This is a genomic window from Oceanobacillus senegalensis, assembly GCF_900176885.1.
Lineage (GTDB): Bacteria > Bacillota > Bacilli > Bacillales > Amphibacillaceae > Oceanobacillus > Oceanobacillus senegalensis.
Genome location: NZ_LT839648.1, coordinates 3,334,498 through 3,379,389 on the forward strand (window position 1 = coordinate 3,334,498; position 44,892 = coordinate 3,379,389).

At 36.3% G+C, this 44,892-nt stretch carries 39 protein-coding genes, 1 rRNA gene and 1 pseudogene; 8 read left to right on the forward strand and 33 right to left on the reverse strand.

What is annotated here, in order from left to right:
- Positions 1–8: 8 nt before the first annotated feature.
- Together CAO17_RS16075 and CAO17_RS16080 are read right to left on the reverse strand one after the other, a co-directional pair.
- Positions 9–1,573 (reverse strand): 16S ribosomal RNA (locus CAO17_RS16075).
- A 322-nt stretch (positions 1,574–1,895) separates the two neighbouring features.
- Positions 1,896–2,114 (reverse strand): hypothetical protein, encoded by a 219-nt coding sequence (locus tag CAO17_RS16080; protein WP_085993617.1) that lies wholly within the window; start codon positions 2,112–2,114, stop codon positions 1,896–1,898.
- A gap of 190 nt (positions 2,115–2,304) precedes the next feature.
- Between CAO17_RS16080 and pdaB the strand changes: the two genes are divergently transcribed.
- Positions 2,305–3,054 carry a polysaccharide deacetylase family sporulation protein PdaB gene (pdaB, locus tag CAO17_RS16085; protein ID WP_085993618.1) on the forward strand — a complete coding sequence of 250 codons (750 nt, stop codon included), beginning with the start codon at positions 2,305–2,307 and terminating at the stop codon, positions 3,052–3,054.
- A 25-nt stretch (positions 3,055–3,079) separates the two neighbouring features.
- Here pdaB and CAO17_RS16090 read toward each other — a convergent pair whose 3' ends face one another.
- Positions 3,080–3,733 (reverse strand): KinB-signaling pathway activation protein, encoded by a 654-nt coding sequence (locus CAO17_RS16090; protein ID WP_085993619.1) that lies wholly within the window; start codon positions 3,731–3,733, stop codon positions 3,080–3,082.
- Positions 3,734–3,875: 142 nt separating this feature from the next.
- Between CAO17_RS16090 and gerD the strand changes: the two genes are divergently transcribed.
- The gene (gene gerD, locus CAO17_RS16095) at positions 3,876–4,523 is read left to right on the forward strand and encodes a spore germination lipoprotein GerD (RefSeq protein ID WP_085993620.1); all 648 of its coding nucleotides are present in this window, start codon (positions 3,876–3,878) and stop codon (positions 4,521–4,523) included.
- 123 nt (positions 4,524–4,646) lie between these two features.
- Here the strand turns inward: gerD and CAO17_RS16100 are convergent, their stop codons facing one another.
- On the reverse strand, positions 4,647–5,705 hold the full coding sequence (locus CAO17_RS16100; protein ID WP_085993621.1) for an Mrp/NBP35 family ATP-binding protein: 1,059 nt from the start codon (positions 5,703–5,705) through the stop codon (positions 4,647–4,649).
- An 88-nt stretch (positions 5,706–5,793) separates the two neighbouring features.
- On the reverse strand, positions 5,794–6,522 hold the full coding sequence (cwlD, locus tag CAO17_RS16105) for an N-acetylmuramoyl-L-alanine amidase CwlD (RefSeq protein WP_085993622.1): 729 nt from the start codon (positions 6,520–6,522) through the stop codon (positions 5,794–5,796).
- Between the two features lie 77 nt (positions 6,523–6,599).
- Here cwlD and CAO17_RS16110 point away from each other — a divergent pair, with 77 nt between their 5' ends.
- Complete coding sequence (locus CAO17_RS16110; protein WP_245831860.1) at positions 6,600–7,079, forward strand: DUF948 domain-containing protein; 480 nt, start codon at positions 6,600–6,602, stop codon at positions 7,077–7,079.
- 31 nt (positions 7,080–7,110) lie between these two features.
- On the opposite strand, the gene CAO17_RS16115 is transcribed toward CAO17_RS16110, so the two are convergent.
- The 24 genes and pseudogenes from CAO17_RS16115 to mgsA (CAO17_RS16230) form a co-directional block, all read right to left on the reverse strand.
- Positions 7,111–7,323 carry a hypothetical protein gene (locus CAO17_RS16115; protein ID WP_085993624.1) on the reverse strand — a complete coding sequence of 71 codons (213 nt, stop codon included), beginning with the start codon at positions 7,321–7,323 and terminating at the stop codon, positions 7,111–7,113.
- Positions 7,307–7,765, reverse strand: coding sequence for a DUF948 domain-containing protein (locus CAO17_RS16120; protein ID WP_085993625.1), 459 nt, complete (start codon positions 7,763–7,765; stop codon positions 7,307–7,309). Before CAO17_RS16120 ends, CAO17_RS16115 begins: the two co-directional genes overlap by 17 nt.
- A gap of 143 nt (positions 7,766–7,908) precedes the next feature.
- Positions 7,909–8,313 (reverse strand): DUF948 domain-containing protein, encoded by a 405-nt coding sequence (locus tag CAO17_RS16125; protein WP_179151974.1) that lies wholly within the window; start codon positions 8,311–8,313, stop codon positions 7,909–7,911.
- A 215-nt stretch (positions 8,314–8,528) separates the two neighbouring features.
- Positions 8,529–9,764 carry an efflux RND transporter periplasmic adaptor subunit gene (locus CAO17_RS16130; protein WP_085993627.1) on the reverse strand — a complete coding sequence of 412 codons (1,236 nt, stop codon included), beginning with the start codon at positions 9,762–9,764 and terminating at the stop codon, positions 8,529–8,531.
- A complete protein-coding gene (locus tag CAO17_RS16135) occupies positions 9,764–10,438 on the reverse strand; it encodes a hypothetical protein (protein ID WP_085993628.1) in 675 nt (224 codons plus the stop codon). Before CAO17_RS16135 ends, CAO17_RS16130 begins: the two co-directional genes overlap by 1 nt.
- Before the next feature lie 340 nt (positions 10,439–10,778).
- Positions 10,779–12,059: a TRAP transporter large permease gene (locus CAO17_RS16140; protein WP_085993629.1), complete on the reverse strand. Its 1,281-nt coding sequence runs from the start codon at positions 12,057–12,059 to the stop codon at positions 10,779–10,781.
- The gene (locus CAO17_RS16145; protein WP_085993630.1) at positions 12,059–12,562 is read right to left on the reverse strand and encodes a TRAP transporter small permease; all 504 of its coding nucleotides are present in this window, start codon (positions 12,560–12,562) and stop codon (positions 12,059–12,061) included. Before CAO17_RS16145 ends, CAO17_RS16140 begins: the two co-directional genes overlap by 1 nt.
- A 63-nt stretch (positions 12,563–12,625) precedes the next feature.
- On the reverse strand, positions 12,626–13,654 hold the full coding sequence (locus CAO17_RS16150) for a TRAP transporter substrate-binding protein (protein WP_085993631.1): 1,029 nt from the start codon (positions 13,652–13,654) through the stop codon (positions 12,626–12,628).
- A 204-nt stretch (positions 13,655–13,858) separates the two neighbouring features.
- Positions 13,859–14,869 carry a Gfo/Idh/MocA family protein gene (locus CAO17_RS16155; protein ID WP_143833772.1) on the reverse strand — a complete coding sequence of 337 codons (1,011 nt, stop codon included), beginning with the start codon at positions 14,867–14,869 and terminating at the stop codon, positions 13,859–13,861.
- 76 nt (positions 14,870–14,945) lie between these two features.
- The gene (locus CAO17_RS16160; protein ID WP_085993633.1) at positions 14,946–16,310 is read right to left on the reverse strand and encodes a hypothetical protein; all 1,365 of its coding nucleotides are present in this window, start codon (positions 16,308–16,310) and stop codon (positions 14,946–14,948) included.
- Between the two features lie 163 nt (positions 16,311–16,473).
- Positions 16,474–17,949 carry a gluconokinase gene (locus tag CAO17_RS16165; RefSeq protein WP_085993634.1) on the reverse strand — a complete coding sequence of 492 codons (1,476 nt, stop codon included), beginning with the start codon at positions 17,947–17,949 and terminating at the stop codon, positions 16,474–16,476.
- Between the two features lie 280 nt (positions 17,950–18,229).
- Entirely contained in the window at positions 18,230–19,000 is a 771-nt protein-coding gene (locus CAO17_RS16170) for an SDR family oxidoreductase (protein WP_085993635.1), read from the reverse strand.
- Positions 19,001–19,018: 18 nt separating this feature from the next.
- Positions 19,019–20,281: a nickel pincer cofactor-dependent isomerase, group 22 gene (locus CAO17_RS16175; RefSeq protein ID WP_085993636.1), complete on the reverse strand. Its 1,263-nt coding sequence runs from the start codon at positions 20,279–20,281 to the stop codon at positions 19,019–19,021.
- A gap of 424 nt (positions 20,282–20,705) precedes the next feature.
- On the reverse strand, positions 20,706–21,116 hold the full coding sequence (gene mgsA / locus CAO17_RS16180; RefSeq protein ID WP_085993637.1) for a methylglyoxal synthase: 411 nt from the start codon (positions 21,114–21,116) through the stop codon (positions 20,706–20,708).
- 454 nt (positions 21,117–21,570) lie between these two features.
- Entirely contained in the window at positions 21,571–22,980 is a 1,410-nt protein-coding gene (locus tag CAO17_RS16185) for an MFS transporter (protein WP_085993638.1), read from the reverse strand.
- 344 nt (positions 22,981–23,324) lie between these two features.
- Complete coding sequence (locus CAO17_RS16190; RefSeq protein ID WP_085993639.1) at positions 23,325–24,248, reverse strand: AEC family transporter; 924 nt, start codon at positions 24,246–24,248, stop codon at positions 23,325–23,327.
- Between the two features lie 155 nt (positions 24,249–24,403).
- Positions 24,404–25,480: a Gfo/Idh/MocA family protein gene (locus CAO17_RS16195; protein WP_143833773.1), complete on the reverse strand. Its 1,077-nt coding sequence runs from the start codon at positions 25,478–25,480 to the stop codon at positions 24,404–24,406.
- A gap of 86 nt (positions 25,481–25,566) precedes the next feature.
- Positions 25,567–26,427 carry a sugar phosphate isomerase/epimerase family protein gene (locus CAO17_RS16200; protein WP_085993640.1) on the reverse strand — a complete coding sequence of 287 codons (861 nt, stop codon included), beginning with the start codon at positions 26,425–26,427 and terminating at the stop codon, positions 25,567–25,569.
- On the reverse strand, positions 26,424–27,434 hold the full coding sequence (locus tag CAO17_RS16205; protein WP_085993641.1) for a Gfo/Idh/MocA family protein: 1,011 nt from the start codon (positions 27,432–27,434) through the stop codon (positions 26,424–26,426). Before CAO17_RS16205 ends, CAO17_RS16200 begins: the two co-directional genes overlap by 4 nt.
- 89 nt (positions 27,435–27,523) lie before the next feature.
- Positions 27,524–28,666 (reverse strand): Gfo/Idh/MocA family protein, encoded by a 1,143-nt coding sequence (locus tag CAO17_RS16210; protein ID WP_085993642.1) that lies wholly within the window; start codon positions 28,664–28,666, stop codon positions 27,524–27,526.
- A 2-nt stretch (positions 28,667–28,668) separates the two neighbouring features.
- Positions 28,669–29,526 (reverse strand): helix-turn-helix transcriptional regulator, encoded by an 858-nt coding sequence (locus CAO17_RS16215; RefSeq protein ID WP_179151975.1) that lies wholly within the window; start codon positions 29,524–29,526, stop codon positions 28,669–28,671.
- A gap of 459 nt (positions 29,527–29,985) precedes the next feature.
- The gene (locus CAO17_RS16220) at positions 29,986–31,455 is read right to left on the reverse strand and encodes a DHA2 family efflux MFS transporter permease subunit (protein ID WP_085993644.1); all 1,470 of its coding nucleotides are present in this window, start codon (positions 31,453–31,455) and stop codon (positions 29,986–29,988) included.
- Between the two features lie 94 nt (positions 31,456–31,549).
- Positions 31,550–33,025, reverse strand: coding sequence for an MFS transporter (locus CAO17_RS16225; RefSeq protein WP_085993645.1), 1,476 nt, complete (start codon positions 33,023–33,025; stop codon positions 31,550–31,552).
- 506 nt (positions 33,026–33,531) lie between these two features.
- A pseudogene (gene mgsA / locus CAO17_RS16230) lies at positions 33,532–33,939 on the reverse strand (methylglyoxal synthase).
- Between the two features lie 250 nt (positions 33,940–34,189).
- Here mgsA (CAO17_RS16230) and CAO17_RS16235 point away from each other — a divergent pair.
- Positions 34,190–35,401 carry an ROK family transcriptional regulator gene (locus CAO17_RS16235; RefSeq protein ID WP_085993646.1) on the forward strand — a complete coding sequence of 404 codons (1,212 nt, stop codon included), beginning with the start codon at positions 34,190–34,192 and terminating at the stop codon, positions 35,399–35,401.
- 395 nt (positions 35,402–35,796) lie between these two features.
- On the opposite strand, the gene gndA is transcribed toward CAO17_RS16235, so the two are convergent.
- On the reverse strand, positions 35,797–37,206 hold the full coding sequence (gene gndA / locus CAO17_RS16240) for an NADP-dependent phosphogluconate dehydrogenase (protein WP_085993647.1): 1,410 nt from the start codon (positions 37,204–37,206) through the stop codon (positions 35,797–35,799).
- Between the two features lie 67 nt (positions 37,207–37,273).
- Positions 37,274–38,680: a glucuronate isomerase gene (gene uxaC / locus CAO17_RS16245; protein WP_085993648.1), complete on the reverse strand. Its 1,407-nt coding sequence runs from the start codon at positions 38,678–38,680 to the stop codon at positions 37,274–37,276.
- A 304-nt stretch (positions 38,681–38,984) separates the two neighbouring features.
- On the opposite strand from uxaC, the gene CAO17_RS16250 reads away from it, so the two are divergent.
- The 4 genes from CAO17_RS16250 (at position 38,985) to CAO17_RS16265 (ending at position 43,425) form a co-directional block, all read left to right on the forward strand.
- Complete coding sequence (locus CAO17_RS16250) at positions 38,985–40,166, forward strand: ROK family transcriptional regulator (RefSeq protein WP_179151976.1); 1,182 nt, start codon at positions 38,985–38,987, stop codon at positions 40,164–40,166.
- Positions 40,167–40,653: 487 nt separating this feature from the next.
- Positions 40,654–41,652 (forward strand): TRAP transporter substrate-binding protein, encoded by a 999-nt coding sequence (locus CAO17_RS16255; protein WP_085993650.1) that lies wholly within the window; start codon positions 40,654–40,656, stop codon positions 41,650–41,652.
- Positions 41,645–42,130, forward strand: coding sequence for a TRAP transporter small permease (locus tag CAO17_RS16260; RefSeq protein ID WP_085993651.1), 486 nt, complete (start codon positions 41,645–41,647; stop codon positions 42,128–42,130). Before CAO17_RS16255 ends, CAO17_RS16260 begins: the two co-directional genes overlap by 8 nt.
- Positions 42,130–43,425 (forward strand): TRAP transporter large permease, encoded by a 1,296-nt coding sequence (locus CAO17_RS16265; protein WP_085993652.1) that lies wholly within the window; start codon positions 42,130–42,132, stop codon positions 43,423–43,425. The genes CAO17_RS16260 and CAO17_RS16265 overlap by 1 nt, the downstream gene beginning before the upstream one ends.
- A gap of 262 nt (positions 43,426–43,687) precedes the next feature.
- Here the strand turns inward: CAO17_RS16265 and CAO17_RS21950 are convergent, their stop codons facing one another.
- Together CAO17_RS21950 and CAO17_RS16270 are read right to left on the reverse strand one after the other, a co-directional pair.
- On the reverse strand, positions 43,688–43,819 hold the full coding sequence (locus CAO17_RS21950) for a hypothetical protein (protein ID WP_281252942.1): 132 nt from the start codon (positions 43,817–43,819) through the stop codon (positions 43,688–43,690).
- 178 nt (positions 43,820–43,997) lie between these two features.
- A partial coding sequence (locus CAO17_RS16270) for an FAD-dependent oxidoreductase (RefSeq protein WP_179151856.1) occupies positions 43,998–44,892 on the reverse strand: 895 nt, incomplete at its 5' end.

Here is a 44,892-nt window from a genome sequence, read left to right on the forward strand (position 1 = left end):
TTCCTTAGAAAGGAGGTGATCCAGCCGCACCTTCCGATACGGCTACCTTGTTACGACTTCACCCCAATCATTGGTCCCACCTTCGGCGGCTGGCTCCAAAAGGTTACCTCACCGACTTCGGGTGTTACCAACTCTCGTGGTGTGACGGGCGGTGTGTACAAGACCCGGGAACGTATTCACCGCGGCATGCTGATCCGCGATTACTAGCGATTCCGGCTTCATGTAGGCGAGTTGCAGCCTACAATCCGAACTGAGAATGGTTTTATGGGATTTGCTTGACCTCACGGTTTCGCTTCCCTTTGTACCATCCATTGTAGCACGTGTGTAGCCCAGGTCATAAGGGGCATGATGATTTGACGTCATCCCCACCTTCCTCCGGTTTGTCACCGGCAGTCACCTTAGAGTGCCCAACTGAATGCTGGCAACTAAGATCAAGGGTTGCGCTCGTTGCGGGACTTAACCCAACATCTCACGACACGAGCTGACGACAACCATGCACCACCTGTCACTCTGTCCCCGAAGGGAAAATCCTATCTCTAGGAGTGTCAGAGGATGTCAAGACCTGGTAAGGTTCTTCGCGTTGCTTCGAATTAAACCACATGCTCCACCGCTTGTGCGGGTCCCCGTCAATTCTTTTGAGTTTCAGCCTTGCGGCCGTACTCCCCAGGCGGAGTGCTTAATGCGTTAACTTCAGCACTAAAGGGCGGAAACCCTCTAACACCTAGCACTCATCGTTTACGGCGTGGACTACCAGGGTATCTAATCCTGTTCGCTACCCACGCTTTCGCTCCTCAGCGTCAGTTACAGACCAGAGAGTCGCCTTCGCCACTGGTGTTCCTCCACATCTCTACGCATTTCACCGCTACACGTGGAATTCCACTCTCCTCTTCTGTACTCAAGTCCTCCAGTTTCCAATGACCGCTCACGGTTAAGCCGCAAGATTTCACATCAGACTTAAAAGACCGCCTGCGAGCGCTTTACGCCCAATAAATCCGGACAACGCTTGCCACCTACGTATTACCGCGGCTGCTGGCACGTAGTTAGCCGTGGCTTTCTGGTTAGGTACCGTCAAGGTATGATCAGTTACTATCATACTTGTTCTTCCCTAACAACAGAGTTTTACGATCCGAAAACCTTCTTCACTCACGCGGCGTTGCTCCGTCAGACTTTCGTCCATTGCGGAAGATTCCCTACTGCTGCCTCCCGTAGGAGTCTGGGCCGTGTCTCAGTCCCAGTGTGGCCGATCACCCTCTCAGGTCGGCTACGCATCGTCGCCTTGGTGAGCCTTTACCTCACCAACTAACTAATGCGCCGCGGGCCCATCTGTAAGTGACAGCCGAAGCCGTCTTTCAAACTCTCCATCATGCGATGGAAAGTATTATCCGGTATTAGCTCACGTTTCCGCAAGTTATCCCAATCTTACAGGCAGGTTGCCCACGTGTTACTCACCCGTCCGCCGCTCGTTCCACTAACGTCACCCCCGAAGGGGATCGGTTAGCTTCCCGCGCTCGACTTGCATGTATTAGGCACGCCGCCAGCGTTCGTCCTGAGCCAAGATCAAACTCTCCAAAAAAGTTTGTATAGAATTAACACCAATTAACTCTATGTCTTAGCTATAGTTAAAAGAAAAACGAATTCCTTTTAATATCTTAACATACTGGTTGTTTTGTTCAGTTTTCAAAGAGCAATTTGTTTTTCGTCGTTTATTAGCGACAAAATATAATTTACCATGTTTTATATTTGTTGTCAACACTTAATTCGATAAAATGTATTATCTTTCTCGGTATATCTCGTGACAACGACAAAAAACACTATAGCACATATATGTATTGGTTGCAATAAGGATTTACGAAGAAAAAATATTCAAATTAATAAAGCGTTTTTCTTAGTATACATTAAATTTGTACACGCTTTGGTATGTATTTCAAACATTCCTTTTCACTTGCTAAGCGCCTTAATAATTGAAAGAGTGTTTTATATCTCTTTCTCATCGCCTCTTTAACATTTTTATCAATTCGAGAATCCTCTATGTCCATAAGAATCTCTTCTAACTCCCTTTTTATTAAATACTCCAATTCTTTTTGCTCCATTTCATTTATTAATAACCCTAACATCAATTTCACCTCAAATGTTTTCCGAATTAAATTACAATGAATCGATTAAGTAATCTTTGATTACTATTCCCTTATTTTCCTCATTTCTATCCCCTTTTTCTAAAAAAACTATTCTATTGGGCTTGTTCATATTTTTGCAGTCCCCTCATACAATGTATTAAAGTATTTTGTCAGTTTGGGGGATTGGTGGATGAAACATTTTTATGTATGGAAATTTAGACGTTTCAAAAGGTGGTTACTTATTGCAATACTAGCCTTTGCTTCAGCATTATTTCTTTGGATCAGTGATAATGGTGCATTTTCCAAGGATAAACCAGTAGCCATCACAAAAGGTAGTTCAGATGAACCTAATATTGGATTAACATTTAATATTAGCTGGGGCGATGAGCGCATTCATGATATTCTAGAGCAGTTGGAAAAAAACCAAACCCAAGCAACTTTTTTTGTAAGTGGAGAATGGGCTGAACGTCATCCGACTATTTTAGAAAAGATTTCGGAGGGTAATCACGAATTAGGAATGTTAGGTTATCGATACAAAAGCTATATTGACCAAGAAATTGAGCAGGTAAGAAGTGATTTAATAAGTGCGAAAGAAGTATTTGAAAAGCTAGGATATGAAGATATGGAGCTTTTACGTCCTCCTAACGGCCACTTCGATGAGGAGATTCTTAAACTTGCCGAAGAAATGAATTTCCAAGTCGTTCATTGGAATATTAATCCGAATGATTGGAAAAACCCTGGAACACAAGTCATTGTTGATAAGGTCATGAAGGAGACGAAGAATGGAGATATTATTTTATTACATGCTTCAGATTCAGTTAAACAAACATCAGAGGCATTAGAAACCATACTTCCTGGATTAAAAAACAAAGGCTTTCAATTTGTGCCCATTTCTGAAATCATCACTCAGGCACATGCTAAATCTAAGATAGTTGATTAAAAAACCACCAAACTTGGTGGTTTTTTTACGCCTTAGTTGTTTTAGTTTTTGTTTGCGACTGAGATTTAGACTTTGCTCGTTCCTCTTCCATTGATTTTTGACTATAACGGTGTAAAGCAAGAATCTGAAACGTATTACAAGCTAAAAGGGGAGCTATCATTAACCACGCATAATCCGTACCATCAGCCTGTAAACCTGGGACCCATTCAATTGTTGTCATGACAATCATAAAAAACAAAGTAGGAATAAATGCAGTCTTTTTCGTTTCCTTTACCTTTTTCATAGCAACTAACCAGCTATATCCAAGAAGACCGAGGGACATTAATATATACCAAAAAATAGACACTTCTCCTTTTGTTGCTTGATAAGGAAAATATACTAAATCGAATAAAACAAATAAAATTAATAATACCTGTACGATTGGCCAAAATGAACGAAACAAATTTAGCCCAAAACGATTTATAAACAAATAAGCAAAGAATCCAGTCATACTTACAGCACTAAAAGTTATTCCAAGTCCTATATTAAAGAGAATTAAACCTACAAGTTCCTTAAAATTAAATGGACTTATATTTGCCATATACACTTCACTTTGTATAAAAAAGCTTATTAAAAGCCCCGCTAAACCGCCAATGACTGCTGTTCGGACAAAGAGATTTACAATGTATTTTATTTTCAATGCATTTCCTCCTACAGTTGCACAAATAATATGTAATGTAGTACATGCGTTATTTTAACATGAAGTAAGTTATTTTTCCTACATTAAGCGTATAGTTTATATATTGTCATCCATATTAATGATATACGAAAGGGTGATCCTAATGATTCGTATTGCTCATGTGACAATTGTAGGATTCTGCCTCTTGTTTTTAGCCGCATGTGGCGGAGGTGGAAATACCTCTGGCAATGAAGGCGACTATGACCAAACCAAAAAAATGGTTATCGATATAATTAAAACAGAAGAAGGAAAAAAGGCGCTTACCGATACATTGTCCGATGAAAAACTAAAACAAGAATTAGTCATGAATTCGGAAGTCGTTAAAAACACAATAAATGAAACTCTTGTCTCTGATAAAGGTAAGAAGATGTGGCAAAAGCTATTTGAAGACCCAAAATTTGTAGAAGGCTTTGCCAAATCCATGGAAGAATCACAAATGGAATTACAAAAGAAATTAATGAGTGATTCTGAATACCAAAAGAAAATGCTTGAACTACTGCAAAATCCAGAAATTACCGATCAAATTTTAAGTGTTTTAAAAGGACAGCAATTTCGAGCGCACTTAGAAGAAACCATTCAACAAACACTAGAAACTCCAACCTTTCAAGCAAAAATACAAGAAATATTATTAAAAGCCGCCGAAGAACAAGCCAAAGGTAAGGGCGGTGGAGGCTCTGAAAAGGGTGGAGGAAGTGGTGAAAGTGGTGGCGGAAAGCAGGATGAAGGAGGAGGCGGTGGAGGAAGCGCATAACGCTTCCCTTATTCCTCTGATTTATACACACATTGACCACCCCTGAATTCGAATCAGGCTAACAGTAATTTCTTACCAAAGGTAAAGAAGAGGACGTCAGTAAGAGACGTCCTCTTCTTTATTTTACTCTTCCATCTTCGCAATAACTTTAGCTGCTATTTTATGATATTCTTTTCCATTCGGATGATCTTCTTGGTATACGGATGGTGCAAATACATCTTCCTCCATGTACGGTTGCTGAAGTTCTAAATTGCCAAGCACCTTTGTTTGAAGAGCTTCTGCAAGTTTTTCTCCTCCACCTTGTCCAAATACATGTTCTTTTTCCCCAGTCTTTTTGCTGACAAAATAGGACATATTTTCAATAACACCAAGAATTTCGTGATCTGTTTTTAATGCCATTTGTCCCGCTCGCGCTGCAACAAATGCTGCAGTTGGATGTGGTGTAGTAACGATTACTTCCTTGCATGTTGGTAATAATTCATGTACATCCATAGCAATATCACCTGTTCCAGGAGGTAAATCAAGTAATAAGTAGTCTAGTTCTCCCCACTCTACTTCGCTGAAGAAGCTATTTAGCATTTTACCTAACATAGGACCACGCCAAATGATTGGAGAATTATCCTCAACAAAGAAGCCCATGGAAATAACTTTAACTCCAAAACGTTCTACAGGAATAATTTTTTTACCGCGAACTTGAGGACGGTTCTCAATGCCCATCATGTCAGGAACACTAAAACCGTAGATATCCGCATCAATAATCCCTACTTTTTTCCCAAGTCGCATTAATGCCATAGCAAGGTTGACTGTAACAGTTGATTTTCCAACGCCACCTTTACCACTTGCTACAGCAATAAATTTCGTATTAGCATTGCCACCCATCAGTTTAGCTTCTTTCTCTTTTTCAGCTGCTGGCTGGAATTTTCTAATGATATCTTCAGGTAATTGTTCAAATCTCAACCCAACCGTATTGGCACCATTTTTCTTTAAGATTCCAACAATTTCTTGCTGCATTTGCATTTGTTCACCTGTATTTGTTTTAGATATACCGATTTTTACACTAATGTGTTTTTTATCTTCCTTAATCGTAATATCTCTAATTCCATCTGTTTCTTCTAAAGTTTTATGTAAAAATGGGTCTTGTACTGGATTTAGTAGTTGAACCACTTCTTCTTTTGTAAGCAAACTAATTCACCATCCCTTTGTTTTATGCATCATACTTAACTGTTACGTCTAGTATAACATAAATTGAGAAAAATCTAAGTGATGTGAATCATTCCTCACCTTCGTTTTCCATATCTTCAGTGGTGTATCTTAAAATCCCCTCGTAAATACTAAAAGCCATTTTCTCTTGATAATCATCCTGTTTAAGCAATTCACGCTCATCAGCATTGGATAAAAATCCGATTTCAACTAATGCTCCAGGAACCTCCGCATATTTTAATAAATACATTCCATTTTTCACAAGTGCTTCCCTATTTGTATTTTCTAAATTACGAATAATTTCTGCTTGTATCATCTTTGCTAAATGTTTATTTTCATCTAAACTTGGGTAATAAAAAGACTGTGCGCCTCTCCACCGTGTTGAAGACAAGGCATTTAGATGTATGCTAAGGAATAGATGTGGTTCATTCTCATGGATAAATTTCATTCGCCTACGTATATCCTCTGCTTTTCTACGAGATAAACCCTTTGTATTCTCATCAGCTAAATCTGTATCCTCTTCCCTAGTTAAGTACACTACAGCTCCAGATTGTTGCAAAAAGTTTTGGAGTTTTTTTGATACAGAAAGTGTAATATCTTCTTCGGTCGTTCCATCCTTCCCAACCGCTCCACCATCAGGGCCCCCATGTCCTGGGTCAATTACTATGGTCTTCCCAGATAACGGTAAAGAAAAGCTTGAGTTCCAAGCACTTTGACTTTGATTCATTGGAAGCTGAATCAGAAAGATCAATAAAGCAACCCCTAATAACCATGCACCAATATTAATAGTCCGTTTCATCCATCTCGCCCCTTTATCTTGACTACGAACATTTTATGGGACAAGGTAAAAGTTTATGACTAATTGCAAAATGTGGTATGCTAAAAAAGGAAATGCATAATATATCTAATGTTGTAGATTGTGGAAAAAAGACGAAAGGGGGCAGAAATATGCTATGGCTTGGTATCGGCGTGCTGGTAATCGGCGTTGCCCTACTGTTACTAACCTTTGTACTCATCAAGCCACTCCTCAAATTATCAGGTGTGCTTGGCAGTTTACAGAAAACGACAGACACCTTACCAAAAGCAGTGGAGGGTATAACTACTCAAACAAAAGAGGTAATTGGTACTGGTACTCAGACATTGAACCAAATCAATGCGCAAGTGAAGGAATTAAGTCCAATGTTTAATATAGTAGGAGACATAGGACGAGCAACTAACCAATTGAGCTCTTCTATCGTTCAAAAAATGGAGCACTTAAAAGAAAAAACAGTTACATCAAAAGAGGTATCGACTAGTAAAAATCTAAAGGGATTCTACGGATTAATTGCACTAGTATATTTATTATTGAAAAAATAGGATGTACCAAATTTCCGGTACATCCTATTTTTCATATCCTTTGATTGACTTCCTGTTTTATTTCCTTAAAAGTCTCCGCTCGCTTTTTACCGTCCATGAAAAATTTATGATCGATAGCTTTCCATTTCCCCTTTATATTGTTAGCGGACTTTCCCTGTAATAAACAAGTCACGATACAACCAATGGAAATAGCACTTAGCACACCAGCCGTAATTGAAATTTCCTTTTTACTCTTGGTTTTCATTCGCAGTCGTTCCTTCTTCCTTTTTTGACTTATTCCTCTTTCTCAACCAATAGTATGCTAAAGCAAAGGTCCCATATAAACCCCCAACATTATTTTTATCTGTAACATCTGCCGCACCTGCTGTTTTACTTTTTACTGTCTCTGTAACATCCGCGATAGAAGAGGAGAATTTTCGAGTTATATTTCCAACATCACCTACAACATAAAATAAAGGACTTAATTGTCGTAATTTATCATTTACATCTGATAATGTATTATTGCTCTCACTTATCATATCACCTGTTTTTTTCATAATATCATCCATTTGCTTTGGCAGTTGCTCTACCGTTTTATCGACACCTTTTAACACATTTGCCAAATTATTTAAAGCATGTCCAATAAAAATAGACAAAATTAACAAAGCTACTCCAATAATAATGACGCCAATTCCTATTAAAGTCATGAACCATCACTTTCCCTTCTAATTCTATATGTAACTAATTTGTCTTTTTTGATAGATGAAAAAAGTAAAATATACGTCATTCCAACAAGTAATAGTAACAGGAATGGTCAGCACCACTACAAGCTAAAGCTGTAGGCCGGTGCTTACACTTTTGTTTTTTTAAATACTTGCGTCAGTGCTTCTCCCCACTTAATCAACTCAACTGTTGGTTTGAGCTGCTTTTGAAATTGTTCATCGGTTATTTTTTCTTTGTAATTTTTATATGTGTCATTCAAACTATTAATCGATTTACCGACATTATCAACCGAGTCAAATACACTATCCGTTGCATTCATGTTTTCCTCTAATTCATCCACGGTTTGCTGTGCTTCTTTGATAGTTGTCATTAATTGCGGTGTAATGTATCCAAACTGTTCCTCAACATCTTTTAACGTATAACCAAGCGACCTTGTTACATCTGTTAAGCGCTTAAGAAAAACAGAAATGTAAATAGCTGATATGAAGAATGCAATGGAACAAATCAAGATACCAAAATATACGATTTCCACTATGTTTGCCTCCTTTTATAGAGATAGTATAACATTAGCACTAGGAAATAATGAAAAGCAATATTCCAAACCTATCTAATGTCCTATGACGCTATCCAAACTTATTAAAATAAGGACTTCAATCTTTTATTAGGTAATAAAAGATAAATTGTTAGATATCTCGAATTCTTCTCGGGTCTTACAACCATTTAATCACGTGATAAATTATAAGCTGCTTATCTAGATAATAAACCTGTTATTAAATACCTTTTCCAATTATTATTTTCTGATGCTAAAGAATCTCGACTGAGGTAATTAAATTCTAATGGGGTAATAAAGATTGCTCCATTTCGAAATTGCCTCATAGGTTTTTCTGCAACATAATCATTCTTTTGTACACCATTTGTCACTTCGACCATATGATCCATAACGATACCAGTTTCAACAATCTCATTTATCATCGTACCGCTTTCTGTCATTTTCCATACAGACTTTTTATGAACCGCATTTTCTGACAAAGCTAATGCATCTAGAGACTCCTTCACCGTTACTACTAACTCCGTGTGATAACCAGATTTTAAATTTGTTAAACTCGCTTCTTCATTAAGTGATACGGAGAATGGATAAATACTTTCTCCATGTAACTGCACATTTTTTGGTGAGTTACTAATCTGTTCGATTGTCCCTTCCAGCGGTTCCTCTTTATCTCCTGTAATTACCTCCACTGGTAAACCCTGTTCTACTTTCCTTCGTTCATCTTCCGTAAGCTCACCTGCAACCTTAAGATTGGAGCTCTCTATGGTTAAAATCGGATCCTCTAGTGCAGTATTAATAAATGTAATGTTTCCATCATAGGGACTTTCTACTGTAATAGAATCACCTGTACTACGAAGCTCCATTAGTTGATCTTCTACATAGGCTAATTCCGCTTGTTTTTGCTTCAATTCCTTATCCTTTTCGATTAGGTATTGCTGTTTAATCATTTCCGCTTCTTTTGTTGACTGAGGTAATTCGACCTCAATTTCTATCTGTTCTTCCCTAACATCGAAATTTGCTAATCCATCAGCACGATTATTCGACACAGATTGCATTTCCATCGAATCTATAGCAGCTTCAATGGAGTCAACTTCATCTTCCAATTGATCGATTTTAGATAACAACTGTGATTCAACTTGACCATATTGATAAACCTTATATGTAAATAACGGATCACCAATAGTTACACGATCCCCTTCTTCCACTAAAAAGGTTTCAAAGTTCCCAAGACTTTTATCGAAATACAAATGATCCTTAATTTGAGAAGTAAACACACCATCCGTATGGAGTGTTTCACGTAAGTCTTGTGTTTTCGGCTTTGACCAGCTATCAATATAAGAAATTCGATCAATTTTCCCTTCATCATCTGCTTTAACAAGATAGAGATTAGTACCTATAAACAATATGGTAGCCATTAAAATTATACGCCTTTTCATTAATTAAACCACCCACTTATTAAATAAGAATCACTATAAGCAAATAACGCAGCAAAACACCATCCAAAAATATGTAACAAAATAATATTAATCCATATGATATACTTTTTCGTAGCAGATAGATTCATAATAAATTTCCCTTGAAACCAAATGACCCATAATTGAAATAAGGAGATAGAGCCAAAAAAGGCGATGATCCAAGGTGTGTCTGTTAGATAGGATGCTATAATTCCGAATGACAATGGCGATACATACCAATCCAAACCAATAAATAATGCCAAGGGAATCCAAATAATTCTCTCTATTAACATGACAGTTAAAACAATTTGCTGCATAATAAGTAGCTTCTGATACGGGATATCGGTTAAAAGATAGAATAAGAGACTAGGTACAAATAAAATAAGTAAAGCAAATAATCCCCCAAAAAGGGTCCTTCCTACAACAAACCAAAATTTACTCACTTCATACTCCACTGTGGTTAGTGTAGTAGCATGCTCTGAGATTAAATTCGTTCCCATACCAAAATAGGCCATGAAGGTATATAAAAACAGACTGAAAAGAATTAGGAAAATCGTAGTCTTCCACTGGTTTTTAATCTCCTCCGCCTTTCCAATCCGATATAAATGGTCGTCCGTAAAACGAAAAAAGCCTAAAATGTTTGTATAATATGTCATTTTTCTACATCCTTTTTATCCATTAGCTTCCATATCTTTCATTTTATCGCATTATTCTATAAAAAACTATGAATATTCCGCTTCTAGAAAAAATAGTAGATTTGGCATAGAAATTGACGAACCTTGTTCCGTACAGAAAATAACATTTCTTTATTCGACAACAAATACAATTTTCACTATTCATGGCGAAATGTGTTATTAACATAAAGTTAATCTTCAATATTTTAGATTAATAAGCAAATACTTCCACTCCTAATCTAATCTTCCATAAAATATAAAACACCCCTATCAAATTAATGATAGAGGCATTCACTTTCAATCATATATTGGCTATTTTATATTATTGCCCCAAGATATCCGGTAACCATAGTGAAAAGCTAGGTATAAAGGCAACAAGTAATACCACAAGAATCATGACAAGATAGAAAGGTAATAAACCTTTTGTAGCATTCTCAATAGAGATTCTACCAATGGCTGACCCCACAAAGAGTACAGTCCCAACTGGTGGTGTAATTAAACCTACACCTAAACATAAGATTAATAGAACCCCAAAGTGAATTGGATCCATACCAACACTTGTCGCAACTGGTAGAAGGATTGGTGTGGCAATTAGAATAAGTGGTGCCATATCCATAATCATACCTAAGAGTAGCAAAATAATAACAATTAATAAGACTGTTATAGCATCATTCGGAGATATGCTGATTAATGCATCAGATACCATTGCTGGAACTCTTAGCAATGCTAACAGCCATCCAAATGCAGAAGAAGCAGCAATCAAGAATAACACCATTGCGAGGGTTTTAAATGATCTTTGAAGAATAACTCCCATTTTGGTAAGCTTGATGTCACGATATACAAAAAAGGTAATAATAAATGCGTATAGTGTCCCAATTGCAGCTGACTCTGTAACGGTGAAAAATCCACTCAATATACCACCAAGAATAATGACTATCGTAAATAACCCTAATAGACCTTCCCAAACAATTCTAGGAATTTCTTCCTTTTTTACAGGTTCACCAACTGGATACTTTCTCTTTACAGCAAGATAATAAGTTAAAATCATTAAAACAAGTCCAAGTAATAAACCCGGAACAAGTCCACCCATAAACAATCCACCGATTGACACTCCACCCGCTGCTGTGGAATAGATAATCATATTATGACTTGGTGGAATCAATACACCTTGGGCTGAACTAGAAACGGTTACAGCCACAGAGAAATTAGAATCGTATCCCTGTTTTTTCATCATTGGTATCATAACAGATCCAACAGAAGAGGTATCAGCAATCGCCGATCCTGAAATACCACCAAAGAATGTACTTGCTAATACGTTTACCATAGCAAGTCCACCTCTAATTTTCCCGATAATAACATTAGCTAGATTAATTAACCTTCGGGATATTCCACCCTCATTCATAATTTCACCAGCAATAATAAAGAAAGGAATTGCCAACAAGGAGAAGGAATTTAGTCCAGCTGCCATTCGTTGAATAATAGCGGCCAAGTCTATATCCATATATATTCCTGTTGCAAGTGAAGATAATATAAGGGAAAGTGCAATAGGGACTCTACATATAATTAGTAATAAAAAGCTTCCTAATAAAATCCATACTTCCATTATTCTGCCCCCTCACTTCCGTCTTCTAATTCTTGATGCATACCTTTAACAAAAAGTAATTCTATACCATTAAGCAATACAAAGAATCCTGTAACTGGAATAACTCCATATAGAACACTTGAAGGTAATCCAGTGGCTGGCATTGTTGAATTACTTGTCAACATCGTAAATTGCCAACCATAATAAAGCAGAATAACTCCAAAACCTATTACAAGAATCTTCGCAAAATAATCAAACATATCCTGAACTTTCTCTGGTAATCGATCGATAATCAATCCAACACCAATATGAAGCTTTTCTCTAAATCCATAGGAAATCCCTAAGAAACTTACCCAAACAAATAACATTCGAGAAATTTCTTCACTCCATGCTGGCGCAGATCCCAAAATCTGCCGAGAAAAAACTTGGTATATAATGATAATAACCATTGCAGCAAGTATGGTTAGAGAAGCGACTAAGATTACCCGATTCAGGCCGTCTATGACTGCTTTTAAAGCTTTCATGTCACAACCCACTCCTTTTATATTAAGAGAGGAGTGAGGAATTCCTCACCCCCCTATAAGAATTTATTTCGTCAGTTTATCAATCCAATCACCGTATTGCTCACCAAATTCATCATATACAGGTTGAACAGCTTCTCTCCATGCAGAGATATCTTCCACTTCTGTTAATTCACTTCCAGCTTCAGTTACAGCCTTTTTAGCTTCTTCTGTTAATTCTGCCCACGCTTCACGTTGAACGGCAACGGACTCTAGTGCTGCTTCTTGGAAAGCTTGTTTATCTTCCTCACTTAACTCATCCCATAAACTTTGGGATGCAAGTAAAACTTCTGGTGTACCTTGGTAACCATTTACTGTAAAATATGGTGCTACCTCATAATGTCCTGCAGTGTAATAACTAGGGAAATTATTTTCTGCCCCATCAATTACTCCTGTTTGTAATGCTGAGTAAACTTCACCATATTCCATTGGTGTAGCTGATGCACCTAACGCTTCCACAATAGAAATAGCTAGGTCAGATGATTGCACACGAATTTGTAAACCTTCCATATCTTCTGGAGTTGATACAGGGCGAACAGAGTTATAGAAACTTCTTTCTCCTGAATCATAGAACGCTAACCCTTTCAAACCGGATCCATCTAAAGTACCTAATAGTTCTTGTCCAACTTCACCATTTAACTTTTCCCATTTTGACTCTTCATCTTCGAATAGGTATGGCATGGATAAGACACCAATTTCTTCAGAGAACTGAGTTAATGGAATCGCATTCACTCTAGCTAAATCAATCGTACCTAATTGTACTTGTTCTAATACTTCCGATTCTTCCCCTAATTGTCCACCAGAATATACTTCTATTTTATAACGACCATCCGTCTTCTCTTCTACTAATTTAGCAAATTCTTTATCCCCAATTGTTGTTGGATAGTCTTCTGGGTGGTTCTCAGCTAAAGTTAGTGTAATCGTTTCTCCGCTATCTGAAGAACCGTCATTCCCTTCTGCATCATCTGCAGAATCAGAGTCGCCTCCACCACAAGCTGCTAAAACTAAACCGACAAAAAGAGCCAACAACAATAGTGATATCGCTTTCTTTTTCATTTAATTTACCCCCATTTGTTAATAATTTAGATAAAGCATATGCATTACTAAAATAAATGTATGCTAGCCATCCCCACCTTATCTATTATATATTTTGTTCAGCAAACAAACTATCAACTTACTGATTATTATTATAAATGCAAGCGCTTCACTTTTCAAGACTTTTAATAGAGTATTTTTTAATACTCTATTAAAAGTAGTGCTTTATACATTTATCTTTTTTTCTAGTTCAATAGATTTAAAGCATGCATCCAATACTTTTGCATTATTAACCGTATTCTCAAAATCATGTTCTAGATCTTTTAAACTATATTTGTCTAATATAGCATGAGAAATATGCTCCACTTCATTACGATACTGGTCTGTTCCCACAGATATCGTTTCTGTTTTTGAAAAATTACCCTTTTCTACTACAATTATACCGTCTCCACCAAACCAATCTGGTCGAAATGCTCTTGGAACCATGATTCTACCTTCCGTTCCGATTACCTCATATTCACTTCTTTTAGAAAGCCCAAAACTCACATCAAATACTGCTCTTACTCCACCAGGGAAGGTTAAATAAGACACTACGTCTGTTTCCACTTGATACTCAGGGTCTTTTACTGCATGCACATGTACAGTATTTGGCTCTGCTTGAAGTATATTTCTTATGGCGTGAATGCTATAACACCCAACATCATAAATACTTCCTCCGCCTTTTTCAGGGATCATTTTTATATTGTTTTCTTTTTGCGCTAAATTGAAGGAAAAGGCTGACCGTATAAATTTCACCTCACCAATTTCACCTGATTCGATTATTTCACGAACACGTTTATGTTGTGGATGGAAGTAGTACATAAAGCCCTCCATAAACAGGACTCCTTCCTCCTCACAAACCTGCTTCATTTCTAATACATCTTCCGCATTTAATGCAGCAGGCTTCTCACATAAAATATGCTTTTTCTTTCGTGCTGCTTCCATCACCCACTTTTTATGAAGATGATTGGGAAGTGGAATATAAACTCCATCAATTTCAGGGTCATCCAATAATTTCTCATAGCTATCATACGTCTTCTCAATATCAAATTGCTCCGCTACAGCTTTTGCCTTCTCGATTCCGCTACTTGTTGCAATTCCGGTTACCTTCGCATTGGCAGCCCTTTTAAATGCTGGAATCAATTCATTCTGCGCAATTTTTGCGGTACTTAAAATCCCCCATCTAACCTGTTTCATCATTACCACTCCTTATTCTAGATTTGACTTCATTCTACAAAGGCATAAATACAATGAAATATACAAAAAGACTCTTTTATAATAAAAGATAAGCAACAATAGACCCTACTAGGCCACAAGTAAAGGCATATGGCAGGTTAAGCATGGTAATACGATAAGGATTTTGACCTGTGTTCATGGATGTTAATTGTACAATCAATCCGTATGACCCAACTGTTAATGTTGCAACCGCACTAGTAGCAAGTACAATAGCCAAGCTTACTGGATTTAGGAATTCTAATAGGGTTGCAATAACCCCACTTAAAATCCCGATTGTTGCAATTGGGTGGACCCCAAATAAGCTTAAGAATATAAAAATTAGTTGAATACATATAAAAATAACAAATGGATAATCCAAAAAAGCAATAATTGGTGTTTGAATAAAGTCTAAAAATGGTGTCCCATCAATACTATTGGCGAAAAACGCCAATGAAATAAATAAAACAATAAAGTTCTGCATCGTATTCGTTTTTTCTTTCCACGTCTTCCATCCAATAGCCCAGAAGCTTCGGAATCGCTTCATTAATAGCGACCAAATAGCAGCAAATGGGAATATAAGAATCGTAACAGTAAAGATAAAGTCTAAGTTTAAAAGACTTCCTAATGTAATAACCAATGTTAGAAACAATACAAGTGCCACCATTAAATGTATTAATTTACTCATTAACTTCTTCTTATCGATTATCTTTGTATTTGAGGGGTTATAATCCACTTTTCTAAAATAAAATTTCCCCCACAATGAATCAAGAACATAGGTGATAAATGCAATTAACAAAAGCCATGGGAGTAATGAAACATAATCTACACCCGTAGTAAAGATAGAAACAGCAAGCAGTATCTCTAATGGACTCCATAGTAAGGCAAGCGTATATCCTCTTAACGTTGCTGTACTAATAAAGGAGTCTTTTATCTTCTTATTGAGACTACTAAGATTCTTTTTTAAAACATCTTGTGAAATGATAGCTGCTGACAAATTTAGAAATGCCGCTAACGTAAGTGTAGTGGCAGAGCTACGTGGATAAAGATTTCCTAGATTACTAACATTTGCGTTTAGCAGATTATTTAAACTGCGGTCAAATCTACCACTCCTCACCACACTATTCATCCACGGTAGCATAGCCAACAACGTTAGCAATGACACGTTAGATGTCATGAGTTCTGGTATATCTAAAATAGAATAGCTTGTAGTGGTAAAAACAATACCACCTACTGCAATAAATATTAATCCAAGTATTCTAAATAGACCAGATGCCCCTTGAAAGGAAATAATTAGCATGACAATTGCTAGAACCCCTATAATATAGTTAAGGACTTCATTTTGTAAAAACACATTAAAAATATGAAGAATAAATACAAAAGAATAGTAGATATATAGATATTGAGAAATCCTTAAGTTTCCCATCTTCGCCTCCCCTTAATACTTGTAATAAATATTTGTTTGGATAACAAACAAAGAAACAGATATATTCATCATATCTGTAGGCGCTTTTTATTTCAAGACTCTTTACCTGTTACTTTCCTCTAAAAAAATAAGCTCTCCTTTTATTTAGAGAGCTTATGATTGGTTATTTATAAAATTCCTTTAGACTTTCTACTAATTTCTCATATTTATGGAAAATATCCACATATTTTTCGTGGTTCTTCCTGTTTGGCTCAACTACTTTTTCACTAGGTAGGCTAGTTTTAATATCCTCAAATGAATGGACTTTTCCAATTGCTACTAATGCCGTCCATGCTGCTCCCCATGCCGCGTTGTGATGCGTATCGGAAAGATAGATTTCTTTTCCAAAGATATCAGCCATGATCTGTACCCATAGATCGGATTTTGTCAACCCACCATTGACCGTGATTTTTTCTGGTGCACCGGCAATTCTTTCTAAAGATTGTCCAATTTGATAAATATTAAAGGCAATTCCTTCTAATACGGCACGTGTTACATGTTCTTTCTTATGATTAATGCTTAATCCAAAGAAGTTACCTCTTGCTTTACCATTCCAAAGAGGAGCTCTTTCTCCATTAACATAAGGTAAGAAAAGGATTCCTTCCGAACCAATTTCAATTTCACGAGCACCTGCAAGTAATTCATCATGCGTCCCTTCATATTCCATAAGGTCTTTAAACCATTGTAGGGCAACCCCTCCATTATTTGTTGGACCACCAATAATGGAGGTATCATCTGTAAAGGCATATGTAAAAGTCTCCATCTTATCATTTATTGGAGCTCCTTTTACAAACTGACGAATAGCACCACTTGTTCCAACAGAAATATTCACTTCCCCTGGATTAATGGCACCACTACCAAGGTTTGCTAACTGACCATCAGCAGAACCGATGACGATTGGAATCTCCGTTGATAATCCAATTTCATTTGCAATGTCACGATTTAACCCGGTTAAAACCTTCGTTGGAGGAACTATTTCCGAAAGCTGTTCTTTACGGATTCCAGCTAGCTCTAATGCTGAATCTTCCCATTGTAACTTCTTCACATTGAAAAATCCCGTTGCAGTAGCCATGGAATAATCTACAACCCGTTTACCAAACCATTTTACTATTAAGTATTCCTTCATCGACATGATATAGGAGGCATTTTCATATGCTTCGAAATGATTTTCCTTCATCCACATCAATTTCAGAAGTGGCGTCATCGGGTGAATTGGGGTACCGGTTTTTGCATAAATTTCATTTCCGTTTGTACGGATTAGTTCCTCGGCAATATAACTACTGCGCTTATCAGACCAGATGATCATTTGTGACAAAGGCTCCATTTTATCATCAACACAGATAAGGGAATGCATTGCTGCAGATATTCCGATCGTTAACAATTCGTCGGTACCAATATTTGCTTGATTGATAACTGACTTCATCGCTAAAACGGTTGACCTTTCTACTTCTTTTGGGTCTTGCTCGGCCCAATCTGACTTCGGATAATTTGTTGTAATCATCTCTTCCGCTTCAGCAATTAACTTACCATCCAAATTAAAAACAACCGCTTTCACGCTTGTGGTTCCAATATCAAGTCCTACCACTAATTCTCTTGACATAATTACCTCTTCCTTTATCGCATGATTGACTGGCCGGTCGACAAAAGTGCCACGTACTGTGGCAGTGTCAGCACCCGCACTTTCTATGCGTTTAAGCCCCTTAACGAAAATAATTCAATATACTTCAAGAATCGGGGATTAACAGCCAGTAAACTCCTGATTCGTTCATCTAATAATTCAGTGGGAATAAAGAGAATCCCACTGAATGAAGATCTACTTTACAGGTTCATTCTGTAGAAAAGGCCTTGAGGATGATGTCCCCCAAAGCCTTGCCTTTTGATTATATGGTCATACTTAAATAGCCACCGTCAACTCGTAGGAAGCTTCCAGTCACAAATCCAGAAGCTTTGTCTGATGCTAAATAAATTACTGCACCTTTTAACTCTTCTGGCTCACCGAAGCGTTTCATAGGTGTATGATTCATAATGGATTCAATGCGTGCATCATCCATAATCTTGCGGTTTTGCTCAGCAGGGAAGAAGCCTGGAATAATAGCATTTACACGAATACCATGTGGAGCAAATTCTCTTGCTAAAAATTGTGTGACATTATTAACACCAGCTTTAGAAGCAGAGTACGTAAATACTTTAGATAATGGAATATCAGATGAAGCAGATGAAATATTGATAATGCTTCCTTTACGTTCTTGTTCAATCATACGTTTTGCAAAATGCTGGATGGTAAATACCAATCCTCGTAGGTTTACATTCATAATGTCATCCCATTCTTCTGGTTCAATTTCAAAGAATGGAGTACTACTGTTTTTACCAGGGGCATTTAGAACGATATCCCAGCCACCGGCCCAATTTTCAATTTCCTTTGCAGCCTTTTTAACCGTTTCTAAATCACTTACATCTGCTTGAAATGATTTTGCTTCTCCACCATTTTCTTTAATTTCTTTAGTGACCGCTTCAGCCTTTTCCAAATTGCGGCCAACAATAGCAACCTTAGCACCTTGTTCTGCTAATCCTTTTGCCATCGCTGCACCTAGTGTACTATTTCCACCAATGGCAACAGCAACTTTCCCCGTTAGGTCAAATAAGTTTTCCATGCGTATTCCTCCTAGTTATTATTTTAGATCTCCTTGTTCATTAAAAGGAAGTTCATATAGGTCCGAAACTTGCTCCATATTCGGATGTTCGTTCACATAATCTAATAGGGGTTCAGATACCTCAATTTCACCCACGTGTAATGTATCCTTAATACGAACCATTCTAACCTTCGTAAAATCCAAAATATTACATGTCTTAATAGCTGCCTGAATTGCTGCTTTATCCGTTGGCATAGCAGTTGAAATATGAGTTGGGCCAACTACCGTAGATGTTAAGCCATTGGCGTATGTAGATTCCCTGTCCATTTTATCCACTAGACGTTGGGTGGTGAAATCAGCTGTGCCTACTCCGTTTGCATTTCCTTCTGTTTGGGGAGTTAAATCAAGTACAACCATTTTCGTTACATCTGGACCGCCATGCGCATAAGGCGTTGGGTAACGACCTGTAATATTTGGATCCATTCCATCCCCGCTGATATTTTTACCAATTTGATCAATGACGAGAACGTCAATTTGATCTACAAATATCTTCGGTAATAATTTCTTTGCTAACTCTTGTAAATCAGGCTCTTTCCCTTCGATTTCCTTTGCAGCCATAACTTGTAGTTTAGCTACTTTATCAAAAGCATTCTCTACCGTAGCGACCGCAAACAAAATAGGCATTTTATCAATCATCATATTTGCCATAGCAGGGACATGCTCTGCCATATGTTTAAATCCTAATTGATGGCAAGCCTCTGCACCTTTTTGTTTACCTAAACCAATACTTATCATTTTCATAATTCCGCTTTCTACTTTCCCACGGAATGCAGTATGTGGTTTCACGCGATTAATAACAACAATCCCATCTGCTTCTGAAGCATATTTATCAATATAGACAGGTAAACCATTTTCAAGCTCGCCAATTTTGATTACTTCCATAGAAGAGCGAATTTCTGCTCCAACACTTTCTTCCGTAACTCCCAGATGCTCCAAAACTGCTTTTTGTCCAGGTCCAGTGGCACCACCATGGCTTCCCATGCTTGGAACAATAAATGGTTTTGCACCTAAGTCCTTAAGAAATTGAACGGTAGTTGCTGTAATTTCTACTAATGCATCTGTTCCTCTACTACCTACAGCGAGAGCAATCTCAGCACCAGGCTTAACTGTATCCTTAACACTTTCCAATTCTTGTTTTAGAGTTCCTACAACATCCTCTAACTGGGAATTATCAAAAGTCTGCTTTACTTTGGCCATTTTAGGAACCGGAATATCTTGAACTAACTCCTGAAGAATACTCATACCAATCCTCCATTTCATTCATATTAATTAACACAGGTTATTCCTATCGTTCTCATTCTTACCTTTTTTATGAGATAAGATAATATAAAATTGAGGCAAGTGTTATTCCATTCGTCAAGCAAGAAATAGTCACATCACGCTTCAACATACAGAAAATACTTGGATGAGCGCTTACACCTTTAAACACATAATATAGAATAAAAGTAGCAAACAACTCACTAGTTCATTTTATAGGATATTTAATCTATTATTTAATTTGTTTATTAGATAAACAAATTATCATTAAAAGAATATCACCAACAGCATTATTCGTCAAATAGTTCTCTATCCCTTAATATGAATCGGTTAGACCTAGTGCTGGGAAATCAATCATTTGATTAAGTACCCACCATTTGCAATTTTCCGCCTTGTGGAATTACTCGATTTATTGTTTCGTACTTTGTTTCACAATTTCTCTCCAGTGTAAATCACCACGTTCTAAGGCATGGATGATTAACTCTGCTGTCCCCATATTGGTTGCAAGAGGAATGGAATATACATCACATAACCTCATTAAAGCAGAAATATCAGGTTCATGGGGCTGTGCTGTTAAAGGATCACGGAAGAAAATAATAATATCCATTTCATTTTCTGCGATAAGTGCACCAATTTGTTGGTCCCCACCTAATGGACCAGACTGAAAACGGTGAACGGTTAGACCTGTATTTTCTAATATTCTTAGTCCTGTTGTACCTGTTGCAAATAGTTCATGCTTTTCTAAGCTGAATTTATAAGCTTGTGTAAACCGAACCATATCGTCTTTCTTTTTATCATGAGCGATTAAAGCAATTTTCATAGTATCTACCCCCATTATCTGTGATTAGTTTTAATATATAATTGTTAGAATAAATATAAAGTAAATCTTCCATCAGAGATTCTCTTTCATCTTAGATGATTGCATCGGGCTTTTAGGGCTGTCCTAGAGGGATTTGTTTTTCCTTCATTTTTGAAGTAGGGTCCCCTTAACCTTCGATAAAAAGGAACTGTTTATATTCTAACCTATATACCTATCTTTTTTAATAATCCGATGTATACCCTTCCATTTTCCAAAAGTTCACTACTACCTATATAGAAAAATATTTATAAATTTGTTTGCTATACAAATAAATTATACAACGTCAGAGACGAAAATCAAAAGAAGGATTTATCAATTTTCAATATTTTTCATACCAGTATAAATAGCAAATACTATTAAACTAGCACAAATTATTAAAAAAGCCCCCACATCGGTGAGGACTCTCGTTCATCGTCTAAACAGCCTTTTTCCTTTCTTCCCGCTTCTCGGCTAAATTAATTTCAAGCTGTTTTGTCCGTTTTTTGTTTAATGGATAAGCAAATACAAGTATAAGGAATACAACAAAGTAGGTAATGGATGGCACAAGTGTTGCTACCGTATAAATCCCATCCTTCACTTGCTCAGTTTGCGTTTCAGCTCCAGAGTTATATCCTACAAATGTAAGTGCATAACCTGTAAGACCACCGGCAAATGCCTGTCCAACTTTACGAGCGAAGGAATAAATCGCATATACTGTTCCATCTTCACGGGAACCAGTTAAATATTCTTGATAATCAATTGCATCTGTAACAAAGGCCCAAATAATCAGGTTAAAAAATGCAAACCCAAACAAGCCGATTACGTTAACTGTTAAAAATACCGGCAAAGATATATTTGGAATCATAAAAAGTATTAGGTAACCGGTACCCGCTACGAACATCCCTCCTGCTGCAACTTCCTTTTTACCAAAACGCTTTACGAGTGGCGTTAATGCAGGCATTGAAAAAAGTACAGCCCCACTTTGGATAAGAGTAAATGCACTTAATGCGGTTGCGCTTTCAAAATAGTCTTTGAACAAATATACGTTAATAGACATCACAAGCATCATTGTCATTATAAATAATAGTGAAGCAATCAAGATTGTAATTAATGGCGTATTTTTAACAAGACCTTTTACTGTTTTCTTAAAGTTAAGTTTTTCACCAGGTTTTCTTTCGGGTTGCTGAATACGCTCTGTTGTAAGATTCACACAGCCCATGTAGCACGCAAACGCTAAAATACTAAATATAATAGCCATCATGAGCATTCGATTTGCAGAAATGTCATTATTTACGAATACAATGAGTGGTGCACCTGCATTAATGATCAGGCCAGCTGCCGTAGCACCCATTGTTCTCCATCCCGATAGTGAGGAGCGATCAGTGGAATCACCTGAAATAACTGCAGCCATGGAACCATATGGAATATTTACGCTCGTATAAAGCATGCCCCACAAGATATAAGTTACATATGCATAAGCTAAATAGAATCCATCTGACATTCCAGGAATATAAACAAACATTAACGCACTAGATATAACAAGTGGTAATGACATCCTAAAAATCCATGGTCTAAATTTCCCCTTAGGTGTGTTCTTTCTGGAGTCGATAAAACGTCCCCATAGTACATCAGTTACAGCATCCCAGAATCGGGCAACTAAGAATAATGTACCAACTGCTGCTGCACTAATACCGAAAACATCCGTATAGAATACCATCAAGAATGTGCTTACAAGAATAAAGGAGAAATCGTTTCCAAAATCACCGAATAAATAGCCAATTTTATCTCTCAAGCCAAACGGGCGAACGGATTGATTTGTACCATTTGACAATCTATTTTTACTCATTATAAAACCCTCCAAGAATAAAAAGTATAGGATTATAAAAAAACTGATAAATAACTGATAAAACTAGTACTAGTTTTATAGATTATTTTGTCCGCCAAACAAACTAACTTATGTATCTATAATATATGAAAGCGTTTTTCTTTGCAAGTCTTTTTTTTTTGGCAATTTATAGATTCATTAAACTTTTAATGGTACTATCACTTCTTAGCTGTAGTAAGGCCCCCACTTTTAACAATAGAGATAAATGAAAACTTAATAGTGGGAAGCCTTTGTCATACACTAACATTCAGTAGGGATTGAAAAAACCCCAGTGAATAAAGTCTCACTTTAAAATCTACCTAAAACTAAAATAGAACTCCTGCAAAATAGATTACTAACGAAACGGTAATCGCACTAATAATAGTAGAAAATAGAACCACCTGTGCTGCAAAATCAGGGTAATTCTTGTATTCCTCGGCGATGACCGCGCTATTCACAGAAGTTGGCATAGCTGAAGCAATCAGTAAAGCCTGGGCGGTTATTCCTTCTACTTGAAATATCCATATAATAAACAATGCAACCATCGGACTCATCACTAGTCTAACGGTAAGACTAGAGTAGATAGCGGACAGTCCTGCTTTAAATTGAATACGCGCCACTTGTGCTCCTAATGTTAGTAATGCAAGAGCTATCATCGCATCTGCAATATAATTCGCTGGAACCCAGATAACAGATGGAATGGAAACATTAAACGCGTTGAATAATAGGCCAGCCAGCATCGCGTATAGAATTGGCATCTTAAAATAGCCAATCATCGCTTTCCATTTATTCGTATTCACCGATTGTAAAGAAAAAATTCCATAAGTAAAAGTGAAAATATTTTGTAATGTTAGTATAATCACTTGAATGGACATCGCAAAAGGATCACCCTTAAATACTAAATCATTGACAGGTACCCCATAATTACCTGAATTAAAGAAAATGATACTATTAGAAAAAGTAGTTCTCTTCCCTTTGTCTAACCGTAAAATTTTAGCAAAAAGGATGGAGAAAACATATAAAATAATGAGTAATAGTACAAAAAATAATAGAACATATCCAAATAAACGAACCGAAAATGTTGTGCTATATAGTTTCACAAAAATAAAGGACGGTATAACAAAATAGATATTTAACTTTGACAAGGTGGATATATCGAGTGCAAATTTTTTCTGCAAGATAAAGCCAATCGCCATCACGATAAATATTGGTAAAATGATATCCTTAACAATCGTAAATAGCTCTAACAAAATCAAACCTCCTTTATTAAATAGAGTAAATCTTCAATTAGTGGTTTTTTCTTGATCCCTTGAAGTGGGGGATTACCATGCCTAAACCTACGATAAAATTCAATAGAAAAACGACCCAAGCAAAAAATAGATGTTTGAGTCGTTTTTCACCATGTCTATTTTGTTACAACTATTGCCTCTTCCTGTGCCTTCAAACATAATTCAGCAGCTTTAAATGCATGCTCCTGTGTCATTGCATTCTCTGTGCGGTTAATACAATCTTTAATTAACTCACCAAAGAAAGGAAAACCTACTGTTCCTGATAGTTCATAATGTTTCTCTCCATCTTTATTAACCAAGTAAAGATGGTCTCCTGTTTCCTCTCTTGCTACATCAACATATTTACGAATTTCAATTGTACCCTCTGTTCCTGTAATAAATGTTCTACCATCTCCCCATGTGCTAAGGCCGTCTGGAGTAAACCAATCCACTTTAAAGTAAAATGTGGCTCCATTATCTCCAACTAAAGTCGCATCTCCGTAATCCTCCAACTCTGGATATTCTGGGTTATTATAATTACCTACTTTACTGTGTAATACTTTGGCATCTTTATTATCTGTGTAATATAAGAATTGTTCGATTTGGTGACTGCCAATATCACAAAGAATTCCACCGTATTGTTCTTTATTGAAAAACCAATCAGGACGACTTGGTGCGTTCAAGCGATGTGGTCCAAATCCAGTAACTTGAATCACTTTACCGATGGCACCATCCTTAATAAGTTGCCCAGCAAACACTGCCCCTTCTACATGCAGACGTTCACTGAAATACACCATATATTTCTGTCCAGTCCGCTCTACAACCTTTTTCGTCTCTTCTAATTGCGCAAGTGTAGTAAATGGGGTCTTATCTGTAAAATAATCCTTACCCGCTTCCATTACTCTATTTCCCAAAGAACTACGTTCAGAAGGGATTGCAGCAGCAGCAACGAGCTTAATTTCATCATCATTCAAAATTTGCTCTAATGACTCTGCCACTTTTACTTCTGGAAACTTCTCAACAAATTCTTCGACCTTTTTGGCATCCGGATCATATACCCATTTTAAAGTTGCACCAGCTTCTACTAGCCCATTACACATCCCGTTAATATGTCCATGATCTAATGCAGCAGCTGCAAATTGGAATTCTCCTTCTTTAACGACCGGATTGGGCTTCCCCTTTGGTGCATAATTCATTCCGTCTTTATTTCCCAACTCTATCGCTCCTTTAATTAAATAGATAGAACCAAACTTCTATCCATTAGTCTTTTTTCGTAATCCTTTAATTCAAATAGATTCCATTAAAACCAATCTGTGTATCCTAGTTCTTTCAAGTTTTTAGCAGATATTTCCAAGCAATCAAATGGATCTTTGCCATACGTATCATCTTGTTCGATAAGGAAGTATTGTGCTCCACTTTCAAGGCCAGCTTCCATGATGGCTGGAATATCTAAGTTCCCTTCACCAACTTCTGCAAACTCAATGAGATTAGTAAATTTAGTGAAAAATTTACCCATATCTTGTAGATCATCTTCATTAACGTCCAATTTACCAATACGATAATCTTTAAGATGTAGTAATGAAATTCTACCTTTGTATTCTTTTATAAATTCTACTGGATTAACCCCAGCTCTTTGGATCCAATGTACGTCTAATTCAAAACCAAGCTTAGAAGTGTTATTTTTCATTAAATCTAATAGGTACACTCCATCATATTTTTGGAATTCAATATGATGAGTATGGTAATACAATTCAATACCATGCTCAGCTAAACGTTCCGCCATTGCTTCTGCTCTTTCAATGAATGCCATGATTTCATCTTTATCACTCATTACATTTAATGGAAGCATACCAATCCGGATAAAATTACAATTTAGTGTTTTACAATCATTTACGATTTTGTCAAAATCATTTGCTAACGTTTCACCAGGTGCTCCTGGAAGCATTGGCTCAAGACCTGCAGAAAGTGCAGCAATTTTGATGCCGAATTCCTCACTTGCACGTTTTAATTCAGCAACGTTTTCTTTCGTCATTGGAATTTGAGACACTTCAACTGCACTGAAACCAAGTTCATGTAATTTTTTCATGGTTTCGTATGCACCAATTTCTTCTACCTTATTCTTTAGCATCATCATTTGAACGCCGATTTTACCTTTAGTCATTTGTAAACCTCCATTGGAATTATTTGTTTTATTTCAGATGACCTGCGAATAGCACTAATCATTTCCATTGATATTTGAGCTTCCTTCACTTGAATGTAATCGTGGGTATCCTTTTCAATACAGGAATAGAAGTGATTAATTAACTTAGAATGACTTGCACCATAATAAAATTTCGCACCTGGAAGTTTTTCATCTTCAATCACTCTTACCTTTTTACCATCTTCATTGGTTTTTGTTAGAATACTATCCTTTATGGTAAGCTTCCCTTTCTCAAGGATAACCTGAAATTCTACGGAAGAGTTTGTCGCATTGGTCACCGTTGCAAAAAACAATCCTGTTGCGCCATTTTTAAACTGTATATTTGCTGTAGCAGTATCCTCTACTTCATATCCGTAGTCAAATAGGTTATCAACAGAACCTCTAATCGTATTAATTTCCCCACCAATGATTTGCATTAAATCTAAGGTATGAATAGCTTGATTAATCATCACGCCACCGCCCGATTGCCTCATTGTTCCTCTCCATGGTTTGATGTCATAATAAGCCTTTGGTCTAAACCAGGTGACTAGACCTTTTATCCCTAAGATTTTCCCATACTCTCCACTTTTTACAAGCTCTTTAAGCTTTATAAAGGTTTCATTAAATCGGTTTTGAAAACAGATGCAAATCTTCACATCTTTATACTTCTCTTCTAAATCAACTAAGTTCATACCTTCCTCTGCATTTCTTGCTAAAGGCTTTTCTTGAAATACATGTACACCTTTTTCTACACAAGCTTTTGTAGCTGGGTAATGAAGATGGTGTGGCAAGCAAACATGAACACAATCTAGTGGTTCTTTTTCGAGCATCTCGTGATAGTCCGTATAAAAAGGCACTCCCGGAACTGTATTTTTAAGTGACTCATCGATATCACAAACAGCTACTAACTTCGCCTTTGAATTTTCTTCAATAGCTGGTATATGGATCTTTGAAATATCACCAAGTCCTATGACTGCCACTTTAAGCATTGATGTGCCTCCTTTTTCAGGGAAAATAGATTAGAAAAATAAAGGAATTTAACCTCCATTTTCCTAATCCCTTCATTTACCACTGTATTTTATTTTTCTTCTTCGATTCGTTTGTTTAGTTCTTGAAGATATAATTCTTCGTCTACTGGAAGCTCTACTTCTTTACCTAACCAGCTAGAAAGGTGAATCGCATTGGCTAATGCTACTCCATTGATACCATCACTTCCCGGAGCAATTAACTCTTCACCGTTTAGAATATTAGCAGCAAAGTTTTCTAATACGGCAACATGCTGGCCGCCCCAAACACTTTCAAATTCAAGTACTTCTGTTTCATAAATCTCATCCGTATCGCCACCCATGACGATTTTGGCAATATCCATCATGTTCATTGTTTTATTCATTTCTGGTTCAGGTTTTTTAAGTCGTTTAATGGTCACTTTCTTACTGTCGTCTACAACAATTTTTCCATTATCACCTAAAATTTCAAAACGGTCTGTTCCGATTACGTCATGTGTACATGTTATAAACACACCTGTTGCACCATTACCATAGTCAAGTATAGTCGTTACTTCGTCTTCTACTTCTATATCTCTTTGGTAACCATATTTCACATTGGAATATACCTTCTTCGGCATACCAGCAATCCATTGTAATAAATCAAGTTGGTGTGGCGCTTGGTTTACAAGTACACCGCCACCTTCACCTTCCCAAGTTGCTCTCCATGCACTTTGATCGTAATATCCTTGTGGTCTCCACCATGTTGTAATGATCCAGTTTGTACGGCGGATATTACCAATTTCCCCATTATCAATAATTTCTTTTACTTTTTGATATAATTCATTCGTTCTTTGGTTAAACATGATTGCAAAAGTAAGTTCTGGTTTTGACTGAGCGAATTCATTTAATTCTTTGACTTGTTTCGTATAGACACCAGCTGGTTTCTCACCCAATACATGGACATCCCTTTTCAGAGCTTCAATTCCCATTTCTGGATGTAAGTAATGCGGCACGGTCGTTACTACAGCATCTACATCTCCACTTTCAAGCATATCTATATAATTATTATAGAATGGAACATTTGGATACTTTTCTTCTGCTTCTTTTTTCTTTTCTGGGTCTGTATCACAAATCGCACCAATCTCCATATTTTTAACTCTTCCTTCAGAAATAAATCCTGCATATGCTCCACCTTGTGCACCAAATCCAATAATACCTAATCTAACTTTACTCATAGTTAACTCTCCTCACTATATATTTTTAAACGTTCCCTACGATACTCTTTTGCAGTCATTCCCACTTTACTTTTGAAATAGTTGCTAAAATGGGGAATGCTTTCAAAACCGCTTTCATTCGCGATATCTTTTAATGGTTTCTCCGGTTCTGCCTCTAGCAAATATTTCGCCTGTGTTAAGCGTGAACCCATAACATATTCCATAATCGTAAATCCCGTCATTTCTTTAAACACATGTGAAACATAGGATTTGCTAATATTTAGTGATGTCGCAATGGAATCGATTGTCAACTTATTCATATAGTGTTTTTGAATATACTTGGCAATCCTCTCAGCATGTTCTGCCTTTTCCGTTTTCCCCCTTGAAATGGTCAAGGATTGTGACTGACCAAGGCGATGTAAAATAGTTAAAATTTGCAATAATAACGATTTCAATTCTAATCCCGCATTAACATCATCTAACTCAGACGTTCGCTGTAAACTTCCCATACGACTTATCACTTTCTCCAATTGTTTAAATTCTTCATTCTCTTTTGTTCGAATGAAACAATGATGGAGCGTTTCAAACACATCCAATAAGTACAATCCACCTATTTGTTTTAACATTCCTCTCAACCACTGCGGGGAAAAGTGAATAACACTTCGAACATATTCGTTATTTGGAGGAACATTCGGCTTGTGAAGAGCCAACCCATCCATTAACAAAATATCGCCAGGTTCTAGGTCATAAATCTGATTATGAATTAAATACCTGCATGTTCCAGAATGAAATAGATAGATTTCATATTCCTTGTGTGAATGGTAGTCTGCATTATCCCAAGCGCCGTGAACACGATAGTTCACAAGTAAAGGTTCATCCAATGAAATCGCCCCCATTCCGAACCACCCTTATTATCTCACTTATTGAAAGCAATATCATTACCCAACACTGCTAACATTCTCTTAAAAATTACCTGAGACTGCTTTATAAAAAACTCTATTAGATAATCCAACGGGGAACAAACTATTACTGAAAGTATTTACAATATAATTATAAGGTATACCAAATAAAGAGGAACAGGATTATTATTACATTTTTAGGACTAATTAGATTTGAATCACATTGTACATTGATGAGACTGGGTAACCTGGAAACCCATACTATGTATTCCTGCTCAAATATTCCTTTAAATCCTTATAAATATTCTACTTACAAAAATAACCTCCCCCTGAAATGTGCTATTATAATAACAAAATAGTACATTTCAAGGGAAGGAGCTTTTAAAAATTCCCTGAATCGCTGGTATATTAAAAAAACTACAATTCCTATCATTCAGACCTTTACCTAGATGCAATTTTTCTTTCATTTTCCGTTTCTATATCCCTTTTCGATTCTATATCTTTTATCGGTTTTCTATCCCTTATATTAAATGTAATGGCAAGACCGATGATGGCTATGATTCCTGAAACAGTATAAGAAACATTCACACCATGAATTAAACCGTTTATCCCTTCTTCCGGAATGACAGCTGTGGTCATTATCGTTATTGGCAGTGCTGTACCAATTGCGCCAGACACTTGACGAAATGTATTATTCACCGCTGTTCCATGTGGAATCAATCTTGTTGGTAAAACATTTAACCCAGCCGTGGTTACTGGCATCAAGACCATAGCAATGCCAAGCATTCTAAATATATTAACGGTAGCGATATAAGTGAATGAGGTTTCAGCGGTAAGAGCTGCTAACATAAATGTAGTTATGGTGATTAAAGATAAACCAATTATTGCGAGCCATCTTGCTCCGTATTTATCAAATAACCTTCCTGTTATCGGATTCATAATCCCCATTAATATAGCGCCTGGTAATAAGGCTAAACCGGATTGAAATGCAGTAAAACCAAGCATACCCTGCATATACAAAGGTAATACAATTGCATCACCAATCATCACTAAAAATGTGATCATGCCGATCATCGTTGTTATCGTAAAAACCTTATACTTAAATACTCGAAGTTCTAGAATAGGTTGTGTTAACTTTAATTGCCTGAAAGTAAACCAGGTTAATGCAGCCGCACCTACCACAAAGGAAATAACCACTTCCATACTTCCCCAACCCGTAGTTCCTGCAATACTGAATCCATATAAGATACCACCAAAACCAAATGTAGATAATATAATAGAGATAACATCAATCTTTGGATTCGTTAGTTTCGTTACATTTTTAAAATTAAAATATGCGATAATCATATTAATAATAGCTATCGGTAAAATCATATAGAACAAAGTTCTCCATGCAGCATTTTCGACAATATAACCTGCTAATGATGGGCCAATTGCTGGTGCAAAGGCAATAACCAAGCCAAACATTCCCATAACAGACCCTCTTCGTTCAATCGGAAAAATTAATATCATAACCGTCTGCATAAGTGGCATTATAATTCCAGCACCTGCCGCCTGAAAAATTCGACCAAGCATTAGTATAGAGAAGCCCGGTGCGATTGCTGCCAAAAGTGTTCCGAATGCAAATAAACCCATAGCCGATAAAAACAAGCCTCGTGTTGTAAACTTCCCTATTAAAAAAGCCGTAATTGGAATCATAATACCATTTACAAGCATAAATATGGATTGAAGCCATTGTGCGGTATTCTCATCTAAATTTAAATCAGCCATGATGTGAGGTAATGCTACTCCTAATAATGTCTGGTTCAAGATTGCTACAAATGCTCCAGAAATTAATACAATCATTATTGGCGTTTTTTTAATTTTTTCCGTAGATTGACCTCCATTTTGTTGTTCTACCAATATCTTCATCCTTCTTTCCAACAAGTTCCATATGTTAATCTCAGAAATCTATATTCACAAGAAATGACAGGATACCTCATATCAAAGATATCCTAGCATTTCATCAAATTACTTTTGTTTCCCTTTCTTCAGCCTTTTGCTTTATCTCTGCAATCGCCTCTTGAATTCCTTCCATTTTCTTTTTATCCAATTTATAGAATTTCATAGCAATTAATGTCACAATCCAACCAAGTATTGGTACACCAAACGCTAGGAATAAAGTCATTCCATATAAAGATGGTGTCAATGTTTCGCCTATCTCCGGAAATTCTGAACGGTAACCAATTAGAGCTACAGAAAACCCAATAAGTGCTGGCGCTGCAGATGAAATTAACTTATCAACAAACGAGAAGAGAGTTCCCATCATCCCAGGTACGTAACGTCCGGTTTTATAAGTTTCATAGTCTGATACATCAGCGATCATTGGTATAACAATTGCACCTGAATTTGTACCAAAACCCCTACCTATCGCATATAATATGATAAATATTAGTGTCGTCAATCCAAAATTTGAAAGAGATATTGTTGTTGGATCAATCATGAGTAACAATACCATTAACAAACTAAATGAAATGATTCCAATCCACGTCGACATGATTAAGGATTTTTTCAAATCCGTTTTTCTTGCATACCAAACCGCTATAATCGTCGTTAAAATACCTGGTACAAGAATAATTGCTGATATCTGCCCACTTAGTTCGTAGTCCCCCAGTAAGATACCAAATAACATTACCGCCACCACAGCATGATTCATTACACTAAAGCTTAGTTTGTCACTAGAGGCTGCGAGAACAAGCATTTGCAATGGTCTGTTTTCTTTTATTACTGGCCAAAAATCACGAAACCTTATTTTTTCCGTCATTTCTGCCAGTCCAAAGAACTCTTTACGATCCTTCGCCCAGATACCTAGAACGGCTAGGAAGGTAAATATACCTGAAAGGATAATCCCATAACCATTTAACTCTATAAATAATGACATCGTAAAGCCACCGTGTTTATTAACGAGATAAGATGCTACAAAAATTTGACCGCCTGTAAAAATTAATGCATTATAAACACCATCGAAAACAGCGAAAAGCGGTCGTTGCTTTGGATGATTTGTCAAAACAGTTTGTGCACCTTTTGTACATGCTGTTTGGAATGAATACCCGATAACATATAATGCATATGACGCAATAAAGAAAATTAATTGTAGTGATTCCGGTAAATTATGAGTAATACTGTACATTAATATAATAGAACTAGCTAAGATAACATTGCCTAAAATCATCATGGGTCGGAATTTTCCGAACCTAGACTCAGTTTTATCAATAACAAATCCGATGATTGGATCTGTTATACCGTCAAAAGCACGCATTGCTGTTAGAACCGTACTTACTACAACTACTGCCAGCCCCGCTATCCCTGTAGCATAATAAGATACAAACCCTAAAATAAACATATACATATTCGTAGCAGTGTTGTTTAACGCAAAAAATCCAATCTGCCATAATTTTGCACTGTGATACTGCTGCACACCTTCTCCCACATTGTTTGCCATAACTTTCTTCCCCCTTTTATTCATTCTTAATAAAAGACTTTCAAAACTTCTTTTCTACCAATATTGTGTACTATTAAGGCATCACTCCTTATTTAGAGTCGCAATGAGTACCTGTATCATTCAATCTACATAGTTTATTTGTAAAACAAACTATGTACAGGCCTTACTACGAAATAATATATAAAATACTTATAATACGGATTATTGGGAAAATTTAAATGAAAAAATATTCCCAATACCTAGCTTGCACCCTTTCTCTCAGGTTAATTTGTTTCGCAAACCAACTAACCTTGCCTAAAGGTTATATGAAAACGCTTTACTAGTCAATAGATTTCTTCAGGAAAATACTGGACATTCCTATATTTCTATCTTTATTAATAGGTCAAAAATAACAGGATTTTCTTCTTAAGTTGATAGAAGATTTTTTCAAACCCTTTTGCAAAGTAGCGACACTTATAATAAAGAAAAAAAGAGACAGCATTTTTCTATCTCTAGTCATCCACGTATTACCTACTATTGTCATCGTTATTAATAATTTCACGCCAACCTAAGTCCCCACGTTCTAATGCATGTAAAAACAATTCTGCTATTCCCATATTGGTTGAAAGTGGAATCGAGTAAACATCACATAATCTCATTAAAGCGGAAATATCAGGTTCATGAGGCTATGCTGTTAAAGGATCACAGAAGAAAATATCCATTTCATTTTCTGCTACAAGTGCACCGATTTGCTGATCTCCGCCTAATGGACCAGACTAAAAGCGATGAACAAATAAACCTGTATTCTCTGAAATTCGTAACCCTGTCGTACCCGTTGCAAAGATTTCATGCTTCTCTAAACTAAATTTATAAGGCTGTGTAAATCGTACCATGTCGTCTTTCTTTTTATCATGAGCAATTAAAGCAATTTTCATAGTATCTACCACCTATAGTTGTTAAAATGTAAATTAATTGTTAAAATAATTATAGTATACTAATAATACTCGCTTATTCTTTCCCCCTATTCTTAGCATAGTTTAAAAATATTTTTTCACAAATTAATGTAAACCCTTCCATTTTGGAAATTTACTGTTATCATTATATATAGTAATGCCTTAATAACTTTGTTTACTATACAAATAAAATATACTACGTAATCTATAAAATACAAAAGGGGGAATTTTCATGGTAACGGGGGACGGAGCGTACATAAAGAAACTAAATAGAAGTTTAATATTACAGGAAATCATAAAAAATAAAATGATTTCAAGGGCAGAATTATCGAAAAAAACCGGATTAAACAAAGCAACCATTTCTGTACAGGTAGCCGATTTACTTGATGAAAAGTTAATTTATGAAACGAGACAGGAACATAATTCTATCGGGAGAAGACCGATTATGCTCTCTATAAGTGGGGATGCTGGTTATGTTCTTGGAATTGATTTAGACACACCTAATATACAATTTGCTGTATCTAACTTAAATGGTAAATCTGTTGAACAGACTACCGTGGGATTAGATACAAAAGATTATCATACAATCATTCCATTATTAATTAAATACATCAAAGAATTTAAGGAAAAATACTCTAATTGTTCTTACGGTTTAATTAGCACCAATATTGCTATCCATGGAACCGTTAATAAGGAAGAGAAGATTATCTTTGTACCTAAATTAAAATGGAGCAACAAAGATATAAAGGCCGATTTATCCAAAGAATTAGATATAGAAATATCTATAGAAAATAATGCTAATCTATCTGCCTATGCTGAAAAAGTTTACAATCATCAGAGTGATAATTTACTGACACTTATTCTTACTTCAGGAATTGGTGCTGGAATCATGATAGATAGTCAACTCCATAAAGGTTACCACGGATTGGCTGGAGAAATGGGACATATGATTATAGCTCCAGAAGGAAAGCCATGTGCATGTGGAAACCATGGTTGCTGGGAACGATATGCATCAGAACCAACCCTTATAGAGGAATTATCTGATTTGCTTCAAAAGCCAAACGTGGCATATGAAGAAATTAAAAACCGTATTGCCAATCAAGATCCAACCACATATGAATATTTGAAACAATTTATTCGTTATCTGTCCATTGGAATAAATAATATTATTAATCTATATAATCCCGAAACAATTGTACTAAATAGTGAAATACTAAAAGTTTATCCAAACGTAATTGATGAAATCAAAAGTAATCTTAAATCATCTGTTAGTGAATATCGGGAAATCGTTATTTCTGAATTAGGTAATAAATCCGGATTAATGGGAGCCTGCGCTCTTGCTATCAGCCGCTTTTTAGACGTTTCAGACCTCATATTGCCAGTACCAGAGGAACAAACAGATAAAAACGATACCCGAACAAAAAAACCGGAAACTATTTGTTAATAGGTATAGCTCATTCATTAGTCGAATGAATAGCACCCCTATCATCAACTGAAGGATTTGGGTGCTTTTTTTATGTTTTTTATAATGGGAATAATACTGTACACCTAATTTGTTCGGATATTGGTGTATTTAGCTCGTTCCAGAAATATCCTATGCTTGAAACTTAAGGATTGTATTTCTTAGCTCGCTATGGACACTTATGGTTGTCTCCTCATCTTCATTATACCCACAACGGGCGTTGGGATAGCCCTTATCTTGAACTTTTCCATCAAACGTCTAATCCCTGATTAGATTTATTTTAATGCTCTCGCACATTTTATATATTTTGGGCAACAGAATGAACAAAGGAAAAACGCCTAAAGGAAAAACCTCTAGACGTTTTTTTATCTTGGATATTAGAACCATTCAGCGTGGAAAATACCTTCTTTATCTTTACGTTCAAATGTATGCGCACCAAAATAATCACGTTGTGCTTGAATTAAGTTGGCAGGTAAATCCTCAGAACGATAGCTATCATAATAGGCAATTGCACTTGAGAAGGTTGGTACTGGAATACCGTGTTTTGTAGCAACGGAAACAACCTCACGTAATGCAGATTGATAGTTCTCTACAATCTCTTTGAAATACGGGTCTAACATTAAGTTCGCAAGTTTTGGCTCATTATCAAATGCTTCTTTAATTTTTTGTAAGAAGTGAGCACGGATAATACATCCACCGCGCCAAATCATAGCGATGTCACCGTATTTAAGGTCCCATCCATATTCTTCTGATGCTGCACGCATTTGTGCAAAACCTTGTGCATAGGATGTAATCTTGCTCATATATAAAGCTTTACGAATGGCTTCAATAAGTTCTTTACGATCTCCCTCATATTTAACGGCTTCTGGTCCGCTTAATTCTTTGCTTGCTTTAATTCGTTCGTCTTTCAAGCTAGAGATAAAGCGTGCAAATACAGATTCCGTAATTAATGGAAGTGGTACACCTAAATCTAATGCATTTTTACTTGTCCATTTACCAGTACCTTTTTGGCCAGCTTTATCTAAGATAACCTCAACAAGCGGTTTACCTGTATCATCATCTTTTTTCGTGAAAATATCTGCAGTGATTTCAATAAGGTAACTATCTAGCTCACCTTTATTCCATTCCTTAAATACTTCATGTAGTTCGTCCGCTTCCATACCGAGTACATTTTTAAGAATATTATATGCTTCAGCAATTAGTTGCATATCTCCGTATTCAATACCATTGTGAACCATTTTTACGAAGTGACCTGCACCATTTGGTCCAATGTAAGTAACACATGGGTCCCCATCTACTTTAGCTGAAATAGCTTCAAAAATTGGAGCAACTAAGTCATATGCTTCTTTTTGACCACCAGGCATTAGAGACGGACCATTAAGTGCTCCTTCTTCCCCTCCAGAAACGCCTGTACCAATAAAGTGAATTCCGGATTCATCTAGTTTTTGATTGCGACGCATCGTATCTTCATATAAGGTGTTTCCACCATCAATTAAGATATCGCCTTTTTCAAGATATGGCATGAGAGAATCAATAGTAGCATCTGTTGCTGGCCCAGCTTTAACCATCATCATAATTTTACGTGGTTTTTCTAAAGAGTTAACAAACTCTTCAATTGTTTCCGCACCAACAAAGTTTTTGCCTTTTGCTTCATTTTCAAGAAATTCCTGTGTTTTTGCATACGTACGATTAAATACCGCTACAGAGTTTCCTCTGCTCTCAATATTTAATGCTAAGTTTTTTCCCATTACCGCTAAACCGATAACACCTATTTGTTGTTTTGCCATAGTCATTTCCTTTCCAACATTATTTATATCTCATAATAATTGTTAATTGGAATACATTCAAGATTTTTTATTTTTCACCGATAGAGAAATAGCGTTTTGCATTATCATAACAGATATTTCTCACATATGTTTCCAATAACTTCATATCCTTCGGTGCTTTACCTTCTTCTACCCATGTTCCTAATAAGTTACACAATATTCTCCTAAAATATTCATGTCTTGGGAATGAGAGGAAGCTCCTAGAATCAGTTAACATTCCAATAAAGTTACTAATCAAGCCGATATTAGCCAGTGTTCTCATTTGGTCTTCCATTCCATCAATGGTGTCATTAAACCACCAAGCCGTACCAAATTGAACTTTACCTGGCACCTCGGCATTTTGGAAGTTGCCAGCCATTGCAGCAAGAACATTGTTATCTCGAGAATTTAAGCTATATAAAACCGTTCTAGGAAGTTTATTATTTATATCCATCGCATTTAAGAGATTGGATAATTTATCTGCTAGTAAACGATCACCAATAGAGTCAAACCCACTATCAGGTCCTAACAACTTAAACATTCTTGTACTGTTATTTCGTAATGGATTGATATGCAATTGCATAACCCATCCTTTATCAGCATACATTTCTCCTAATGAAACTAAGGTATATGTCTTAAACTGCTCTACTTCTTTTTCTGATAACGTTTCTCCTTTAAGTCGCTTCGCAAATATATCCGATACTTCCGATTTTGTTGCATCTTCAAAGAAGATAACATTGATACCATGGTCAGAGCTTCGACAGCCACGCTCATTAAAGAAATTCACCCTATTAGACAGGGCATCTAGAAAGGCATCATAATTTTCAATAGAAGAACCTACAGCCTTTTCAAGCTTTTCTACCCAGGATACGAAACCATCCTTTTCAATCCCTAATCCACTATCCGGTCGGAATGACGGTGAAACCGTAAAGGACATATCCTCTTTTGCTAGGTCTTCATGAGCTCTTAAATCATCTGTTGGGTCATCTGTCGTACCAACAAATTCGACATTTTTACCTTTTAATAAGTTTCTAACGGACATTTCTGGTGAGGCTAGTTTCTCATTAGCTTCTTCCCAAATTCTAGGTGCTGTCTCTTCGTCAAGTAGCTCGTCTATGTCAAAATAACGTAGTAATTCTAAATGTGTCCAATGGTAAAGAGGATTTCCAATGGTATTTGGAATAGTCTTAGCCCAGGCGAGGAACTTTTCGTAATCGCTTTTATTTCCTGTAATGTATTCTTCGCTAACCCCATTAGCTCTCATCCCACGCCATTTATAGTGGTCTCCACCTAACCAAACCTCTGCTAAATTACCAAAGTTTTTATCTTCTAAGATCTCATACTGATTGAGATGATTATGGTAATCAATAATTGGCAAATTTTTTGCTGTGTTATGATATAGCTCTTTTGCTGTTTCGTTGTAAAGCAAAAAGTCATCGGTTATGAACGTTTTCATGTTATCCACCTTTCCATTCTTACTCCGCGTCATCCTTTATTATCGTACGCTTTCCACCTTTTGATTCATCTGCCTTCTAATTACTATGTCTAATTTTCCATAAATGGAGGAAAACTATAAGATAATATCCCATAAAATAAACATTTGTTTACTAAACAAACAATATTACATATACTATAATAAATGCTAATGTTCCTTAATTCAAGCAAAAACAGTGCTTAATTATTTTCTAAACAGACTTCCTTCCCTATTCTTTCTTTAAATGAATGGGAATGGAGGTTTTGTGATTTTGGGAGGAAACGACTTGAAAACCGGAGATGCAAGCTATATCAAACAGCTAAATCGCAAAATTTTAATAAAGGAAATTATAAAAAACGTATCATTATCTAGAAGTGACCTAGCACGAATTACCGGCTTGAATAAAGCAACGGTATCTGCGCAAGTTCATGATTTTTTAAAAGAACAAATTGTTGTGGAGGAATATGATAGCGAATCCGTCAATCGAGGTAGAAGACCTATCAAATTAGAGATAAATGGACAGGCTGGCTACAGTATTGGGATAGATATCAACACAACTGCTATTTTTGTATTGTTTATGAATCTTAAGGGAGAAACCATCGATACCAAAAAGATACATCTTAAACATGATGACCTTAATCAAGTAATTACTCAACTCATACAAGAGTTAACGCCAATGGTAAAATCATTTAACCAACAATTTCATCCACTTGGTCTTATCGGAATGAGTGTCGGAATTCATGGCATTGTAAATAACAAAGAGGAGATTATCTTTACCCCTAATCAAAAATGGTCCAATATAACAATTAAAGAAGAACTGGAAAATGCATTTAATACCTCTGTTTATGTTGATAATAACGCCAATTTAAGTGTATTTGCTGAACAGGTCTTTGATGAGCATATATCAGACCTTTTCTGTATAACTCTCTATGCAGGAATTGGATTGGGTATTATAAATGAAAATAGAATTTATCGTGGATATCAAGGGTTTGCTGGAGAAATCGGCCATATGGTTGTAGAAACCCATGGTAAACAATGTCCATGCGGGAATAAAGGTTGCTGGGAATTGTATGCTTCTGAAAGGGCCTTAATGGATGCATTACAAAATAATAATCCCCCTATTTCCCTTCAAGATGCGATAAATAAACATAGCACGGATCATTTAGATGTCATGGATAATTACTTTGAATACTTGGCTGCAGGACTCAATAATGTTATCAATATCTTTAATCCTGAAAAGGTAATACTAAATGGTTCCATAATAAATGGAAATTCCCCATTCATTATGGACATTACGAAAAGACTAAAATCTAAAATGAATAATTATAGAGAAATTAGAGCCTCCAAGCTTGGAGAATATTCCTGTGTCCTTGGCGGGGCAGCATTAGTCATAAAGAACTTCTTTGATATAGATACAATTGATTTTACTGCACACGACAACTTAATTGCTTTTAAACATGACATATGACCTATAAACACAAGCTCATTTTCATCGAATGATACACAAGCCCTTACTTAATGGTCCTCCGTTAAGTTCCTTTAGTCGATGTAGATTACGAGGCCTGAAATCTATCTGGAAATGAAAACTGGACGTAACCTTTTTATACCTCTTTTAATAGATACCCTTTTAATTGGGTGTCTATTTTTTTAAAATTTTTCCCGGTTATTGTTGATATTTATTCAGTATTCAAGTATTATTATTGTTAGTTTGTTTACCAAACAAACTAAATGAAAGCCCATACAGACTTCTATACTGCATTCTCTGCATTAGACTAATGCTATTTAAATCATTTTAATTTGGAATACGTAATATACTTTAGATTACATTTCAATTATTTGTATCGAAATTCTTATAGTAGACAAACTATAAGAAAAATCAATATGCTCATTACGCACCTTTTAATACAATTATATAACTCCTTTTACTGTAGGAGAATAATTCGGGGAGGACCATTATGAGAAAATCTTTAATAACATTATTTATATTGTTCTTACTTGTCGGATGCCAGAATGCTTCCGGACAAACGAATGATGTAATTGAACTTAAACTCGCACATAACCAAACACTGGATCACCCTGTCCATCTATCCTTAACGGAGTTCGGAAGGTTAGTAGAAGAAAAATCAAATGGGAAAATGAAAGTAACTCTCTTTCCTAATGGTCAATTAGGAAGCGAGCGTGAAGTTATCGAATTAACGCAAACTGGTGCTGTTGATTTCTCAAAAGTAAGCGCTAGCGCATTGGAGGGCTTTTCCAAGGATTATTCTATTTTTAGTCTTCCCTACGTTTTCGAGGATTACGACACATTTCAGAAAGTAATGAACAACCCTAAGGTAACAGAAACACTTTATCAGCAAACAAGAAATAATGGGTTCATTGGGCTAACCTATTATAATGCGGGTGAGCGAAATCTCTATACAAAAGATAGAGAAGTAAGAAATGTTTCAGACATGGAGGGACTAAAGGTACGAGTTCAGCCAAGTCAGACAAGTGTACAAATGATTGAATCCTTTGGTGGTGTACCTACAGCTATGGCTTACGGTGAAGTATATACTGCCTTACAATCCGGAGTAATCGATGCTGCTGAGAATAATGAAACTGCATTAGTTGGAAATAACCACGGGGAAGTCGCCAAATATTATATGTATACAGGCCACCAAATTGTTCCTGATATGTTAATTATGAATGCAAAGAAATTTGATCAGTTAACGGACGAACAAAAATCAATCATAAAGGAAGCAGCCAAGGAATCTACTTCCTATCACGAAGTTGTTTGGGAAAAAAGTATAAAGGAACAGACAGAAATAGCAAAAAAAGAGATGGGTGTAGAGTTTGTAGAAGTCGACAAAACCTCATTTATTCAGGCTGTAGAGCCACAGCATGAACAATTCTCATCCCATGAGGAGACAGCAGATATTTATCAACTAATCCAGGAGGCGATACAAAATGAATAAAGTAAAAGAAGTAGTAGACAAGATTCTACTTAGCCTCTCATCCATATTAATTATTGCAATGGTTGTCCTATCTATATGGCAAGTTTTAGCTAGATATGTATTAAATATATCTTCACCAGGAACAGAGGAATTAACAAGATATATGCTTATCTGGTTTGGGCTAACATCTGCCGCTTATGTATTCGGTGCCAAAAAGCATATTGCCATTTTATTTTTTAGAGAAAAGTTTAATCCGAAAATCCAACGGGTCATTGAAAGAACCGTGGACATTTTAGTTATCTTAACTGCGGTGATTCTTATGGGTTATGGAGGGATAAAAGTAGTTATGCTTACCACTACTCAATCAGCTGCAGCAACGGGTATTTCAATGGCTCTCGTATACTTGTCCTTACCAGTAAGTGGGCTGTTTACTATCTTTTATACCATTCATAGCATGATTTCAAATGAGACAAGAGAAAACGAGGAGGTGGGAGTATAATGACAGCTATAGCAGGAACTATTTTATTTGTTAGCTTTATTCTATTACTTTTAATTGGTGCTCCCATTGCGATTGCCATTATATTAAGTTCCGTATTTACCTTTTTAACCGTACTACCATTTGATGTAGCAATTATGACATCAGCACAGCGCATGATCACTGGAATTGATAATTTTACGATGTTAGCTATTCCCTTATTTGTACTAGCTGGTATCATTATGAATAATGGAGGGATTGCCTTCCGACTAGTTAATTTCGCAAAAGTTTTAGTTGGGAAATTACCAGGTTCACTCGCACATACTAACGCAGTTGGTAATATGCTATTTGGTAGTATTGCAGGTTCTAGTGTAGCATCGGCTGCTGCAATGGGACGTATTATGGGACCAATGCAAGAGAAGCAGGGATACGACAAAACCTATTCAGCTGCTGTTAATATTGCCTCCGCTCCAACTGGATTAATTATCCCACCGAGCTCTGTGCTAATTGTTTATTCCTTAGTTAGTGGTGGTACATCTGTTGCAGCATTATTCATGGCTGGTTACGTCCCTGGTATCTTATGGGGCCTCGCGGTAATGGCTGTTGCCTATTTTATGGCTAAAAAAAGGAGCTATCCTGTTTCTACCTTACCAGGGGTTAAGGATATCTTTTATATTGTTATTAGTGCCATACCAAGTTTGTTATTAATTGTCATTGTGATTGGTGGAATTGTTGCAGGAATTTTTACAGCAACAGAAGGTGCAGCAGTTGCTGTTCTGTACTCAACCATTTTAGCAGTCATTTACAAAGGATTAAAATGGAAGGATATCCCTGTTATATTAAAAGAGACAATTGAAATTACAGGTATGATTCTTTTCTTGATAACATCATCTGCATTATTTTCACTTGTTATGTCTTATTTAGGTTTACCAACAGCAATTAGTAATGCCCTTTTATCAATTACAGATAATCAAATTGGTATATTGTTAATCATGATATTAATTCTATTACTTGTTGGAACATTCATGGACATTACACCAGCAGTATTAATTTTTACACCAATCTTTTTACCTGTTGCACAAACATTTGGAATGGATCCTGTACACTTTGGAATGGTTCTATGTTTCGCGCTTTGTATCGGGAATATGACACCTCCTGTTGGTAGTGCATTATTCGTTGGGACATCTATAGCAGGTGTTAGAATTGAACAAGTAATTGGTACTTTAATACCATACTTTGCAGCGGTCATTGTGGTATTATTGCTAGTCACATTTATTCCACAATTATCACTGTTCTTACCAGACTTCTTTAATTTATAAGCTGTAAAAAAACCACCTTGTTATTTGGGTGGTTTTTTTGTTCTAATCTATTTTGTGCTTTAATCCAATTCAGGTAAATAGATGTGTATGAGGGTGGATTCAACTACCCGATATTATAAACAGCAGAAATGCAACCGGTCTGCAATAATACTAATAGGAATAATCTCCATGCATGTTGAACGGCTTATTTTAAGCTAGGGCTCATACCCATAATAATTACCTCCACTTTTTCTCCCTCTTCTTGTAAATACCTTTTTACAGATCAATCAGGAGGAACATCCAAAGGCTCACCAGGCTTTCCATATAGATAGTGGTTTGATATATCCTTGAGAAAAGAGTCCTCTATCTCCTCTGTTTTCGTTATTTTCATTTCTTCTAATCCAGGTAATTTCATGTTAAAATACATATACACGCAACTCCTATCCACTTGTTTCTCGTCAATTCAAGTTTAAAGGATATAGGAGCTTGCGTGTTTTTTTATGCTTAAATTTTATTAAAACCCCAACATATATTTTAGAGCCATAATAAAGAAGATAACCCAGATGACTCTTGGGTTATCTTCTTAATTTAAATTACATTATATGAATTGGAGAACCTAACGCTACTTCTGCTGCCTCCATTGTAATTTCACCTAATGTTGGATGAGCATGAATAGTAAGTGCTAAGTCTTCTGCAGTCATACCAGCTTCAACAGCTAGTCCAATTTCAGAAATCATATCACTAGCGTTTGGTCCAGCGATTTGACCTCCTAGAATTAATCCATCCTCTTTACGAGTAATAAGTTTTAAGAAACCGTCTGTATTATTTAAGGATAATGCACGGCCATTTGCCGCGAATGGGAACTTACCAACCTTCACGTCATAGCCTTCTTCTTTTGCTTGTGCTTCAGTAAGACCAACCATAGCCAATTCTGGCTCAACGAAAGCAACAGCAGGAATACCAATATAATCAACTTCAGATTTTTCACCGCTAATTGCTTCTGCAGCAATCTTACCTTCATAAGAAGCTTTATGCGCTAATGGAGCACCTGGTACAATATCACCAATAGCATAGATGTTCTTCACAGTTGTACGGGATTGTTTATCAACTTTAATAAGACCTTTTTCATCTAATTCGATACCCACTTGTTCCAAACCAATTTCACTTGTGTTTGGACGACGGCCTACAGTTACTAAGACATAATCCGCCTCAATTATTTCTTCTTTCCCTTTTACTTCATATGAAACTTTTACACCATCTTTTGTTTCTTCCACGCCTTTAGCCATTGCTTCTGTAATCACTGTAGCGCCTTTTTTCTTCAGACCTTTTTTAACTAATTGAGTCATCGATTTTTCAAATCCGCCTAAAATATCTTTTGCACCTTCTAGGAATGTAACCTCTGTACCAAAGTTAGCATAAGCAGTCCCTAGTTCTGTTCCAACATATCCAGCACCAATTACAACTAGTTTTTTAGGAATTTCTTTCAAA

Excerpts from the sequence above, each read along its gene's own strand:
- CAO17_RS16170 (WP_085993635.1), bottom strand. The coding sequence starts at position 19,000 with ATGGAAAACTTATTTGACCTAACGGGGAAAGTTGCTGTTGCCATTGGT.
- uxaC (WP_085993648.1), bottom strand. The coding sequence starts at position 38,680 with ATGAAAACGTTCATAACCGATGACTTTTTGCTTTACAACGAAACAGCA.
- CAO17_RS16120 (WP_085993625.1), bottom strand. The coding sequence starts at position 7,765 with ATGACTTTAATAGGAATTGGCGTCATTATTATTGGAGTAGCTTTGTTA.
- CAO17_RS16205 (WP_085993641.1), bottom strand. The coding sequence starts at position 27,434 with ATGCTTAAAGTGGCAGTCATAGGACTTGGTGATATTTCAAAGATCCAT.
- CAO17_RS16080 (WP_085993617.1), bottom strand. The coding sequence starts at position 2,114 with ATGTTAGGGTTATTAATAAATGAAATGGAGCAAAAAGAATTGGAGTAT.
- CAO17_RS21950 (WP_281252942.1), bottom strand. The coding sequence starts at position 43,819 with ATGAAATTACCTGGATTAGAAGAAATGAAAATAACGAAAACAGAGGAG.
- CAO17_RS16115 (WP_085993624.1), bottom strand. The coding sequence starts at position 7,323 with ATGAAAACCAAGAGTAAAAAGGAAATTTCAATTACGGCTGGTGTGCTA.
- CAO17_RS16200 (WP_085993640.1), bottom strand. The coding sequence starts at position 26,427 with ATGACTAAAGGTAAAATCGGCGTTCAAATGATGATGCTAAAGAATAAG.
- CAO17_RS16210 (WP_085993642.1), bottom strand. The coding sequence starts at position 28,666 with ATGAGTAAAGTTAGATTAGGTATTATTGGATTTGGTGCACAAGGTGGA.
- CAO17_RS16135 (WP_085993628.1), bottom strand. The coding sequence starts at position 10,438 with ATGACATATTATACAAACATTTTAGGCTTTTTTCGTTTTACGGACGAC.
- CAO17_RS16165 (WP_085993634.1), bottom strand. The coding sequence starts at position 17,949 with ATGTCAAGAGAATTAGTGGTAGGACTTGATATTGGAACCACAAGCGTG.
- CAO17_RS16175 (WP_085993636.1), bottom strand. The coding sequence starts at position 20,281 with ATGAGTATTCTTCAGGAGTTAGTTCAAGATATTCCGGTTCCTAAAATG.
- CAO17_RS16260 (WP_085993651.1), top strand. The coding sequence starts at position 41,645 with ATGAATAAAGTAAAAGAAGTAGTAGACAAGATTCTACTTAGCCTCTCA.
- gerD (WP_085993620.1), top strand. The coding sequence starts at position 3,876 with ATGATTCGTATTGCTCATGTGACAATTGTAGGATTCTGCCTCTTGTTT.
- CAO17_RS16225 (WP_085993645.1), bottom strand. The coding sequence starts at position 33,025 with ATGGCAAACAATGTGGGAGAAGGTGTGCAGCAGTATCACAGTGCAAAA.
- mgsA (WP_085993637.1), bottom strand. The coding sequence starts at position 21,116 with ATGAAAATTGCTTTAATCGCTCATGATAAAAAGAAAGACGATATGGTT.
- CAO17_RS16150 (WP_085993631.1), bottom strand. The coding sequence starts at position 13,654 with ATGAAAAAGAAAGCGATATCACTATTGTTGTTGGCTCTTTTTGTCGGT.
- CAO17_RS16140 (WP_085993629.1), bottom strand. The coding sequence starts at position 12,059 with ATGGAAGTATGGATTTTATTAGGAAGCTTTTTATTACTAATTATATGT.
- CAO17_RS16185 (WP_085993638.1), bottom strand. The coding sequence starts at position 22,980 with ATGAGTAAAAATAGATTGTCAAATGGTACAAATCAATCCGTTCGCCCG.
- CAO17_RS16265 (WP_085993652.1), top strand. The coding sequence starts at position 42,130 with ATGACAGCTATAGCAGGAACTATTTTATTTGTTAGCTTTATTCTATTA.
- CAO17_RS16235 (WP_085993646.1), top strand. The coding sequence starts at position 34,190 with ATGGTAACGGGGGACGGAGCGTACATAAAGAAACTAAATAGAAGTTTA.
- CAO17_RS16145 (WP_085993630.1), bottom strand. The coding sequence starts at position 12,562 with ATGAAAGCTTTAAAAGCAGTCATAGACGGCCTGAATCGGGTAATCTTA.
- gndA (WP_085993647.1), bottom strand. The coding sequence starts at position 37,206 with ATGGCAAAACAACAAATAGGTGTTATCGGTTTAGCGGTAATGGGAAAA.
- CAO17_RS16255 (WP_085993650.1), top strand. The coding sequence starts at position 40,654 with ATGAGAAAATCTTTAATAACATTATTTATATTGTTCTTACTTGTCGGA.
- cwlD (WP_085993622.1), bottom strand. The coding sequence starts at position 6,522 with ATGAAACGGACTATTAATATTGGTGCATGGTTATTAGGGGTTGCTTTA.
- CAO17_RS16130 (WP_085993627.1), bottom strand. The coding sequence starts at position 9,764 with ATGAAAAGGCGTATAATTTTAATGGCTACCATATTGTTTATAGGTACT.
- CAO17_RS16160 (WP_085993633.1), bottom strand. The coding sequence starts at position 16,310 with ATGGGAAACTTAAGGATTTCTCAATATCTATATATCTACTATTCTTTT.
- CAO17_RS16220 (WP_085993644.1), bottom strand. The coding sequence starts at position 31,455 with ATGAAGATATTGGTAGAACAACAAAATGGAGGTCAATCTACGGAAAAA.
- pdaB (WP_085993618.1), top strand. The coding sequence starts at position 2,305 with ATGAAACATTTTTATGTATGGAAATTTAGACGTTTCAAAAGGTGGTTA.
- CAO17_RS16110 (WP_245831860.1), top strand. The coding sequence starts at position 6,600 with ATGCTAAAAAAGGAAATGCATAATATATCTAATGTTGTAGATTGTGGA.
- CAO17_RS16155 (WP_143833772.1), bottom strand. The coding sequence starts at position 14,869 with ATGAAACAGGTTAGATGGGGGATTTTAAGTACCGCAAAAATTGCGCAG.